Origin of the sequence: Pararobbsia silviterrae (assembly GCF_003628125.1) — a bacterium.
Classification (GTDB): domain Bacteria; phylum Pseudomonadota; class Gammaproteobacteria; order Burkholderiales; family Burkholderiaceae; genus Pararobbsia; species Pararobbsia silviterrae.
On record NZ_RBZU01000010.1, the window covers coordinates 1 to 57,671 of the forward strand.

Here is a 57,671-nt window from a genome sequence, read left to right on the forward strand (position 1 = left end):
TCTGTTGACAAAATGGGCTCCACCACTCGATTTGGTGGGGCCTACTCTGGACACTCGCCGCTGCCATGTCGAGACGGTGATGGGGCAACGCTTACGCAGGCGCCGTGCCTCAGAGACGTCCATCCCGCCGTAGCGGCTACGCCAATTGTAGAAGGTGGCGTCGGAAATGCCGTGCTTACGACACAAGTCCGCGACCTTCATGCCCGCATCGGCTTCCTTCAGAACGCCAATGATCTGCTCTTCCGTGAACCGCGATTTCTTCATGACAAGGTTTCTCCTGCGGCCTTGCCACTAACTTTACAGCGGGATACTTCGACGGGGTAAGGTCAGCTCGTCGCTCGTCAGCGGACGTTTGCCAACAGCGTGTGAAGGCCCCTTCTTGCCCGAACTCGGCAGTTCAACGGCGGACCGAATTCGACCCAAGGCGGAAGTTCGATGAGGAACGGCCGATGACTGCTCCGCATCGAATAGCGGTCGGTCGTTGAGCCACGACGAACGCTAGGCCCCCAGCCGGAAGCGCCAGCTTGAGCTCTCTCGCCCGGCATCGCAGCTAATGTGCACGACTTAGAGCGAATAGCCGTTCTTCGCCGTCTTCAAGAGAGATTGCCCGTAGCTGCTCGGTTGCTTGATCTGCCTGCTTGCGAACACGTTAATGTCCAGGGCGAGCTTCCCACGGGCAGTGGTGATCTGTTCGAGGCCTACCGGCGTCAGAACGAGGTAGCAACCCTCGCCCCATATAGACTCCGCATCGATATCAACCGGGCCGGCGTCACGCCACCAATGGAGCTTTGCGACCACAGTTCCGCTCGCGTCAAGGAAGACGCTGGGTTCTTCGTCATGCGCGCGCCAGCGAAGCCTTATCAACCAGTTTGGGCACAACGCGAATGGATAGGCTGCTGCGTCGAAGCCCGTGTCCACGGAGCAAACAACTCGCCTTACCAGCGTCGGAGCCAAGTCATTGTCGAGGGCGACGTGCTGGCCTAGCCACACAGCGATTGGCAATGTGGCATAGCACTGGCCGAAGTCCTCACCATCAGTTTGTGCCGAGGGTGCTCGAAATCTGTAGAGGCGCTGCTCTGACAGGCGTGGCCTGAATACTTTGAAACGCGACACCTCAGCCACGACTTGGCCATCGTGGTGTGCCGGGAAGGCCGCAACGTCGCTGTCGACCTCGTCAAGCCACTTCTTATCTCGCTCAGACCAACCCGCATGTCGGTCAAACAGCGGCATGCGGATCCACTCTGGGCGCACTCGCGGCAACTTCAGCGGCCGAGGCGGAAGAGGACAACCCAAACGCTCCAACAGCGTCGGCCTGTAGCGGCCGTTCAACTTGCCTGCTAGCCGCAGTTCTCCCGCGACATGGCGAAGAGCGGTAATTGCAATGTAGGCATGGGGTTTCAGATATGTGATCTGCATGTCGAGGGCGCGAAGTTGAGCCTCAAGCGCTTTGACAGCAGAAGGCCCGAATGCCTCGAGTCCGCCCCAATCTTGGATGAGCATCGCCGCGCGTTGACGGATTGTCATCTCGTCGATGCCTACCGCTTGCGCAAGGTACTGTGCTGTCGAGCGCAGCATCTGGGTCCAGCCAAGCGGCGACTCGACTCGCATCGCACCGGTTCTCTCGTCCTTAAACGCATGGTCGCCCTCTGAGGGGGCCTCCAGTTCGAGGCTATAGAAGAACGGCAGTGGCTTCGCGTCGATGGAGGCTGCCACTCCCCAAAGATACGACAAGAGCGCGGCTGACTCTGCTACCGAAATATCTCGGTGACTGACCAACGCAGCCACGGCAGTGCCCAGCTCAGGCGCAAGGCCCGCGCTGTCAACAGCCAGCAGCGTTCCGAGCGCTTGCAGGGGGGCATCGGAATCGCCGGTTAGAAGCCGCCGCATAAGGGACTCGAACAAAGCTTGACCGTATCCGGCTTGCCCCGCCAAGCGCAGCGCGCAGTTGCGAGCGTGTCGCTGAACGTCAATAACGGGGAGCCGATAGGCAAAGTGCAGCAAGTCCTCCAAAAGATCCGTGTCGCTGAGCGGTAGCTCGCTCGGCTGGAATGATCGTCCCAGCTGGAATTCGCGAGTGCAGGCCATCTGCTCCTCAAGCAGCGACCAGATGGCCGGCCAGTCCGGCGTCGCGCTGATTACTGGCAATATCGAATCCAGGTCTGTCAGCAGCGACTGGATGCTCTCCTCGCCCGCCGCCACTGAATCGACGATGTTCTCGAAGGCGACAGGGGACGTGGATGGCCCCTCCAAGAGCTTCTTGGCCTCAAAGTAGAGGAACTTGCCGCCACCCATCCATTGGCTCCAGGCGCTCCAGGGGTTCTTGCTTGTCGCGTAGCCCTGAATCAGCTTCTTGGCGTACTCAATCTCACCTGCCGCAGCTAACCGCTTCACCATCAGGAAGCGACAGCGTGCGTCGTCCCGCAAGACTTGCCAACGCTCAAACATCCTCCGCACTGGATGAAGCGGAGCTTTCTCGGCCAGATATCTGAATCGGTACGGAGCGTTGTAGTTCAGTTCGTCGCCATCCGCATCAAACTCGAGCTCAAGCTCCTCGAGAGTGGCCGCAGAGTCATACTTGCTGGGCGTAGACGAGTGTCGAGGTTCCGGCGCCTCTGACATCCATCGGGCTACAGCGGCTTCAACCTCCGCAGACGAGAACCCATGTCTTCCGGCCGCGGTGCGAAGGCGTCGGAGCAGTGCGACCCTCTCGTGTGCTCTGCTGACTACCTCGATCGCCCCCAATAGCATCAGCGTGAGCGGCTCAATCTGGCCGGGGCCTGCCGCGTCGGCGGCGGCGTCGATGAAGTCGCCGACGTGATACGGATCCCGGTAGTGCGGTTCCATGTAGAACGGTAGGCAGAGCCCGCACCAGACGGTAGCGCAAGGCAAGACGAAGTCAGGGCTTCGCCGGGCCATCCCCGTCATGAGCAGATCGACGCGGTTCGGCCAGCCAATCAGATGCCAATCTGCCAGTGTCTTTGACACCTCGAAGCCGAAGCGAGGCCCGACCTGCATCGCTTCCTCAATCAGCGACATTGTCAGGCGGTGCGCGGCCGACGACCCTTCCGTTTCGGTCATGCCGCCGACCTGCCGCATCAAGCTTGAGAGCCGCTTCACACGGCTCTCCGGGTCAGCGGTGTTCGCAAGGACCAGGATGTCCCGCCAGATTGCGTACTGTGGATCTTTTTTGGGAGCTAGCGCATAGCCAAGGCATTGCTCGGGAACTGTCGCCAGCAACTGCTTCGCCCGTTCCACGTCTCCAACCGCAACCAACTCGATGGCCAGATCCGCCAACCCGTCAATCTGTTCGCTCGGAGTGCTTTCTCGAAGCTCTGTCACGAGCGCGTTGAGCCGGTCGACGGCCCCCGCACGGTCACCGTCAACCCGATACGCATCGACGGCCAACCTGCGCCGCAGGTACGCAGTCCCCCCCAGCGTCGATGAGGCGATGGCTGCATCAATTTCTCGAAGTACAGCGCGGTACTCATCCTCGCCACATTTGGCGCTGAGCCTCAGCAGCGCTTGCGCCAGTATGGGGATCGCTTTGAGGGCCTGCTGGATGCGATATGACTCGCTGCTGCCGGCTTCTGACGTTAGACGTAGCAGGTACCCAAGGGCAACGCGGGCTTCGGCCTGGATGCTACCAGCCGGCACGGTCGCGTTGTCGGCGTCGGAGCGACCTAGAAGCACGCCTATCGCCGAGGCGTGCTGCTGGAACGGACGAAGGAAGGAATGTTTGGACGGAGTCGCGCTTGGCCGTGGCTTGTTGAGCAGCATGCAAAGCCGCGCGTGATGCATTACCGCACCGACCAGATCACCCAGCCCAGCCAAGTCCGTCTCGTCGTCGCACATGGAGATCATCGGTGTGACCAACTTGTCGAACAGGGCTTCGGCTAGGTCACGACGGCCAGCTTGGAATGCAATCAGTGCCATACGGCGGCGGTAGCCGTTTGGCACCTCTTCGAAGCCGGGAAGGGCGACAGCGGCGTCAAATAGGGCAAGCGCTTGCGCAACTTCGCCATGCCGACTTGCCACAAGCCCTGCGCGAACCATTACAGACGGCTTGTCTTCGTTGTCTACCCCGAGCTCGCCGCAGAGTTCTTGTGGATCGGTGCGAACCTTCTTAAGGAGCGTCGCCTCTGCGGCTTCCCTCCTCAGATGTTGGCGCAGCGCGCTGACAGTTTCTGGATCCAGCTTATCGCGCTGGCGTAGCCCCTCTGCAGCGAGGTGGTCAATCGCTGTCTGGATCTGCTCGGTGTCTCGGAAATGAACGACACGCCTTGCCCACTTCTCAAATTCGTTGATGTTGTGTTCGTGCCCGTGGTTCTGGAACTTGGACGTATGGAGCTGCGATAGTGGTTCGAGGCTTTCAAATAGCTCCTTCGCTCGCTCGAAGTCGCCTCGCACCAACAGAGCGTCGACAACCTCGTAGCCCTGGCTGGGGAAGTACTGCACAAAAGAGACGGCTGAATCGATGTCCCCGACTGCCAGCATCGCCAGGGGAAGCTGGTTGGCATACTCAAGGGCTGTTTCGCGCCGGCCCACTTCGTCACTACACAGCAACAGCCGTGTGAAGGCGGTCGCATCGTGCGTTCCACGCACTGCTAGCAGAGCCAGCCGGATATCGGCGTGGATCTCGGCGATAGAGCGCCCGTCAGCCAGGTGTTGCCTGAAGCGAGCGGGCACTGCCAGCGCAAGCACATCGGCACCGTCGCCGGCACGGGCGCGGTAGCGCAACTCAAGCCACCGCTGCGCCGATTCGTGCGGCGCGTTCTTCGCCAGTTCGGCGAGGTCGCGGTACACGCGCTGGGAATATTCGGCGTCGACGCTACCGAGGCGGATTCGCGGATGGGCGATGACGAACAGCCTGAAGCTGTTGTGGAACACACTCCATCCCTGGGGTGAACTGCGGAGCAGGTGCTGTGCAACGACCAGTGCTCGCTCAATCGCGGACTCCTTGACCACCGTGGCCAGCAGTTGCAGGTCCATGGGTGCCTCGGCCCGGGCGATGAAACCAAGCACGTCCATGGCATCGCTGTCGCTTGCGATTTCGCGCCAGGCGGCGGTATACACGGTCTCAATGTCACCGTCGAACGGCATCCCGCCACTGAGCAGGTGCTTGCGGCCGGCTTCGCCCGCGTGCAACAGCGCCTGAATCAAGTAGCGCGTTGCCAGCGGATGGCCATGCGTGAGCTTGCTCAGCTCTGATCGCGGAATGTCGGCAGGCAGGCCAAGCGCATCCGCCATCCGTGCGACCTCCTCGCGGTCGAGGGGGCTCATGAGAACCAGCCGCTCGTTCTTCTCCGCTTGTTCCTTAACTGCGGGCTTCAGATTCGCGAGATCCAGCCTCTGCGTGCCGAGGACGAATACAACCCCATTTGGGATGGCCGCGGGAAGAGGTAGCTCGCCCAGCAGCGAATTTGTCGGCCGCTCTTCGCGAGGCACATGGTCGAGCCCATCGACGACGATGATCGTTCGGATCCCGTCGCGGTCGAAGCGTTCCCCAGCCTGCCGCACCAGAACGCCGAACTGTTCGCGTCGCTCATGCAGCGAGTCATCGCGAAGACGCAGTCCAGTCAAACCGCTGTTGCGCAGCTGCGTGCCGACATCGGTCAGAAAGTTATCCGCCTCTCCGCGACCCACGCCCTGGGCAGCGCCAGGCACGTACGCCAGGTAGCGGACAAGCCGGATGTTTGCTTCGGTGGCCAGCGCCACCTGTAGGAGGGTCGATTTCCCGGAGCCAGGCGGACCTATGAGTGAGACGTAGCCCTGACTGGTGGTTTGCAACGCGGCCAGCAGCTTGACCTCAGTGCCGCGGTTGCGTTGGACATAGGCACCGACTGGAAACCGATGGATGAGCAGCGTCTTGGCGGGATCGCGCCAGCCAAGCTCACGAAGCAGCTCATCACGCGTCCACCTGTCCTTGTCGCGTGCGTCGGCGACTAGCTTAGGCAATACGCTGGCAATCTCGGATGCCTGTCGCGCCTGCTCGGCGTTCAGCTTGTGCGACTGGATGAAGTCTGCCGCAGCTCCGCATACAACACGAAGGCTGTGCAAGAACTGTTCGAAGTCGTCATCGTCCAGACCGGCTTCACGGTGCAGGTGGTCGATCAGTCGGCCCCATTCCGGCATGTGCCAATCCGCTAACGGCCGATTTGCATGCTGCTGGAGCTCCTCAAGAAATGCCGCGCTGTGGGGCGGCGTACCGTCGCCTGGCTTGTCAGTAATCGACGGAAAATCATTGACAACCAGGCGAATCTCGACTCGGCTTCCAGTGTTGTCCTTGCGCAGGCATTGCCAAGCATGAACCAGGGGCTTCAAGAGGCCGTTGGCGCCAGTGAGCAGCGTCTCAACAGTGAAGGGTCCAGGGAACTTGGACGTCTTGAACTGGTGGCCGACCACCAGGCCATCGAAGCCGAGTACCAGGTCGTCGGCAATGCCCGCGTTGCGGTCGGCGACGCCGATCCACATCAGCTCGTCGCGCTCGAGCGCTGCATAGACTGCAGCGCCTGCCCTCTCATACTGGCCGATATATCCACGGAGTGCTCGGCGCTCGCCTTCTGCTGGCGCCGTGGCAGGAACTGTAGCGGTGGATGGGTTCGGTTTTTTGTGCTTGTTCGGGGCCATGGAAATGGATTGGGTAGTTGGCCGGAACCAAGAGACCTGCGTCAGCATCACCCTGGCGTCCATCACCAGATGGGTAAGCTGATGACTCACCGACCGCCGTTCTGCAACAAAGTATGACAGGCGCCGATGGCAGCGGTCATTCGCGAGGTTGGTCGTGAATAACTAAGATCAGTGTGAAGCCGTCGCTCAGAAGTTCGCAGCGACAGGCAGCTCTTGGCCGAACTCGGCAGTTCAGCGGCGGACCGAATTCGACCCTGAAAAGACATTCACGATTCGACAACGAACGTCGGTTTCACGTCTCGATGCGGCCACTCGCGCGCGTCTTTGCCGAGTTGGCAATTTGCGGCAGATATTGTCTCAAGGTCATATCTCACGACGCTCGAGAGGCCAGTCCAGATACCGCCTGGTATCAACGTGTAGGGGATGCTTACGACTTTCGAGGACGGTGATATTCGCGAAGTTCAAAAAACGAAATCAACCATGGGTGTCTACCCACGCACGTGCCCAAGCAAGCCCAGCTTCTATTGCGGCGGCTTCGTCGTAAAAAACATCCAGCACGCCGGATGCTTCCACCAGCCGGCGATCCTGCATAACCGTACCGCTAGCCGCGTAACCGTCCCGCGATTGCAGCTCGTCCCGCCGTGCTATCACGTGTCCCCACAACTCGTAGCCTTTATATATTTCATGCTCCATCCAAGGCACTCCAATTCAACACGGTTCATTTCGTCGTTGTCGACGCCTGAGTTGAAAGAAAATCAGACGCTGCAATCGTGGCGCCCTTGATTTCCCTGGCTGAGATCGCTGCCACATTGCTTGTCGAGAACGCGCGTCAACTCGTCGAAGTCGACCGGCTTGGGCAGGTGATAGTCAAAACCGGCATCCAGTGAGGCATCGTGTTCGTCCGTCGACACGCTCCCGGTGACTGCGACGAATATAGTGTTCATCGAATTCGAAACGCCACGAAGCGCTCGCATCAAAGCGAATCCGTCGACTTGCGGCATGTGCAAATCGATGAGAGCAACATCAGGAGCAAATTCGGAAAACTTTTCGAGCGCTTCATGTGCGGTAGTCGATGTCTGGACGATATGTGCCTCGAGCGCAAGCAAGGCGGCTAGCGCTTCGACGGTGTCGACATCGTCGTCGACCAGCATGATGCGGCACGGTGTGACGCGCTTGCGCGATGCATCGAGTTGCCCCGGTTCATCAGGCTCATCAGCGACGATGGGCAACAAAATGGATACCGTCGTGCCCGGGACCTGTTCGTTGTTGCGGATCGACACCGTGCCTCTGTGGGCTTCGACTAGATACTTTACGAGTGCAAGGCCGATTCCCAGTCCTCCTTCGCGTCTGACATGAGCGCCGGCCTGGGCGTACATGTCGAATACCCCCGGAAGGTCGGCCACCGGAATGCCATAGCCCGTGTCGCTCACGGTCAGGCGGACGATGCTCGCCCTCGGACCCAACATCTGCCCGGCCTCGCGCTCGAGCGAGACTTCCAATTGAATCCGACTCCCTTCCGGCGAATACTTTGCAGCATTGCTCAGGACGTTTTCCAGTACCTGCGTCAGGCGGACCGCATCCGCTATGACGTAGACCGGTGCCTCGGGTGCAACGACTAACAGGCGATGTCGCCGGATATCGACCATCGGTGTCACGGCCGTGACGGCATCCTTCACGATGTCTCCGAGTAGACACCTCGCGAGCGTCACTGAGACTTTCCCGCTGCGCAGCCGCGATGCATCGAACAGGTCCCCGATGAGCCGTTGCAGGCGTGCCAACTGGCGTGTTGCTATATCAAGTGGTTGAGCGGCTGCTGGGCCTGGCGCGAGACGTCTTAGCGTTTGCAGGGCGGCGCTCACGGGGGCCAGCGGGCTGCGCAGCTCATGGCTGAGTGTCGCGATGAATGCATCCTTGTGTCTTTCCACGTCCCGAATTGCGGCCTGTGCGGCTTCCGACTCGGCTGCGCGTTGCTCCGCGATTTCCTTCAGTCGTGCCACCTCCATCGCCGCGCCGGTGAAATCGGCCAGACTGGTCAGCAATCGCAGATCTTCTGCATCAAAGAGCGCAGAGCTGTCGTGCGACATGACCCAGATTGCCCCCCAGGGGCCGTTCTTGACCGGGATCGGCACGAGCAATGCCTCCACTACCGGGGGCTCTATCAGTTCTATCGAAGAGAAATATTGCTGGGGGGCGCGGAATAGTTCCGGCCGCCCCAATTCGAGGGTGATGCCGCAGACGCTGTCATCGAATGGGCGATACGTGTTAAGCAGCGGTACGCAATGCCCCGCAAGCGCCGCCCATCTGAAGCTCGCTGGTCTGCCGGCCGGCGACTCCAGCACGCTGATGCCGGCACTGCCGGCATTGCACAGCCGTGCGGCCTCGCGCGCCAGTAAATCAAGCATGGCGTCGTCCGAACTGGCCAACGCTCGCGCCAAGCCGCGCAAGGCGTTTGCCTCGGCTTGGTAATCCGGGTCTCGCGACGCCCGTGTCAATAACTGGTCGGTGATGAGCGACTCGCGCCGCGCGTCCCGGACACTGCGATTGGTAGGTGTTGGCATGCGATGAAGCGGTCGTCTGACGGCGACAAAGGAAGCCACAAAAGCCTGCGCGCCACACACGCCGTGTCGGTTACGTCACGCGACACCGGTGAGGTAACTTAAAAACCTTTCCGGGGCTCGTTCACGGTCAGTGCGTGCGCCACGTGATCAAACACCTAAATGATAAATGTTCCGGCTCGCAGTGCAAACGACATCGAAAATGCCCGACACCGGACTCCAACGGAGTATTGCCTCACGGTCGGGAACGAATTTTGCAACACTTCGAAGTTATGCTCGTGATCTGGCGACAGTTGTGAAAACGATTCTGCTGGTTGATGACGACGCCAGAATTCTTGCTCCCCTTCGGGCCCTGCTGGAAGCAGAGGGGTACCGGGTACTTCTTGCGGCAAACGGGGAGGAGGCTGTCCGTGTGACGGATATTGAACATCCGGAACTGATTGTGACGGACTGGATGATGCCGGTGCTCGATGGCGTTGCCTTCTGTCGACACCTTAGGGCGCACAGGGCCACTGCTTGCATTCCTATCGTGATGCTCACCGCTGCGACGCCACCAATGTCAGCAGAGACTCTATGGAATGCACTGCTGAGAAAACCCGTACCGATAGCGCGTCTAATTGGCGTGATTCGCGACCTCCTGTCTCTCTCAAGGAGTGGTAAGCGCGGTTGACGGAATTGCAAATTGTCACCGCAGCGCCAACACCCTCAGCTACATGCAAAGTCGGCGCCCATCGATGAATCGGCCTAGGCCATGACAACGATGGTCCAGCCATACGCGTGGGCGTTTCCTGGGTGAGCACGCCAGCGTCAAGAATACTTTCGTACGCGACTCACAATCGCCAGCCCCTCACGAATCTGGTGCTACCCCGTTGGATCTGATCCAACGACCGAGCTCGGCTGTCTCATGATTCTCATCGGCACCGGACTGACGATGGGCAAGTTCAAAGGATTGACGGCCTAACCGAAGCTGCGTCGACGAGCACAACCGGGTTGGACTGCTCTCCGGACCAGCAGGCCACCCGTCGAAGCTCTCGCGACGAGGCACGGGCAGGCGAAACTCCAAAGCCATTTTCAGCGAACGACTCCTAGCCAGCCGCAAGCGGTCGTTTGTCGAACACCTTCGAGTGGCCGCGCTCGGTCCGATGCGACCGGCTCGACTCGACCCATAGCAGGCGTTTGATCAACGTCTCGGGACGTCTCAACCTCAATAGAATGCGGACGTGCGATTCCTCGATCAGAGGTTCGCTTGCACCTCGGGCCGTTGCACTGCGTAGAGCGGTCACTGGACGCGTTTCTCCGTGCGGCTACTTTTGGCCGACGAGCGCCTGCTCGCCAGCCAGGACTACGCCTCAGACCTCCGTTTGCTCAGCCATCTCGAGGGCGTCATCGACCTCGATCCCGAGGTAGCGGACTGTGCTTTCAAGCTTCGTATGTCCGAGAAGGATCTGCACCGCACGAAGGTTCTTCGTGCGCCGATAAATCAACGATGCTTTCGTCCGGCGCATCGTGTGCGTGCCGTACGCCGTGTCGTCCAGCCCGATGGACCCGATCCATCGATGAACCAACCGTGAATACTGGCGAGTAGAGATATGCGGTGAGTCGTGAATTCGGCTCGGGAAAAGATAGTCGCCCGCGCTGAGCTTCGCCTCGCGAATCCACGCCGCGACACTGTCGCGTGTCTGTTCCGTGACTTCGAACTGAACAGGGCGCTGCGTCTTCTGTTGCAGGACGGTCGCTCGTGGTGCGACTCGCTCTCCGTGGCAGACGTCGCGCACTCGCAGCTTGGTCAGATCGCAAGCGCGCAACTTGCTGTCGATGGCCAAGTTAAACATCGCGAGATCGCGTGGCACGCTTGCGAGCTGGAGCCGAACGCGGATCGCCCAGATCTCTTTCAACTTCAGTGGTGGTTTCTGCCCCGTGAGCTTCCCTTTGTTCCATGGCACGCGCGCCACGCGAGTGTAAGAGATGGAGTCCATGACTGCCTCCTTTCCGATGTGGGGGAGATCCGTCTGAACCTGCGCCGAGCGAACGCTGTCCGACCCAGTTCAGACTTTCGTTGTTTCGCCGAATATGTCTGCAGCCTTCCGCGAAGCAGTCATTCGTTGTCCATTCAGGTGCCGCGAGTGGGCCGTGATAAATGAAAATTCTGACGCCAACACGATTAGAGGCAACTCGACTCACTCTCGGAATAAACCACGACGGCCGAGAACCGAAGGACGTATAGTGAACTCGACAGCCGCTTCGACGTCCTCATCGCTCAAATCGGCCGTGCATTCATTCCCGAGACTCCGGCCACGGCATCAACGCAACGACGTGACACATCACTACCTCAGGTATTGGCGGTAGACTAGCTTCGCGTCAGCGTCATCAATACTTCGGCATACCATGCGCTATTTAGGCCAAGTGAATCGTCTGCGTTCAGGTCGCGACCACTCATGTCGATGCTTGAGGAGTGGACCCCAAGCAGTGCCCAGGGAAGCTCTCGGTTCGCTACGCTAAGAGTTTCGACTCGCACTACGACCGGCGCGCCGCTCGTGCCCCGATGCATTCGTGCATCTGTGACAAACACTCCCTTTCCCTGAAACCGGAACCCAAAAGCAGAAGCGAGAACGCCTTGCCTCGCGACGGCAAGATGATGAAGGGTGTCGTGAAATCCAAGAGGAAAGCCAACAATCAAGATAGAAGATCCGATCTCGACCGCATCACGCGGCACAACCAGATGCTCAGGCTCGAAGAAGCAAATGAAGGCGCTCTCGGGCAGCGCATTGCGATTGATCTCCACTACCGCTACGTCTATCGTTCCCTCATCGTCTTCAGCTTGCCGCCACAGTGCTTGCTCATTGCTATACAAAGGGATCGAGAACCACACGGACTGACCGAGATTGCAGTTGTCTATGTGCAATTCGATCTGCAGTGAGTCCGGCAGGTGCCTGCTGGCTTCGTCACACAATACATGGCGGCTTGTCGCAAGAAAAAGACGCCCCGATCTCTTGAAGAAGAAGCCGCTCGCGTTCGTAAGTACCTGTTGGTTTCTGAACGTTTTGATTCGCACGACGGCAAGTAACAACGAATCGGCTCGAAGGTCACCCCGATTTTCCTCGAACGGTTCCGAATTCGATGCCGCAATCCCGTGAGTTGCATGGGGAGAATCGTTGAGCATGACGCCAGGCCGATTCAACATCGAGATCAAGTCTCGCAGTGTTTCGTGCTCGGGGCCAGAGTTTTGGCCAGACAAGAAGGTCTCTAGGCTCATCTCGGACACCACGCCACCGGACGCTTGATTGGGTACGTGTTTTATCCGTAGCCCTTCACTCTGCGTGCGACTGAGCAGCCACTCGTCACCGTTCGAACTTGAATAGAATTTCACGATTCCCCTTTCTTCGTTCATCAAGAGATCATCGGACCGTACGAGGGCTGTCGCACGCTGTAGTGCAGTGCCCTTCTAGCGGTCCTTTGCGTTCTTCGTGACAGGCCTAATCGGTTTGGCTGGGAGACCCAATGTCGACAACACTACGGGCTTCTTAGGTTGTTTGGGTTTTTTCGGCTCGCGATTTCCCCGAAGCTGGCCTTTCGCCATGATCGTCTCCAATATGCACCCGCCGACGGTCGGAGAGTGTGCCCCAGTGTGGACCGACGCACGCGTTCTGTCGCGCGATACTTTGTAAGTAGCGAGCGCATCGATTCGAACAGCGCACGGTGACGACACCAGTCGGTGGTTTTGATACCGCTGAATATCGATTGACAGTCGTCGATGCTCGGCCGTACAGTGGGTCAGCAGCATCCACAAAAGAAGATCGTTTCGCATGGCATCCGCGCCCATCGCGCGTCGGGTAGCATGACCTCACTAGGTCTTCCGTAGATCGCAAGGATATTGACCTACGATCACGTCCAGTACGTCGCAAATGCGAGTCCCTGCATTCCCCATTCGGCGTCTGTCACCGAGTCTGTGGGACGCACCGGTGGCCGCATTCGGACTACGTCGCTCGCACGACAACGAGCAGATTACCCCGCTATTTCGAGCAGACTTGTCCGCGTGGTTACAGCGCGACTCGATGTGCTTAGGTTGTCGTTCGCTAAAACCACGTAAGGGAGAATTTGGATACAGAACGGACATTCGCCAGGCACTGGTCAATGACACGTCGATTTTCGAAGCGAGGGGCGCGTCCATGGTGATTCCGCTCGAAGCCGCTTGTCCCTCTTCTCCTATAAAGCTTGACCAGCCCGTGGCGCTAGACGCCTCCGCGCCAGTCGGACTGTTGTGTGTCACTAACGCTACGACAAAACTGGAGACGATCATGACCAAACGATATACACCTTCCACCTTCACCGATGAGCGAATCCGACGGATTCGTTCTTCCGATGCTGTGCGATTCGAAGCGCGTCAAAAACTCTGCGAGCGGCTCGATCCAAGCGTCGCAAAGTGGCGATATCTACCGGACACAAAGATCGTTCCTCGCGAAGACTAGATCTCCGACGCGCGTCCACATCGTTTGCCGTCAGCGCGATTTTATAATTAGCAAGTATTCGCTCGCCGGACCATTCGGTCGCGTGCGCCCATCTTCCGCGCATTGCAATGGCCCGTACTCGGACGAAGCTTCAAAAAAAAAGCGTGCGCGGCCAACCGCTCGCGAATAGCAAGCTTGAGGTGGATAGCACGCGTGCTCGAGCGTGGTGAGACGTCAATGCAAGACGTCACGCATCAATTCGAGGAGCGCTTTGAGAGCGACTGGCTTGATCGCGAGGCGCTCAAAAAGTGCAGCATCGGCGCGCATGGGCGTACCGGTCCACATGATGATCGGAAAATGCCGCGTTGATTCGTTGCTCTTCATCTGCCGGCAAAATTCCAATCCATCGATCCCCGGCATTCGATAATCGGTGATCACAACCGAGGGAAGGTTTGCCTTCGCCAACTTCAGTCCTTCCGCTGCATCGGGCGCGATCAAAACGGAAAAGCCTTGTATCTCCAACAGCAATGACCAGGTTTCCAACAGCTCGTATTCGTCATCGACCATTAAAACGCATGGTCGATGAGCCGGAGCAGAGTGAACGACGGCGTGGGACATTGAGGGCTCGCATTCGCGCTCGCGACGAGGCGCAACGAGCTGGTGACAATAGATGACGCACGACGCGTGCCCGCGATCAGTGCGGACATCAATAAAGTTGGGTGATTTTTTGCCACGGATCGTCGGAGATCCCTAGACAGCAGCGGGCGCAACAGCTACTGGGCCTTTGGATCATGTCGACAGCGGATACGTTTGGGACACTCAGCTAGATGCGCCAACACCACGCAGATCTGGCTGACTCGTTGCAGCATCGATCCATTAGCCCTTAAGTGCCTGGGCGATTCGCCAAACCCATCAGGACACCTTTCGTTCTTTTTCCGGATCAGTGGTAAAACACGAAGCGGTGCTCTGCGAGCGAGGCATCTAAGGAGCGGAGAGCCACACGTCGATCATGTCACATCTAATTTCGAGCGTTCGTTCGACGTGGGCGCGGTGCGTGCGGTGCAGGTCGACCACCAGTGCATACTGAATCATCGCCCGCACTCTTTCGGAGATGAATTCCTGTTCAGGCTCGCGGGCCTCAATCCACCGATTGACCACACTCCTGTCGACGACAATTCTAAGTGGGCGACTATGGCTCGGACGAGACGACGTTCCATCTTGGACCCACGAAATCTCTACGCTGTCCGGCCGCGTACTTTCCTGGAACTCCGCCTGTGGAGGAAAGTCGCTCCTCAGGACCAGCTCAAGCCAATCGGACGCCGATGACATAGAAAGGGTGCTCCCGCTGGATGATGCACTCGGTAGCTAGATCGCTGTGGCTCCTCGCGCAGAAAAAAATCGACATGCGATTGAGCCTGCCGAAGCATCGACTCCAGCGCATCGCTTGCCCATACCTCATTTGCGAAACTCTCGACGCACGAACCAGGAACAGGTATAAAGTCGCCATTCTTTTCGTGACCGATAAAGGCCTCATATCGGCGCTGGTCCCGCTGTTCAATCATGCAAATCCGAAGTACCAGGCCTCGATAGTTGAAATCTCGTTGGACCGCCATACCTTACCTCCTCGTCTCAAATTCGGGTTGAATTCCCGTTGTGCGCGAGCGCGTTAAAAATCCATGACGGAAACGCCACGCGTTTCACGGTCGATGACGTTTCTAGCGTGTTCGGTGGCGACTTGCTTTGCCTCTGACCACTCACGGCAAAGGCCGTGGTGTGGCACACGAAAAACCCGACTTCTGGCGATCCCACTTGCCTCGTCGCGACGGCAAATCTTGACAGCGACTTCGAATTCCGTCCTTTGGCGAATGGCGTCAGGTGACATCCCTGCTGCTCGTGCGTAGACGAGGGGGTAAATCTCAAAGCCGCGATAACGTTGTTCGCTTTTCATTTGTTCGTTGTCCTATGCGTGTGAAATCCTGCCGCCCGATTTCTTCCAACGAAAGCCTCGAACATAGCTTGCGATTGGACAAAGAACAGCTAACAGAAAAGATTGTGCGGAATGAGAAAGCGTGACCAGAGCAAGACCAGAGTGCCATTGGCTAACCGATGGCAAATATCGCTGCAGAAAAAATTCCCGGTCCGATTCTCGTGAGCCAAACAGTAATACCGGAATCCAGGCAACGAACAGTCAATTGTCGTTCGTTGATCTGAAGGAGGCGAAGTGCCTCTATCGGGGAGCAGCGCACACAAGGGCGCGACGGTGCGATCGTACGGGCGACCGGATGGCCAAACCAATCTACGCGCATGCAATGCGCACGTCAATTCCTTTCTCGGCGCGGTCAACTGCACTCGTCAGGGCAAGCTAGAACCCGAGGAGATCGGTTGGCCCGCATATTTGAAGATAGCAACACGCAGGTCAGATCGGATACGTTGCTGCGTAAATGCGCGTATCTGAGATCGCCTTGTTAGCCCTCTCACTATCATGCGTTCAGTTCAAAGCGATAGCCTGTGCTGGGGCAGGTAAAGACATGGATTGCAGAAGCGCTAATCGAGACCATCAGATCCATTGCGCGGGCACACCCGTGCCAGATATTGATTGACATTTTCGGGTCCACCACCGTATGGTGAGTTCGAAGCATCGAGATAGTATGACTTCAACCCACCCGCGAACGCTGCGCTCGCGGACCTAGCAATCAATCCAAGCTCTTGCACCTTTCGCATCGCGTCTATTCTGCGACTGGCTCCTGAGAAGCATGTCGATCAACTGCCCCGGTCTTATTCGCGGAGGTGGTGTGGCTGGTATCGTCCGATCAAACGGCTCGCTCGCAATTAGGCACGCCGCTTCGAACGATCATTTGGGTCACTAGGTCGACCAGCGAACCTAGTCTCAAGGGGCGCATGATGCCGACGCATCGATCTGATCACACAACGGCCCTCGCGAATGGCGAGGAATCGGCTCGAGCGATGCGGCTGTTGGGAGATTTGAGACTATCGCTGAGCCTGCGGTCCCATTTTTCGCGCGAGCATCATCGTTGCCGAATGGAACATAGCGTAGAGCTTGCCAGGCGCTCCTCGTATATCGGCAGCAGATTGTTGCCGCAAAACATTGTTGAGGAAGTCGACGAAACCATCGCCGCATTTCGTGCGCACCACTCGTCGACGGATCTTCTTCACTTCCTTCTGCTCCTAGTCGAATCGCTCGAAGCCCGTGGACGCAGCGCCGCAGTGTGCATTCTTGCGTTGCGGCTCGATGGATTGAGACTGCCTCCTGCAGCGGCGCACAAGAATCGAATAAAAAAGTGCGCTCCGATCACGCACGATTAGGGCGAACGTAAGTTTAGAAGCGAAAGCCCTTGTCGCTCGTCCGTTGCCCACCTTAGATGCATCGCTGCCGAGTCAATAAACAGGTGCGATGTTCGCGCCGCACCATGCGTCACTGCGATGCAGTCCGCATTTCTACCGTAATCGCTGAAGGACTGTTGATGAATCGTGCAGATGCGTCACCGTGGATTGAAACACTCGTCGAAAGCCACGACGAAGTTCTGGAGTTGTGGATAGGAAACGAATCAAAGCTGCTGCCGCAACGAGGATTAGCTTCCGCGGCCGAGATACGAGACCAGTGTTCGGCGCTTCTGTGCGTCATGATTGAAGCCCTTCAAAAATCGAATTCGTTCGACGCCGACGATGCGGCGTGGGCTCCGGTCCGCGCGCATCTTGCCGAAGTGTCTACACGCCAAGCACGACGCGGATTCTCAGCAATGGAGACCGCGACGTTTGTGTTCTCAATAAAAGCACCGCTCGTTGCACATGCTCGCCGTCTCATCGGCGATATGTCTAGTCTGTCGGCGCTGATCCGGTCATTGAGTCTTCTGATAGATTCTCTGGGCCTCCACACAGCCGAAACATACGGCCGCAGTCGCGACGAAATCGTCCGACGTCAGCAATTGGAATTGCTCGAGCTATCGACCCCTGTGATTCAGCTTTGGCCGCGCGTGCTGGCATTACCACTTATCGGTACGCTCGATTCCTCGCGCGCGCAAATCGCGATGGAGAATTTACTGCACAAGATAGTCGCGACTGGCGCGATCGCAGTCGTCATCGATATCACCGGCGTTCCAGCGTTCGATACGCTCGTTGCGCAACATCTTTTAAAGACGGTGGCAGCCGCTCGTCTACTGGGAGCCAAATGCGTGATTAGTGGCATGAGACCCTACACCGCGCAGACCATTGTGGATTTGGGTATCGATCTGTCGCAGGTGGTCACCAAATCAACACTGCGTGATGCCTTTGTAGTTGCCCTGAATTGGGCGCGCCGTGCGGCGATGACTCAGTGAGAAACGAGCGGTTTCCACCCGCGAGTCGTTGTACGAGGATTGCCAGGACCAAGCGCATCGTCGGCGCTCACCCGTACGTTTATCCGAAGCAACAGACTCGGGCTGCAAGTGAGCAGAACGGCAGGTCAACTATATTTAGCGTCGATTCAAGTGCGCAAGAACCTGAGCTGCCTCGCGGTCCGACTCGCAGATCGACATGCCACCCTCGTGCAGCAAGGCGCGCACCGACGAAAACGTCATAAATGCCTGCGTGTCGACTTCGTAATGGCGGTCCGAGATCAACGCATCAAGCTTGTCACGCGCGTCGCGCGGAAGGTTTCGCCGAATCAGATCGGAACCACGGTTCCTTAACTGCTCCACAAGATCATCCCTGTTCATCATTGCCTCTGTCTTTTTGCGACCCAATGCTCCGCAGACGTGTCGGCGGCAACGCATGTCACTCATCAGCGTCGAACACAGTGCAGTTCGCAGGACAGGCATCGATGAGCTGCTCCGCGTAAGCTTTCGACGCACGGTGCGCATCGCCGACCGTCCCGAACGGGGCGCTCACGTCCAGTTTGAATACCCGACTACGCGGCTCGGTCGCGATAGCGGCCGGCTCGCGGATTCGTACTGCCGCGTCAAATCTCGGATCATCGTTGCGGGCACGCTTGCCTACGACCTCCGTACGCCGATAGATAAGTAGCGTGACTTCCAACCCTCTGTAGAAGCGGGAATCGGACAATGTGGCTTCTCCAGTAAGCGGCGAATGCAGAGACTTGATGTTCAACGGGTACCGCTGCACAGCGAGTGCAGAACCCAACTGCAATCCATCAATCATCGCTCACGATTACTTTGCTCACACGACCTCGCGTTTCCGGCGGAAACCGCCATTTCGAGGTTTGCGTATCCAGACCGACACACATGTGTTGAAGCTTTTCCAGACGCACCGCTTCGTCTCGTTGAATCTGGGCTCGTTTGCGGTCTGCGTATTGCGCACCGACGGATAAGTTCGCCATAAAACCTCCAAATTGATCGCATCACCGGACTTACTGTGCCGGTTAGCTGCGAACGAAAAGCAATATGCCGAGCTTAACGACGTCGAGGCGCGTCGGACGGTGGCCGACTTGCTCCACGAACGTCCTTGTGCCGAAAGTTGATCCGGCCTTTCGTCAAGTCATACAACGACAGCTCGAGTGTGACTCGGTCACCTGCGAGGATGCGGATGTGATGCTTTCGCATCTTGCCGGATGCATAAGCACCGACGATGATCCCATTGTCGAGCGTTACCCGATATCGACTATCAGGAAGCACTTCATCGACGATGCCTTCGAGTTCCAGCAATTCTTCTTTGGCCAAAGGGGTTCCTTTTGAAACACGAGCTGAGAGATCACCTGACGGATAGGCACAACTCTGCCCACCCTGAAGTTGATCGGGCATGAAGACGACATCGAGTTCGGCTATCGCTGCTGACCCGCACCGATGTTGACAGGGCGAGCCGCGACGCGGGGCAGGACGCTCGTGCACGCGGAGAAGCACAAGCGTGCACAAGCACTCGCTCGATTTACTTCATCGGGCGAATCGCGCAGGGGCTCTACGACTGTCGTTCAATTTCAGATGGCCAACTCTCTTCCGAGTCGGCGAGGCGGGCGTTCGTGGAGAGGCGTGTACATCTCAGAGGATCAAGGCCGGCAGACTGCTCTTTGCCTTGCGAATGCTTAGACCCACAGTACGCGTCATGCCAGTCGCCGTCAAACGATTTCGGCTCGGTGCCTCGCCAATTCCATCGACTTTGCGCCACTTTCCCCGACGACGGCCGCTCACGTCCAAATCCGCTGGGAAACCTACGATTCCCCTGAGCGCAACGTTCATGATCGCGACGTAGCGCGGGTGCGATGACCGGAGGATGTAGATCACATTCGTGCGGCTATACGGTTTGCTTGCGAGCGACGGCGGACGAGCTCTGCGAGATAGGCGCGTCCGAAACCTCTACGGGCTGTCGTGCACCATTCCGCCGATTGGCTTCGATTAAGGTCAAAACTTCCGCCAAGCGATATGGCTGGTTCAAATCTGGAAGCAGGCACTTGTCCGATGAGACAAGGTAAGCCGTCGCACGCACGCCGCGACGATCACTGCAGCTTAGCGAGGATTGCCAAGCTCGCGGACCCGAACTCTCGCTATGACGACAGCCACGCGCAGCGTGCGACATATTTGCGCGACGGCTATTGAAAGGGGATATAGTCGTATCAACAGCGGTTTCAATTTGCCCGATCGCCAAATTCGGCCCTGTCTCCAACGTTCGGATTCGGGCTATGACGCAACATTCGCAACACAACGACCGACTGCCCTTGGCGTTGGCCACAGGGACGCCACGGGAAGCTGACCGCTTTCTGTTGCGAGTTCTTTGGACCGAGCGCGACCGTACGCTTTCCGATGCTGATGTCACGCGTTGGCGGGCGGCTCTCACTTCGCGAGGCGACGAGTTCGCGCGACACGCAATTTGTTGCTATTACTGGCTGCGGGAGCTTGCTGCCGGAACGCTCCCATGAGGGCAGCGACGCCAAAACGCGGCACTTCCGGGGCGCCCGGATTACGTTCAGCTGCGGACCTCTGCTGCGCCGATGCCCTTGGGCGCAAGCGACCCTAAAATGCCCTCCCAGACGTGCCCGTTTGCGACCGAATCGAGCTCGATACCAACGCTTGGTACTCGGAACATTGAAAACGAGCACGGTACATAAGACGCGCTCGTCCATCGTCTACTTCGCCAACGTCATTTGTGAGGTCACACGGACGTTGGAGCGGCCGAGAAGGAATCGCGGGCGAGCGACAGTCCGGCGCACGGGCCATATGCCGCTTCGCACGGTTTGGGCATCGCCATATTCCCGCTCGGAGCAAGACCCCGTCTCAAGATCGCATGCGGCCGCAACGACTTGCCCGCGTCACACAAGTTTCTATAATTATCCCGTCGGATATTGCCAGTCGAATGTTCTTGGATCGTGCGCATCGTGCGCATCGTGCGCGAGGATATGGTTCTGGAATGAATGTACTAATTGTTGACGACTACCGCGATTTTGTTGAAGTATTTTCACAAGTCGCGGAGCTATACGGGCACACCGCTTACGTCGCAACCAGCGCCGCAGAGGCGATGCATGCCGCGAAAATCATGCGACCTGATATTGTCTTCCTCGATATCGGGCTCACGGACGCTGACGGTATCGAAGTCTGTAGATTCATCCGAACACTCCTGCCTCGCCGATCCAGCCGGATCGTTGCTATTTCTGGCTACGCCGACATGGAAAGGGAGTGCGACCCGGCGCTGTTCGATGGGTTCCTGTTGAAGCCAATCTCTATGCACGCATTTGAGGCGTGGCTGAAGTAACGTCGACCTTCCGGAGGATTTCTGATCCGTCCTACGACGGCGAGCAGAATTGACTTCAGTCGAACTCGCTGTCATTCGTAGGGGCGGGCGGGATTCCGAGCGACAACGCTATTTTGCGTCCTGCAAACCCATACTGAGCGTGGCTCGCCGAGTGATCAGCCCTAACTCAGGCGCTCATTTCGGCGTCGGTTCGCGTGAAGATAACGGACACACGATTGGGTCGACCGAGCGGCCGTTCCTGGCCGGACCCGGCCCTACTCCGCAGGCTCAAATCGACGACACGAAACGGCGCAACGCGTCACACCATCGCGACGATGCTTCGAACCGCGGCGCGGCAATTTCATCGGCTGATCATTCGACTCACCGCAATCGAACCGACTGGCCTTGGCGCAACTGCGCGGCGCCAACGAGCGAAGTTGCACCGTCGGTCTCCGAGGCAGTCTGGGGCCTTATTCGCTAGCGTTTGCCGCCGGAGTCTTCTGCGATTCGACGAAACTTTTGAGTTGCGCTCCGATGTCCGAGAGAATTTCGTCGGAAAACGCGGTGTCTACGTCTCGCACGGCACGCGACAGCGCCATGCCCCCCACCATCGCAGCAAGCATCGTGACCGCCTGTGCCCTCACCGGCGCGGCGGTGGTGCTGTTCAAGCTCTGCGCGACAAGGTCGACATACTGTTGCAAGCCATCGCGAAAGGCCACGCGCGTGGTCTCAGGCTGCCTCCACACCTCTGACATCAGCGCCGCGTTCGGGCAGCCGGCTTCGGGATGGTCGCGATGCGCGGACGACAGATAGCGCTCGACGAACTCCGAGAATGGCAACCCCGAGAACTCGCGTAGCGTGTCTTCAAACGCGCGCCTCGTGGCCGCTTCGATCAGCCCGTCCTTTGAATCGTAGTGGCTATACAGCGCACCGTGCGTCAAGCCTGCCGTCGAGGCGACGTGCGCGACGCTGACCCCATCGAACCCGAGCCTTCGAACCTCTTCGGCTGCGGCTTTTGTGATGGCGTTCCGATTCTCGCTTGCTTGCGCCTTCGAAACCTTCATTGCTTGCTTCCTCCAGCGCCGGACGGATGTCCGTCAGGGGCTCTCTAATCATTACCGTTGCAATTTAACGCGTTCGTCGCCGCGATACAAGGCGCTCCTTGAACCTGTTCATCGCTACCAGGCCGGGCGCCCGATTTAACGCGGAGGCGCCTACGGCGCATCGCTCCCTCTAGCCGAGGGGTCCGCGCAGCCGAGGCGTCCGCGCGGCCGAGATCACGCGCCGAAGCCAACCGAAAGTTTTCCTTTCGGAATCGCTTGACTTTATTCATTGCGTTCGTAATCATACCATTCATTGCGATCATAATCATAAAGATGCGACCGCACCTTACAACCCACAGGAGTCGGATATGAATATCAACGGTTCGGTCGTACTGGTTACGGGCGCCAACGGTGGCATCGGTCGAGCATTCGTCAGCGAGTTGCTGGCGCGCGGCGCATCGAAGGTTTATCTCGGCGTGCGCAACGTCCATTCGGTCGACGACCTGCTGTCCACATCGGACAAGCTGGTTGCCCTCCAACTCGATGTCACGCGCCCGGAACAGGTCGCAGAGGCGGCAAAAGTCGCTTCCGATATCAATGTGCTGATCAACAACGCGGGAACGGCGACCTTTACGGGCGCCTTGTCGACGAACGACGTGTCCGGCGCGCGCGTGGAAATGGAGGTCAACTACTTCGGCGTGATGGCGCTCTCGCAGGCCCTCAAAGACACCCCCGCGTTTCGCTCGGGTGGCGCAATCATCAACATCCTTTCGATCCTCTCGCACGTGACGCTGCCGGTGGCCGGTACGTATTCGGCTTCGAAAGCTGCCGCGCTGCATCTGACGCGCACGATGCGCGCCGAGTTGAAGTCGCGTGGCGTTCCGGTCATTGCGGTGATGCCAGTGCAAACGGACACCGCGCTGGGCGCTGCGCTGCCCGAGCCCAAGCTGACGCCGCGCGAAGTCGCTGTAGGCGCGCTCGACGCGCTCGCCGCGGGCGAAGAAGACGTCTTCCCCGGCGAACTCTCCAAAGCCACCGCACAAGCATTCAAAGACAATCCCGCGGGCGTTCAGGCCTATATGGCCAATCTCGTGCACGCGATCGCCTGAGACACATGCGTCGTGACGACTGAAGGAGTGAATATGAAACAGAAAGTGGTACTGATCACGGGCGCTTCCTCCGGCATCGGGGACGCGACCGCACGGGCGCTCGCAGGCGCGGGATATCGCGTCTTTGGCGGTGTCAGGGCGCCCGGTGCGACGAGCGCGATACCGGGCGTGGAATTCGTTGAGATGGATGTCAAGGACGACGACTCGGTGCGCTCGGCCGTGGATGACGTGTTGAAGCGAGCTGGACGCATCGACGTGCTCGTCAATAATGCGGGGGTGTCACTGGTAGGGCCTGTCGAGGCAACCAGCGACGCGGAAGTCGCCGCGCTTTTTGACGTCAATGTCTTCGGCGTGCTCAGAGTCGTGCGCGCCGTGCTGCCCTCGATGCGCCGCGAAAAGAGCGGGCTGATCGTCAATATCAGTTCCGTGCTCGGGTTCCTGCCTGCGCCTTTTATGGGCCTCTACGCAAGCAGCAAGCATGCGCTGGAGGGGCTCTCCGAGTCTCTCGACCACGAAGTGCGAGGCTTTGGCGTGCGCGTCATGCTGGTCGAGCCCAGTTTCACGCGCACGAAGCTGGATATCAACGCCACGCGCACCGCTTCTGTTATCACGGACTATGAAACGGCTTTGCATGCAAGCGTTGACGCTGTTCAACAGCAAGTCAGTAACGCGCCTCCACCCGACAGCGTGGCCAAGTCCATCCTGGCGACAGTCGAAGGCACGTATCGGCTCAGACGGCCCGCAGACGGTCGGGCAAAACTTCTGACATTCTTGCGACGCTTTGCACCGGCGCCTCAGGTCGACAAAAGTCTTCGCAAGGCGTTTGGTCTCAACTAGCCACGTCTTGACCGAGAGGCTTGTATATTGGAAGTTCGTTCCGTATGCGACGACGGACATGCGCGGTGCAGAATCACCGGAATAACTTACCGGCGAACTCACCGCTTCCAATGCGTGAAAAGACGTTCGCACGTGAGGTGCGAACGTCTCCTCATGACCGCAATGCGCCCAACCAACGAATCCTCTCGACCAGTCACGAGTCACTGAGCATGGAGGTGTCGATTGCTTGCGCACGGCCCACTAGGGTCGCTATCGCGAGTTTCGTACGGTACAGCTGACACCAATCACAGCATGGTGCTCCGATGTCTATATCGGCAGCCCTGCGCTTGAAATGGGAGATGGTTGATTTGAGCGATCCGCCATCGATTACGAACTCGGCTTGCTTCTGTGCTGCGGCCAGAGCGGCCGATCTGCCGCTCGCTCGCATGTGCTCCGGACCTACGAAGGCAGCTCCCTCGATGGAGAATGCCCAAGCAAATGTGCCGCCATCTTTCGGATACACCTCGATCCAGAAGCGCACCCCGTTGTGCACGAACGCTCCGCTGGCATTCGCATTTGGAGAAGAATTCATAGCGTGGTCTCGGTTCGTCCAGCCCCAAGACGAGTCTAGATCGAAGGCGAGCAGAAATGTATTGGTGTCGGTCGTTGCCCCGACACCATCGATTAGCACACAAATGGTTAGCGCGTCGGAACTGATCAGTCCTAACTCAGGCGCCCATTTCGGGGTCGGTTTTCGTCCGGCGCATCGTGTGCGTGCCGTACGCTGTGTCGTCCAGCCCGACGGACCCGATCCATCGATGGACCAGCCGCGAATACTGGCGAGTAGAGATATGCGGTTAGCCGTGCTTATTGCCACGCGATCATGGGAACCTCTGCCGTTCGAGAAGCTACGTCGGCAAAAGCACGAATAATCCTAGCGTCCTTTAACCGACGAGTGCGCTGTCGGTCGCAACCTCGACCGGTGCAGTCGAGTGGGTAGCGACCGTTTCAGAGCGAAGATCGGTCATTAAAGCTGAAGACGCATCCGACCGCTCCTGGCCGGAGCCCGCCTGACGCGGCAGGCTTAACCCGACCCGTTGCTGCCCCTGCACGCGCGCTCGGGTGTCCGCTTTCTGCGGAAGAACAGTCGGAATGCGATGGAAGAAAAGCCCCTACGCGCAAACGGCTGCGCCTACGCCGCACTATAAATTCCCCGGCTCAGTCGTCGGCCACGGGGGCTCGCGCCTCGCGCGGCAGTTTCGACTTACGTCTATTCCGGTCGTTGAGTACCTGATGGCGTTGAAAGTCGGTCATCTTTTTCCAATCGCGGATTTCTTCGCGCGTACGAAGGCAGCCGATACAGAGCCCGGTTTTGCCATCAAAGGAGCAGACGTCGATGCAAGGCGATTTGATTGCCATCGTTCAGGCGGGGACGCGTGTCGGATTGACTTCGACGGTTACGTGCGAAAGGCCTTTGAATCGCTTTAACGCCGCGTGGTAGAAGCTCGGCTCTCGTCGGGCGACCGGACTCGAGACTGACACAACTGCACTCATGTGCCCCGGACCGACGCGCCACACGTGAAGGTCGAGCACCGTATCACCGTTATCCTCGACGAGATGGCGCACGTTCTCCTCCAGACGTCGGTCGGGATTCATATCAAGCAGGATACCGCCCGTATCGCGCATCAGCCCCCACGACCAATTTGCGATCACCAGTGCACCGATCACACCGGCAAGCGGGTCCATCCAGACCCAACCGAAGGCGCGGGCGAGCAGCAATCCGATAATCGCGAGTAGAGAAACGGCCGCGTCGGCGATGACGTGGATGTAAGCCGAGCGAATATTGTGGTCACGGTGTGCAGCGGCCTGTGCACCGTCATGGTCATGCCCGTGTTCTTCGAATTCGATCTGATGCTCGCCTTCGGGGAGACGGATGACGACCGTGAACGCATGCGGCTCCGGAATATATTCCTTCGACTCCAGATAGCCATCGCGGCTCGCGAACGCAAACGTCTGACGCGTGCCGTCAGGACGAATAGTCGTCACAGATACATCCGAGGCATCGGGTCCCGACATAGCGCTCTCCGGCGCGATCCGAAACACAGGCGGCACGCCGTCCTCGAAAATCGACACAGACAGGGCGCCGGAATTCGCGAAGATGCGTTGCGGTGCATCCTCGTGAGGATGTTCCTCGTCGTGGCTATGCCCGTGGCTATGCCCATGACTGTGACCGTGATGATCACCGCTCAGCAGCCAGACACTTGCAAGATTCACCAGCAGACCCACGACCGCGATGGGAATCGCTTCTCCGAAGTGGATTGGTACGGGTGAGAAAAACCGCGAAACAGCTTCATAGGCGATCAGCAACGCGATCATGGCCAGCACAATGGCGCTGGTAAAACCCGCGAGGTCTCCGAGCTTGCCGGTGCCGAAGACAAAGCGACGGTCCGTCGCGTGCTTGCGCGCGTACGTGTATGCAAGGGCGGCGATAAGCATCGCGCCCGCGTGAGTGGACATGTGTAACCCGTCGGCGACAAGGGCTAGTGACCCAAACAGACTGCCGCCAGCGATTTCGGCCACCATCATCGCGCTACATAGCGCGATGACCATCCAGGTCCTGCGCTCATTTTCTTCATGGGCGGCACCCAGGAAGATGTGGTCATGCCCCGCCCCAAAGGCGTCGTCCTCAAACTTGCTCATGGTTCTCTCACTTGAAGTAGCTGTGGACTACCTCGATCAACTGTTCAGTGCCGCTGCCGTGTTCGTCGTCTGGCTCAGCGTCGACAAGGTGCGTACGGATGTGGTCCTCGAGCACAACGGCGAGCAGTCCATTCATCGCGCCACGACAACTCGTCACCTGTTGCAGGACTTCCATGCAGCCTCGCTCGTCCTCCAGCGCGCGCTCAATGGCTTCGACCTGGCCCTTGATCCGCCGAATGCGGTTCAAAAGTTTCTGCTTTTCTCGAATCGTGTGACTCATCCCTCAACGCCTCCAAACATAGTGGGAGGGAGTATATCGAAATAGGGGGTAGGGGTATACGGTCGCGCTGGATCAAGCTTGACGCGTGGATTTCTTTGCAACCGGGCTCCGAGTCGAAATGGCCGCGCCGATGTGTCGTATCCCTACCACCGAGATGGTTGTGTGGCGTCGTCTACTACGTGACGCCACGGGTCCGATGCGAAATCGGGGGCGGATTTCCAAAGACAGCGACCGCGCGTCCGGCGCCCTATGTCGGTTGCCTTTCGTTCGGCAACCTAAGCGCTTCGTCCACGTCGCGCTGCCATAGCGACGAGGGCGCGTACACGCATAGCTAGGCCTCTCGACTCCGTTGAGATCAATTCAGACCTTGAGAAAATTGGTCATCCAATGGCGGTAGAATTGTCGCGAACGGACCAAAATACACTGGACCATGATCGAAAGTTCTTCGCCATCGACGCCACTCGCTGCCGTTCTGACAAGTGGAACGCCCACCGAGGTGGATCGATTTCTCGTAGACAACCTATGGAGCGCGGGCGCTCCTGAACTTTCAGTCCAAGTAGTCACCGAATGGGCGAGATCGGGACACAACCATGCGCTAACGCGTCGACAATTCGACGCAAAGCGAACGGCAATTCGAACAGAGAACGGGGCCGCGTGGGTGACTTGGGCGCTTGGGTGCGCTGATGCCCTGATGCGTGGGTTAACGCTCGTGTCGATACATGTCGAGTGGCGCTAAATCGAGCCGACGTAGTCTTCCGTACGACAAGCGATCGAGCGGCAGTGAACGGGTGGCATGACGCGCAACGTTCGATGCGATGATCGACGTGGCCGCGCATTGAGCGCCGAGCGGATAAACACGGAAAAAACGAAAGACGAAGGGGATTGCAGAGCCCGCGCTCGAACCATGCCTCGCATTACGACGAAGGCATGCGCGTCGCCGCGACGAACGCGCGGCGATCGACGGCGTGCCGACACGCCGTCATCAAGATTCAGTCAATCAAGGCGAGCTGCCCACGCGGGAGCGATGCCGTCCCCGTCATCGCGGGCGCAACCGTCGGCGTGGCCACAAACAAGGTGAGGAACTTCGGGGAATTCAGGAACCGGCGAACCGCATCCGCCGTCGTGCGCTGGTCATGATCGATCAACCAGTCTTCGACGCATTCGAAAAACGCGATGCCGAACAAAACGCTGCGCGAATCCACAAGCCGTTCGGCAATCTTCTTCAGCGCCGGGCCGCGATTCAACGGCAGCTTGCTCATCAAATCGGACGCCTCTCGCGCCACGATATAGCTGCACGAGCGACGAATCTGCACCTTTTCTTCGTCGATCGCATCGCGAGGTGTCGCGATCTTGCCGTCATTCCTCGGTAGTCTCATCTCCGACTCCTGCACTGGAACCGTCTTTGTTAGGCGTATTGCCCCGACCTAACCGTGATTACGGCAGTCATGCGAATGAACTTGAGGACGCTTTCTCAGAAATATTCTGCTCAACGCCCATCGAACCCGCCGTGATGTCATTGGACGACAAAGCGACGCCACGCGATCGGCGAAACAGAGGTCACAACTGCGGTCAGTTTGATCACAGCATCCCCGTATCGGCTCACCCAAGCGAATGTGAAGCCCGAAGCGGGTTTGAATGAAAGGGTTCACTCACTTTCAGCGCTGAAAGCGTCAAACCGTCTTGTGCGAGCGTGGAAGATGTCGGCCGTGTCAGGGTTTGAGCACGACCGCGTCGTCAAAGGCGACCCAGGTACACGCCGTTCGTGTTGAGCAGCATCGACGCGCGACCGAAACCCCGTTCGTGTCGCCGTCTTGGCGGTCAGCCTTGCGCCTTGATTCCGTCGAGCAGCGCGACGCACTCACGCGCCTGCTCGATACTTGCGAGGGGGATCGTCCATATCGCATTCGCGATATCACGCGTACGAATCGCCACGCCGGCGGCGGGCTCGCCGATATCCCGACGGGTCACCGCTGCTTCGATCGTCCGCCGCTCGGCTGCGCCCTCTTCGGACGCACCCTGACCCGCCTCGTTTTTACCGGTCGCGACACCCGGGCCGCCGATGGCCCCGATCCGATGCTCAAACACCGACCATTCACGCAGGTCGGCAAACGCATAACGCCGCGTCCGTCCTTCGAGCGTCAGCAAAACGCTGCGGTCGCGCGCATCGACGACCACGCTCGAACGCGCACCCGCAAACGTACGGCTGACGATGACCGGCGCGTCCGTCGACCCCGCAACGCGCTTGCGTCTGCGAAGCCACGCGATCGGTACGGCGCTCGCCAGCGCGAGCACGAGGAAGTAAATCGCGATGGCGATATCGCTGCCCAGATGCCGCGACAGCGCATTGAATCCCCAGCCCGCCGCAATGATGAAAACGATGAATCCGAGCAGCGGGAAGAAAAGAAGCGGCATCGACTGCTCCGTTGAATCTCAGATAAGCGACGGATCGTACCAAGATCGCGGCGGTGCGACGGGAGGTCCGACCTCAAAAAGGAAGGCTCCGCGTACGAAGAAGGAAAAACCGAAGTGAGTGGAGACTACGGTGGCAGACGGCGCGAAACGAATCCGAATTCGTTGACGCCGCGCCATCTTGACAGGGGCGACGCGCACGCGCCGCCCTCGATCGCGGAACAACTCAAGATGTGAAGAGGCGCTTACTTCTTGAACTCGATGTGACCGCCGAATCCGAACCGCATCGCCGAAAGCAAGCGCTCGCCGAACGTATGGTCCTTGCGCGAACGGAAGCGCGCGAAAAGCGACGCCGACAGCACATTGGCCGGCACGGCCTCCTCGATCGCTGCCTCGATGGTCCAGCGGCCTTCGCCGCTGTCGGCCACTTCGCCCGAATAGTCGTCGAGCTGCGGCGATTGAGCGAGACCCTGGGCCGACAGGTCGAGCAGCCACGACGAGACGACCGAGCCGCGACGCCAGACTTCGGCGATATCGGCCAGATTCAGGTCGAAGCGCTGATCTTCGGGCAAGTGGTCCGAATTCTTCTCGCGCAGGATGTCGAAGCCTTCGGCATACGCTTGCATGAGGCCGTATTCGATGCCGTTGTGGACCATCTTGACGAAGTGGCCCGCGCCCGCCGGACCCGCATGGATGTAGCCGTTCTCGGCGCGCGCATCGAGACCGTCGCGGCCCTCGGTGCGCGGAATCGTGCCGACGCCCGGTGCGAGCGTGCTGAAGATCGGATCGAGTCGCTTCACAACAGCGTCCGGGCCGCCGATCATCATGCAATAGCCGCGCGTCAGACCCCAGACGCCGCCCGACGTGCCGACGTCCACATAGTCGATCTGCTTCTTCGCGATTTCCTTGGCGCGGCGGATATCGTCCTTGTAATGCGTGTTGCCGCCGTCGATCAGCACGTCGCCCGGCGACAGCTTGTTCGAGAACTCGGCCAGCGCGTCTTCGGTCACCTTGCCGGCCGGCAGCATGATCCAGACGACACGCGGCGCCTTGAGTTTCGCCACGACGTCGTCGAAGTCCTTGGCGACCGTCGCACCTTCCTGGCCGAGCTCTTCGGCCGGACCGCTGCTGCGATTCCAGACCACGACCTCATGCTTGCCTCGGATGAGGCGGCGTGCAATGTTTGCACCCATGCGGCCAAGGCCAACGATAGCGATCTGCATGCTCTTGTTCTCCGGTTGTTTCATTTCACGAGTTGTTTGGCCGTCTCGTAGACGGCTTCCGGCGTAAAGCCGAATTTCTTCTTGAGCTCCGACAGCGGCGCCGACGCGCCGAAAGTATGCATGACGATCGTGCGCGCGTCCTTGCTGATGCCGACGTAGCGGTCCCAGCCAAGCTCGGCCGCCTGCTCGACCGCGATGCGCGCCGTCACGTCCGGCGGCAGCACACTGTCCTTGTAGGCCGTGTCCTGCCGCTCGAAGAGTTCCCACGACGGCATCGACACGACGCGTGCGGCGATGCCGTCGGCGGCGAGCTTCTCGTATACGTCGACACACATCGAGACCTCGCTGCCCGTCGCCATCAGGATGACCTTCGGCTTGCCGTTCGGCGCATCGGCGAGCACGTAGGCGCCGCGACGCACGCCTTCGGCACTCGCGTAGCGCGCGCGATCGAACGTCGGCAACGCCTGCCGCGTGAGCACGATGCAGACCGGCTGATCTGTATGCGTGAGTGTCACATACCACGCCTGCGCGGCTTCGTTCGCATCCGCGGGCCGCAGCACCACCATGCCCGGAATCGCGCGCAACGAAGCGAGCTGTTCGACCGGCTGGTGCGTCGGCCCGTCCTCGCCGACGCCGATCGAGTCGTGCGTAAACACGAAGGTCACCGGCAGCTCCATGATCGACGCGAGCCGGATCGGCGGTTTCATATAGTCGCTGAAAATCAGGAAGGTCGAGGCGAATGGCCGCAGTTTCGATAGGGCGATCCCGTTCGCGATCGAACCCATTGCGTGCTCGCGAATGCCGAAATGGAAATTGCGCGCGCCGTACGTCTGCGGGGCGAAGCTGCCCGCGCCGTCGAACTTGAGCAGCGTCTTCGTGGACGGCGCGAGATCGGCGGCGCCGCCAAGCAGCCAGGGAACCTTCGCGGCGAGCGCGTTGAGCACCTGCCCCGACGAATCGCGCGTCGCAAGGCCCTTCGGGTCAGGCGGAAACACGGGAAGCGCCGCCTCCCACCCCGAAGGCAAACCGCCGGTACGCATCAGATCGAGCTGCGCGCCGAGTTCCGGATACTGCTTCTTGTAGGCATCGAAGCGCGCGTGCCACTCCGCGCGCGCCGACTTGCCGCGCGCGCCGATGCCTTGCGCGAAATGCTCGAGCACGCCGTCAGGCACGAGGAAATGCGCATCCTCGGGCCAGCCGTATGCCTGCTTCGCCGCGCGGACCTGGTCTTCGCCGAGCGGCTCACCGTGCGCCGACGCGGTGCCGGCTTTCTTCGGCGACCCGTAGCCGATCACGCTCGTCACGATGATCAGCGTCGGCCGGTCGTCGACTGCGTCGAACGCCGCGAGCGCTTTCGCGAGCGACGCCCGGTCATTCGCATCGGCGACCTGCTCGACATGCCATCCGTAGCCGCGGAACCGCGTCGCGACATCGTCGCTGTACGCGAGGCTCGTCCCGCCCTCGATCGTCACGTGGTTGCTGTCGTAGATCCAGCAGAGATTCGAGAGCTTCAGATGCCCCGCGAGCGACGCCGCCTCGGCCGACACGCCTTCCATCATGCAACCGTCGCCGCACAGCGCGTAGACGTTGTAGTCGAACAGCGGAGCGTCGGGCCGGTTATAGGTCGCGGCGAGCCAGCGTTCGGCGATCGCCATGCCCACGCTGTTGCCGAGTCCCTGCCCGAGCGGCCCCGTCGTCGTCTCGACGCCCGAGGTCCAGCGATATTCAGGGTGCCCCGGCGTCTTGCTGTCGATCTGGCGGAAACGCTTGATCTCGTCAAGCGAAACGGCCGGCGTGTCGAGCGGCACGTCGTGCTCGTCCGTCGCGCGCACGCCCGCGAGAAACAGCAGCGAATAGAGCAGCATCGACGCATGTCCGACGGACAGCACGAAGCGGTCGCGATTCGGCCATGCAGGATCGAGCGGATCGTAGTTGAGCCGCTCCTGCCAGAGTTGATACGCGACGGGCGCCAGGCCCATCGGCGTACCCGGATGTCCGGAATTCGCCTTCTGCACGGCATCCATCGCGAGCGTGCGGATCGTGTTGACGCAGATCTCGTCGATCGTACCCGCGGGCCGCGCGCCGCTTTGCGCCCCGCCCGCACCGCCACCCGCCGAGTCGCGCTCGGCCGCCTCGACGCGGCGTGCCGCCGCGGGATTGATCATCGATCGTTTCATGTCGCGTGCTCCATCGTCTGCTGTCGGGGACCGGTCATCGGCCGTGATGCGAAACATCCGCCTCGCGCGATCAACCGGGCTTCATCGGGGTCCAGCGGCGGCCGTCGCGCGCGAGCAGCGCATCGGCGCCCGCGGGTCCGGCACTGCCCGCTGCATAGGGCTCGGGCTCGGCGTGCCGGGCCGCAAGATCGATCGCGGGCTGCACGACGGCCCAGCTCGCTTCGATCGTGTCGGCGCGCTGGAACAGCGTCGCATCGCCGAGCAGGCACTCATAGACGAGCGATTCGTAGCCGACGGTACCGAGATCGCCGAACGCCTTGTCGAAGTCGAACGCTGCCTCGACTTCGCCGAGCGTCGACAGCGGCCCGGGCACCTTGACGTTGAATCGCAGCGCGGCGCCGTGCACGGGATCGATCCGCACGGTCAGCACATTCGGCGCGGCGCCGCCGTCGGCGGACTGCGCCTTATCGGCCGATCCGCGCGCAAACAGCCCATGCGGTTCGGGTTTGAAATGGATCGCGATTTCGGTGAAGCGACCGCCCATGCGCTTGCCCGTGCGCAAATAGAACGGCACGCCCTTCCAGCGCGGCGTATCGATCGCGAGCTTGAGCGCGACATACGTTTCCGTCGTGCTGTCGGCCGCGACCTTGTCTTCTTCGCGATAGCCCTTGACGGCTTCGCCGTCGATGTCGCCCGCCGTGTACTGACCGCGCACGACATCCTCGACGCGCACGGGCGCGGTGGCCGTGAGCAACGCGGTCTTCTCGTCGCGGATCGCATTCGCATCGAGCGACGTCGGCGCTTCCATGCCCGTCATCGTGAGCAGTTGGAACAGATGGTTCGGCACCATGTCGCGCAAGGCGCCCGTCGTTTCGTAGAAGTTGCCGCGCGTGCCGACACCGATCGTTTCCGCCGCCGTGATCTGCACGTGGTCGATCGATTCGGCGCGCCAGGCCGGTTCGAAGAGACGGTTCGCGAATCGCATCGCGAGCAGGCTCTGAACCGCGTCCTTGCCGAGGAAATGGTCGATGCGGAAGAACTGCGATTCGTCGCCGACCGACAGGATGCGCCGATTCAGTTCAATGGCGCTCGCGTGGTCGGAACCGAACGGCTTCTCGATGATGACGCGGCGAAACGCCCCGCCCTCCCGCGCCTCCTTGAGCAAGCCCGCCTTGCCGAGATGTTCGACGACGGGACCGAAGAAGCGCGCGCTGACCGCCAGGTAGAACACGACGTTGCCGTCGAGCTGACTCGCAAGGTTCGTGTAAGTCTTTTCGTCGTCGAAGTCGGCCGTCAGATAGGTCATCCGGTCGGTGATCCATTTCCAGATCTTCGGATCAACCTTGCCCGCATGAAATTCCGCGTGAGGATCGGCCGCGAGTTCATCGAGCGTGCCGCTCAACAACGTGCGCCAGTCGTCGGTCGAGAGCGTGTTGTGATCGACGCCGATCACGCGCGTCGCATCGTCGAGCAGGCCGTTGCGGACCAGGTTGTAGATCGACGGCATCAACAACCGTCTCGTAAGATCGCCGCGCGCGCCGAACACGACAATCGTGCACGGCGGCGCGGGTTGAGCGGCATGGGAAAGCGAACCTGGCTGCCCTTCGGAAGCGGTCATCCGGAATCCTCCTTGACGTGACTCGCATGGGATCGTGTCGACGCGCGGCGTCGTACGGCCCACCCGTGCGGTGGGCCTCGAATCGACCCGGAATCGGTCGAGCAGCAATTCACATGCCGCGCGTTCCGATTGCCGTCACATGCGGTCGACGCCGTGCAGGACAGTGAGTGTATGCCTAAGTCCGCAGGTTCACCGCCCAGCTTCCGTCGACAGTCGTTACCGGATGTCGCAGGCCCTACGCGAGCGTTTCGAGCGCGAGCGCGATGCCCTGCCCGCCGCCGATGCAGAGCGTCACGATGCCGCGCCGCACACCGTCGCGGCGCATCGAATGAATGAGCCGCGTCGTCAGGATCGCGCCCGTCGCGCCGATCGGATGGCCATGCGCGACGGCGCCGCCTTCGACGTTGATCACGTCCTCAGGCACGCCGAGCGCCTTCGCGACCGCGAGCGGGACCGCCGCGAACGCTTCGTTGATCTCGAACCGCTCGACGTCGCCGAGCGCCCACCCCGCGCGTTCGAGCGCCTGCCGCACGGCCGGTACGGGACCGAGCCCGAACAGACCGGGCTCGACCGCGCCGACGCCGAAACTCACGAGGCGCGCGACGGGCGCGATGCCGTGCGCATCGGCAAACGTGCGCGCCGCGACGATCATCGCGGACGCGCCGCTGTTGAGCCCCGGTGCGTTGCCGGCCGTGATCGTGCCGTCGGGCCGGAACGCGGGACGCAACTTCGACAGCGTGTCAACGGTCGTATCCGGACGCGGCGTCTCGTCGCGATCGAATACCGTCGCACCTTTTTTGCCCGCGAGTTCGACGCCGACGACCTCGTCGACAAAACGCCCGGCCGCTTGCGCGGCGCTGAAACGCTGCTGCGAACGCGCCGCGAAGCGATCTTGCTCGTCGCGCGTGAGCCCGGCCTGCGTCACGAGATCCTCGGTGTGCCAGCCCGACGCCTGCGACGAGAACGCGTCGTTCAGTCCGTCGCGCAACATGCTGTCGAAAATCTCCGCGTTGCCCATCCGGTAGCCCCAACGTCCGCCGTCGATCAGATACGGCGCGCGATCCATGTTTTCCATGCCGCCCGCGATCGACGCCTGCGCGAAACCGAGCCAGATCTCCTGCGCGGCCGACGCGATCGCCTGCGCGCCCGAACCGCAGACGCGGTTGACGGTCAACGCGGGCACCGACACGGGCAGCCCGCCGTGAATCGACGCCTGCCGCGCGGGATTCATCTTGTTGCCGGCCTGAACGACGTTGCCGAGCGTGACCGAATCGATCCGCGCGCCGTCGAGCCCCGCGCGACGCAACGTCTCGCGGATCACCGTCGCGCCGAGATCGGTCGCGGGCGTCCCTTTCAGCGATCCGTTGAATGTGCCGATCGCCGTGCGAACCGGATGACAAATGACGACTTCAGGTGCTTGCATGTCGGATGCTCCTCAAAACTGGGTCAACCCATGTTCATCGACGGGCGCCTGGCCCGTGATGCCGAACAACTCCGCGCGCAGATGTCGCGCACGCTCGACGCCGAAACGCGCCTCGAAATCGCGCTGCGCGATACACCACAGCGCACGCCCCTGCTCGACGCGCTGCGCGCCGAGCGGCGTCAGCGTCAAGACCGTTCTGCGCCCCGGCGGCGGCCCGAGCGACGACGCCAGGAAACCGTCCTTGCGCAGCACCTGCGCCGCGCGCACAAGCGTCGAACGGTCGCTGCCCACGCGCCGCGCAAGCTCCGCCATCGTCAACGAGCCGTGGCGATCGATCGTGCGCAGCATCGTGAATTGCGGCGCCGTCAAACCGATCGAGACAAGCTGGCGCGAATAGAGCTGAGACAGATAACGCGCCGCGCGCCGTAACGCGAACTCGTGGCTCTCATCGAGATCGATGTCGCTGTCTGCCGGATCTCGGACGTTCATCGCGCGATCTCAATCCTGCGCGGGCGTCGTGTTGCGCTGCGACGCCTGCGCGACCTGAGGCGTTTGCGGTGCTTGCTCCACATGCGCCACGTCGATGCGCCCGTCGCGCGACCAACCGCCGCCGAGCGAGCGATACAGCGCGACCGCGGCGAGCGCGTGCTCGCGCCGCGCCTGATTGAGCGCGTCCTGGTCGCGCAGATAGGCTTCCTGCGCATCGAGCACATCGAGGAAGTTCGCCGCGCCGCCGCGATACAGTTCGTTCGATAACTTGAGCGCCTGATCCGATGCGGCAAGCGACGTACCGAGTTGCGTGACCTCGTCTCCCGTGCTCACGAGGTCGCTGCGCGTGTCCTCGACTTCCTTGAGCGCGTCGAGCATGGTTTGGTGCAGATTGAGCTCGGACTCGCGCATCTTGCTTTCGCTGCTCTCGATGCCGGCCTGAATCTCGCCCGCATGAAAGATCGGGCTCGTCGCACTCAATGCGGCGCCGAACAAGTTGTCCGTCACGGTCGGCAGGCCGACCCACGACGCCGCGAGCAAGCCGTCGGTCAATTGCAGATTGAACTGCGGATAGCGCCGCGCGCGCGAGACGCCGACCTCTGCCGCACGCTGCTCGACCGTGTCGTAGGCGACGCGCACGTCGGGACGCCGGAGCAGCGCCTCGGACGGCAGCAACGCGGGCGCATCGCCGGCCGGAACCGGAATGGCCGCTGCATTCGCGAGCAGCAGCGTATCGACGCTTTCGGGCGTGCGGCCCGAGTACACCGCAATCAGACTCAACTGATGCTGAATCGTCGACGCGACACGCGGCAAACGCGCCTGCAGATCGCTGAGTTGATTCTGCGCGCGCGCGACGTCGAGATTGTTCGACAGTCCATACGCGCGGCGCTCTTGCGTGAGCTTGAGCGCGCGCGTGCGGATCTCGATGTTGTTCTGCAGGATCGCCTGTTCGCTTTGCGCCCAACGCAGGTCGATATAGGCCGATGCGGTGTTCGCGGCAAGCGCGAGCTTGAGTGCGTCGACCGCGTCCTGGCTATGCTCGACCTGCGCGCGCGCGGCCAGCAACGCGAGTCGCTGCCCGCCGAAGACGTCAGGCTGCCAGGCCGCGGTCACGCCGATGCCGGCCTCGCGCACATAACCGAGCGGCGGCGGCGTGATTTGACGTTGCTCGGCGGCTATCGCGTTCAGATCGAGTTGCGGCAGCAACGCGGCGCGCTTCTCGATCGTCACCTGCTGAGCCTGTTTGACACGCTCGACCGCCGCCTGCACGTCGAGATTCTGCGCGAGCACCGCGCTGACGAGCGCATGCAGCGTGGGGTCGCCGAACTGCTGCCACCAGGCGTCGGCGGCGAGCGGACTGGTATCGACACGCACATCCCACGCCGTGGGCGCGGTGGATGCGACCGTATCGGGCAATGCCGAGTGTTGCGCGGGCTGAACAGCGCAGGCGGCCAGGGCGACGGCGGCGGCCAGCGCGGCGATCGTGGTTTTCATAGGGATCCTTCGAATTCAGTCAATCGGATGAGATCGCGAGCCGATTTGTGATCGGCTCGCATACATATCGATCAATGCGCGTCGGGCGGCGGCGCGACGCCGGGCTTCAGCGATTTCGCAAACAGGCCCAGCGCGACCGCGACGACGAAACATGCGGCGACCGCGGCGAACGTGTCGGAGAACGTCAACACGAGCGCCTCTCTGAGCACGAGCTGATGCAGCAGTCCCAGGCTTGCATTCGCGCCGTCGACGAGATTGCCGCCGACACGCTCGAAATACGCGGCCTGTCCGTTGATGACGGCTTCGATCGCCGGGCGTCCGTCCGTCACGTGTTCGCTGAGCCGCAGATAGTGAAGATTCAGACGATCGTTGAGCATCGTGCTGACGACCGCGATGCCGATCGCGCCGCCGAGGTTACGCATCAGGTTGAACAATCCGCTTGCCGAACGCAGCCGAGACGGCGGCAACGATCCGAGCGCCATCGTGACGATCGGCGCAATCGCGAACTGTTGGCCGAAGCCGCGCATCGCTTGCGGAAGCACGAGTTGCTGCCAGCCCCAGTCATGCGTGAGCGGGACGTAGAGCCAGCATCCGCCGCCGAACAGCACGAGGCCGAACAACATCAGATAGCGCAGATCGACCGTACGCGCGAGCGACGAATAGATCACGAGGCCGAAGAGCTGTGCGACACCGACCGACAGCAGCGCGACGCCGATCTGCGTCGAATCGAAACCCCGCACGCGTCCGAGAAACACCGGCGTCAGAAACACCGTGCAGAAGATCCCGATCCCCGTGATGAAGGACAGGATGCTGCCGATGCCGAAATTGCGGATCGTCAGCGCGCGCAGATCGACGATCGGATCCTTCGCCGTCAATGCGTGCACGAAGAACAGGAAGCCCGAGATACACGAAATCCACGTACACGCGAGGATCACGTGATCGCCGAGCCAGTTCTTGCGCGGCCCCTCTTCGAGCACGTATTCGAGGCATCCGAGGAACAGCGACATCAGCACGATGCCGATGTAATCGCCTTTCTTGAGCAGCGAAATATCGGCCTTGTCGAAGTTCACGTAGCGCGGCACGAGCAGCGTGACGACGAGTCCCGGCGCGAGGTTCAGATAGAACAGCCAATGCCACGACCAGGCGTCGGTGATCCAGCCGCCGATCACGGGACCGATCGTCGGCGCGAGCGTCGCGAGCGCGCCGATCGTCGTCGAGGCGATCACGCGCTGGTGACCCGGAAACAGCACGAAGGCCGTCGTGAAGACCGTCGGGATCATCGCCGCACCGAGCGCGCCCTGGAGCGCGCGGAACGCGATGATCGAATTGATGTTCCAGGCGAGCCCGCACAGCATGCTCGTGATCGTGAACCCGAGCGCCGACGCCGCGAAGACCCAGCGCGTCGAAAACACGCGCGTGAGCCAACCCGACATCGGAATCACGAGGATCTCGGCGATCAGATACGACGTCTGCACCCAGGACAACTCGTCCTGGCTCGCCGACAGACCGCCGCCGATATCCTTGAGCGACGACGCGACGATCTGGATATCGAGCGTGGCCATGAAAAAGCCGAGGCACATCAACGAGAACGCAAAGACCTTCGTTTTCGTCGGCAAGTCCATCGGATTGGCTGGAACCGCGTGTGTCATGTTGGGCACCCTGTTCGATGCGTCAGACGGAATGAGGCGCGCGGCTTACTGCGCGTTCGACGCGACCGAGTCGCCGTTGCCCACGCGAACGCTGACGGTCGCCGACAGTCCGGGCCGCAACGCGGCGCGCTGCGCGCTCGTCGCGTCGAGCCGAATCCGCACGGGCACGCGCTGGACGATCTTCGTGAAGTTGCCGGTCGCGTTCTCGGCCGGCAGCACGCTGAACGTGGCGCCCGTCGCGGGTGCAAGGCTTTCGACGACCCCCTTGATCGGCGCGCCGTCGGCCGCATCGAGCTGCACTTGCGCCGGGTCGCCCGCACGCATCTTCTTGAGCTGGTCTTCCTTGAAGTTCGCATCGACCCAGAGCCCTTGCGCGGGGATAAGGGTGAGCAGCGAGACGCCCGTATTCGCGAGAATCCCGACGCGCGCCGTCCGGTTGCCGACATAACCGTCGATCGGCGCGCGGATCGTCGTGTATTCGACGTTCAGCGCCGCGTAGCGTTGTTCGGCTTCAGCCTTCGCGACGTTGGCTTGCGCGTTGACGAGTTGCGCACCCAGCACCGCGAGCTGACGATCGGCGGCCTGAACGCCGGCCTGACTCTGGTCGAGCGCCGCGCGGGCCTTGCTCAGGTCGGCATCCGCATGCTCGACGACCTGATTCGAAACGGCTTCGTCCTTGACGAGCGCGCTATATCGCGTCTGGTCGGCTCGCGTCCGTGCGAGCTCCGCCTGCGCGGACGCGACTTCGGCGTGCTGCTCGTTGATCCTGGCTTGTTGAAGGTCCTGCTGCGCGCGGATTTCGCCGACCGCCGCATGCGCGCTCTGAAGCTGCGCGTTCGCTTGCGCGAGCCGCGCATCGTAATCGCGCGAATCGAGGCGAATCAGCACCTGCCCGGCCTTCACATACTGGTTGTCCTGCACGAGCACATCGGTGACGAATCCGTTGACCTTCGGCGCCATGACCGTCACATCCCCGCCGACGTAGGCATCGTCCGTCGATTGATAGAACCGCGCATCGAAGTACCAGTACGCAAGCGCCGCGCATACGACAACGACAACCGCGCCGATCGCGAGCTTCATCCAGGGCACGCCGGCGCGCTCCGGTGTCGTCGCGGCGCTCGGATTCGGGAGAGTCGTGGAAGGGGTGTTCATATGATGTGTATATGCACAATTTAAGTTGGCCGAAAACGCGGTCGATGTTGACTCGACCCCATGCTGGCGTTTCGGGATTGGATCGGAGTGTATGAGTGCATATGCACAACGTCAAGCTCTTTGGCATTTTTATCTTGTCGAAAGTAATTCGAAAGAATTCGAGAAACCCGTGCGGGTGCGGCGCAGGTCTTGCGACCGACGTTGCACGAGACCGTCGATATCCCCGCAAGATGCAGCGCGGGCCGCGACCGTTTGGACATCCGGTCGACTTCCCGAATACGAACAACCACACCGATACAGGCGCGGATCATCGAAACCGCACACATTCGCCATATCGAACACATGCCGGGAACCGATGGATAATGGCGACCAGTTCGCCTTTGCCGATTGTTGCCCCATGTCCGAAGGATCCGCCCGCCGCACCGAATCGTCCGCACACACGGAACCCACCCCGCACGACGCGCGTGAGGCCCTCGAAGAGGCTTTGCGCCTGCACACGCAAGGCGATTTCGACGCTGCGCAAGTGCGGTACGACGCGTTGCTCGCACGCCAGCCCGACCATCTCGAAGCCGCCCAATTGTCGGGACTCTGCCTGCTGACCGCGGGACATGCCGAGCGCGCGGCTGCGCGCTTCAGGCGTGCGATCGAACTCGATCCGCGCCGCCCGATCGCGCACGTCAAGCTCGGCCTCGCGCTCAAGATGCTGGGCCAGGTCGAAGACGCGCTCATAGCGTTCGATCGCGCGCTCGCGATCGATCCACGATATTTCGAGGCCTGGATGGAGCGCGGCATCACACAGGCCGCGCTCGACCGGCCCGTCAACGCGCTTGCGTGCTTCGACCATGCGATCTCGATCGAGCCCGCGCACCCGGGCGCGATGAGCAACCGGGGCGACACGCTGCGCCGGCTCGGCCGGATCGAAGAGGCGCTCGCGTGCTTCGATCATGCGCTCGCGATCGATCCGGGCAATGTCGACGTCCTCCTGAACCGGAGCACGGCGCTGCGCGATGCGCGCCGCAATCTCGAAGCGCTCGACTGCGTCGAACGCATCCTCGCGATCGATCCGTCGAACACCGCCGCCCTCAACAATCAGGGCAACGCGCGCGTGAATCTACGGCGCTACGACGACGCGATCGAGTCGTTCACACGCGCGATCGATCTCGATCCGGGTTTCGCGGGCGCATGGATCAATCTCGCGAACACGCTCGTGACGATCGGCCGTCACGACGAAGCGCGGGTCGCCTCGGATCGCGCGCTCGCGCTCGCGCCCAACTGGCCCTCCGCGCTGTGGAACGCAGGACTCCACGATTTGCGCACGGGCCGGTATGCGACGGGATGGGAACGCTATGAAGCGCGCTGGCAGATGTCGGGCTTCTCGTTGCGGCGTTACAAGGACATCCCGCTGTGGCTCGGCAAGGAAGACCTGCGCGGCAAGCGGATTCTGCTGTGGCACGAGCAAGGCCTCGGCGACACGATCCACTTCTGCCGCTACGCGATCATGGTGGCGGCGCTCGGCGCGCGTGTCGTGCTCGAAGTTCAGGCCTCGCTCAAGACGCTGATCGCATCGAGTTTCAAGGGCATGATCGACGTCGTGGCGCACGGCGATCGCGTTCCGTCGTTCGACTTCGCGACGCCGTTGATGAGTCTTCCGCTCGCATTTGCAACAACGGCGAGTACGATTCCATTCGCGCCGAGCTACCTCAAAGCCGATCCTGTGCGCATCGAAGCATGGCGCGCGCGGCTCGGCCCGATGCGCGCGCGTCGCCGAATCGGCATCGCATGCGCCGGCAACCCGAAACACAAGGGCGATGCGCATCGCTCGGTCGATCTCGGCCTGCTGGTCCCGCTCGCCCAATATGGCGAACTGATCATCGTGCAGAAAGATCGCCGCCGCGGCGATCAGGCGACGCTCGACGCCCATCCGGGCATCGTCAACGTCGGCCCGTCGCTCGGCGATTTCAGCGACACGGCGGCCCTTGTCGCGCAGCTCGATCTCGTGATCAGCGTCGACACGTCGCTCGCGCATCTCGCGGGCGCGCTCGGCAAACCGGTCTGGGTCCTGCTGCCGCCGCATTCGGATTGGCGTTGGGAGCTCGGACGCGACGACAACCCCTGGTATCCGTCCGCGCGTCTGTTCCGGCAACGCACGGTCGGCGCCTGGGGAGAACTCGTCACGCGCGTCTGCGATGCGCTCGCCGCGCTCGACGCGGAATAAGGATGCGCCGCGCGAAGCGCATTGCGGCAGGGCGCGAAAGCCGAACGACGTCGCGGTGCGATCAATCGAATACAATGCGCGGTTTGTCGCCACTTCCGTGCGATTGCGGCGTTTTCCCAGCGAGGCCTTCATGATCATCAAACCCCGCGTACGCGGCTTTATCTGCGTGACGACCCATCCGACGGGCTGCGAAGCCAACGTCCGGCAGCAAATCGACTACGTCAAGGCTCAAGGCCCGATTGCGAACGGTCCGAAGAAGTCGCTGATCATCGGCGCATCGACGGGCTATGGCCTCGCGTCGCGGATCTCGGCCGCCTACGGCTCGAACGCCGCCACGATCGGCGTGTTCTTCGAGCGCGGCGGCGATGAGGGAAAACCCGGAACGGCTGGCTGGTACAACACCGCCGCGTTCGAGAAGTTCGCGCATGCCGACGGTCTCTATGCGAAGAGCATCAACGGCGACGGCTTCTCCGACGAAATCAAGCAGAAGACGATCGAACTCATCAAGCGCGATCTCGGCCAGGTCGACGAAGTCATCTACAGTCTTGCCGCGCCGCGCCGGACGCATCCGAAGACGGGCCAGGTGTTCAACTCCGTGCTCAAGCCGATCGGCAAGACGATCAGCGTGCGCAGTCTCGACACCGACAAGGAAGTCATCAAGGACACGACGATCGAACCCGCGACACAGGAAGAGATCGACAACACCGTGGCCGTGATGGGCGGCGAAGATTGGCAGATGTGGATTGACGCGCTGCATGAAGCGGGCGTGCTCGCCGACGGCGCGAAGACGACCGCGTACACGTATCTCGGCGAATCGATCACGCACGACATCTACTGGAACGGCACGATCGGCGCGGCGAAAAAGGATCTCGACCAGAAGGTGCTGTCGATCCGCGAAAAACTCGCGGCGAAGGGCGGCGATGCGCGCGTCTCGGTGCTCAAGGCCGTGGTCACACAAGCGAGTTCGGCGATTCCGATGATGCCGCTCTATCTGTCGCTGCTCTTCAAGGTCATGAAGGAGCAAGGCTCGCACGAAGGCTGTATCGAGCAGGTCTACGGGCTCTATAAGGACAGCCTCTACGGCGCGAAGCCGCATCTCGACGACGCGGGCCGTCTGCGCGCGGACTACAAGGAACTCGCGCCCGCGGTGCAGTCGCGCGTCAGCGAACTCTGGGGCGAGGTCACGAACGAGAATATCGGCACGCTGACGGATTTCGCGGGCTACAAGTCCGAATTTCTGCGCCTGTTCGGCTTCGGCGTCGAAGGCGTCGATTACGAAGCGGATGTGAACCCCGTCGTCGAGATTCCGGGGCTCGTTTAAGCGTTCTGCCGTCGCACGACGATGCCCGAACGTATCGGGCATCGTCGCTCACTGCCGTGCCCCGATCTCCGTCAACGCGTCCCTGAGCCACGTGTGCGCGGGATCGGCGTGATCGCGCGGATGCCAGACCGCGAACAAGGAAAATCCGCGCGCCTCGAACGGCAATTCAAACGCATCGAGCCGGTCGCGGTATCGACGCACGAGCCGGCTCGGTAACGTCGACACGTAGTCGGTCTTCGTCAGCACCTCCGGCACGATCGTAAAAGCTTGCACCGACAGCATCACGCGCCGTGTCCGTCCGAGCGGTTCGAGATGCTCGTCCATGAATCCATGAAAGCTGCCGCCGCTCGTCGACACGAGCACATGATGCAGCCCGCAATACGTATCGAGGTCGAGCGGCCCGGTGCCGCGCGGATGACCTTTGCGCTGCACGAATAGAAAGCGCTCGTCGAGCAGCCGTCGCGCCTTCATCGATTCCGGCACCATGCGTTCCGACCCGAGTGCGATATCGATTTCGCCGCGTTCAAGTTCCGAAGCGACCGTACGCGCATCGACATTGCGAAACGCGAGCCGCACGCCGGGCCCCGCGATCGCGGGCATGCGCTCCATCAGATCGAGTCCGAAAATCGCCGCGAAATTGTCATTCGCCGCAATCCGAAAATCGCGTTGATCGGCCATCGGGTCGAAGCGCGGCCTGAAGCGCACGACCGATTCGATGCCATGCAGCGCGGCGCGCAAGGGCTCGACGAGCGCCGCGGCGCGCGCCGTCATCACCATGCCGCGCCCCGTCTCGGCCGGCATCAGCAACGGATCGTCGAAGATCCGGCGCAATCGCGCCAACTGGGTCGAAACGGCCGGCTGCGTCAAATGCAGCCGTTCGGCGGCCTTCGTGACGTTACGACATTCGAGCAACGCGTCGAGCGACACGAGAAGGTTCAAGTCGATACCGCGCAGATCAATCATATTGATACGTGGGATGTCTTTAATTCATTTCAAATATACGTAGCGGCTCCGTATTGTTCAACCCAGACGGCCATGCGCATCGATCCCCGAGCGCAACGCCTCGACATGGCGACGCATGCGTCGCCCCTTGTTGAACGGAGCCCACGATGAACACCCAGAACGTCGAATCGACCCGCACTGAACGCCCGCACGCCGTCGTCATGGGCGGCACGTCGGGAATCGGCCTCGCGACGGCACAGCGCCTGCACGCGAGCGGCATGCGCGTCACCGTCACGGGCCGCGATGCCGCGCGGCTCGACACCGCGCGAATCGCCATCGGAGGAGACGCATACGCCACACCGCTCGATGCGAGCGACGCCGACGCCGTCAAGGCGTTCTTCGCGCACATCGGACCGTTCGATCATCTCGTGCTCGCGCTCGGCGGCGGCAAGGGCTTCGGCCCGTTTCGCGGTCTTCCGATCGACGACGTGCTCGGCGGCTTCACGAGCAAGACCCTGCCGCACTTCGCCTGCGCGCAAGCCGCGCTCGGCACGATCCGCGAACGCGGCTCGATCACCTTCGTGACCGCCGTCAGCGCGCAAATGGCTTCGCCGGGCACGGCGGGTCTTGCCGCGGTCAACGGTGCGATTTCATGCGCGGTGCCGACGCTTGCCGTCGAATTGCGCCCGTTGCGCGTCAACGCGGTCTCGCCGGGCGTCGTCGACACGCCGTGGTGGGATGCGTTACCCGCCGATCAACGCGCCGCCGCGCTCGCGGGATTCGCCGAGAAAGCGCCGGCGGGCCGTGTCGGCACGCCCGACGACATCGCGAAGACCCTCGCGTTTCTGATCGACAACAGTTTCATGACAGGACAAACCGTGATCTGCGACGGCGGGCTCAGCCTCGTTTGAGTTCCGCACGCGTGCGCGGATGTCGACGCGTCGTCGGCGCTCGGCAGGCGTCGAGCGATGTTTCGAACCATCCTCACCGCACACGGCACCTGCGCGTGCAGCCTTTAAGCGGCACGCGCGGGCGGCTGCGGATTGTTCGCGGGATTCGTATCGAGCAACACGACGTTCGCGATGCGCGCCTCGTCGGACAACGCACGAAGCGCCGCGTGCAGCGATTGCGCAACCGGCGCGTCATAGACCTCGTCACCGTCGACATAGACCGTGAACGCGGCCAGATACTTGCGCTTTTTCTCGGGATTGTCGATCGTCGCGCGCGTCCACGCGTAGAGGGGATAGCGATCGGTGCCGAGGCGCTCCGCCTCGTCCACATAGTCGGCAAACGCATCGTACTGACACCGGATCGACGCACGGTGCGCGCGCAGCACCGCGTCGAGCGCCGCATAGGCGACGTGCACGTCGCTTTCGCGCAATGCCGACGCGAGCGCGTCCGACGCGGTGAATCTGACCTGGTATTGCCATTCGTCCGCCACACTGACCTCGCCATGAGCTGCCATCGGGTCGCTCATTCTAAGCGAGCGCGTCAGACGTTTGCGTGCAACGCAACGCCCTTCGCGCAGCGACGCGCGTGCGCCTCGGTATCTGTGCGCGAAACTGAAACAAACCTTGCGATGTCATCGCCGGGTCACACGCTTGCGAAAAATTCGACGTGCCGGATCGCCGATGCATCGGCAGGTTCGTATCGTTCCGGCGCTTTCTCCGATGCTGTCTGTACATGTCATTCCCCCTGTTTCCCCCCAGGACGAGAACACACGATATGTCGAATACGCACACTCCCAACGACCTCCCGACCGAGCAAGGCGCCTCGGTCACACGCCGCGACTTTCTGAAGCTCGCGGGCGCATCCGGACTCGCGACGGCCACAGGCACGCTCGCGGGTGCGAACAAGGCGCGCGCCGCGACACCCGACGGCACACCGGAACAAATTCATCTGACCTTCGGCAACGATCCGCGAACGGAGATGGTCATTTCGTGGGCCTCGCTCGCGCAAGCCGTGAACCCGCGCGTCCTGATCGCGAGCGGACACGAACGGAAAACCACGCTTCACGCGATCCAGCGGACGTATACCGACGGCATCAACGGCGAAATCGTCTGCACCTATCACGCGCGGCTCAGCGGGCTTCAGCCCGGCACGACGTACACCTATGAGGTCACGGCCGATAACGACAGCAACGCGGGGCAGCCGTTCTCGGCGACGTTCACGACCGCCCCGCGCGGCGATGTCGCATTTCGTTTCACGAGCTATGGCGATCTCGCGACGCCGAACACGAATTGGGTACTGTCTTCGCCGCAAAGCAAATTCGCGGTCGCCGCTGTCGAAAGGTTTCAGCCGCTGTTTCATTTGCTCAACGGCGACCTCTGCTACGCGAATCTGAATCCGACGACGCAGCCCGAAGTCTGGCGCGACTTCGGCAACAACTGCCAGACTTCAGCCGCGAATCGCGCATGGATGCCCTGCCCGGGCAATCATGAACTCGAATTCCACAACGGCCCGCAAGGCCTGAATTCCTATCTGACGCGCTATACGCTGCCCGATAACGGCACGGCCTATCCGGGCCGCTGGTACACGTTCCGCGTCGGATCGGTCCAGTTCGTGTCGCTCGATGCCGACGACGTCATCTATCAGGACGGCGCCGCTTTCGTCGCGGGACCGAGCGCTCTTGTTCCGGCCGCATCGACCGGCAACGCTCCGATCGAACCCGGCACGTCGCTCTATGTGCGCGGATACAGCAACGGCGAACAGACACGCTGGCTCGAACAGACGCTGCGCGGCGCATCCGGCGACGACAGCGTCGACTGGATCATCGTGCAGATGCACCAGGACGCGCTGACGTCGTCGAAGACCGGCAACGGGTCCGACAAAGGCATTCGCGAAGCGTGGCTCCCGCTGTTCGATCGCTATGGCGTCGATCTCGTCGTCTGCGGACACGACCACGACTATGAGCGCAGCCATCCGGTGCGCGGCTGCAATCACAACACGGGGGTCGATGCCACGACCGGGCAGCCCGTCGACACGCTGCAGCCGCGTCCCGTCACGACCTCGCATCCGTCGAACAACACCTACGATACGAGCCAAGGCACGATCCATCTGATTCTCGGCGGCGGCGGAACGGATGCGCCGCTCGATGTCTACGGCGTCGATGCGGGCGACGGCCTGCCGCAGGCGAAGGTCTTCACGAAGCCGAATCGGCCCGTACTCGGCACGACGGCCAACACGTATGTGCGCAACGCCGCCGACGCGCTCGAAGATGCGATCTGGTCCGCGCAGCGCGATACGGGAACGGGATACGGCATTGCCGTCTTCGACGTCGATCCCGGACAGTCGCGCGGCAAGACGACGATCACGATGAACTACTATCACGCCCCCGGCGCGGACACGACACCGACCGCCGAGTACGTGTTGTTCGAAACCATCGTGCTCGAGAAAACGCGGCGGTGTTGATCGCGTATCGATGCCGGGGCTTTATGCGCAAGCGTTGAATACGCGCCGGACGCTTCGGCATGCGCGGGCCGCCTCGTCGGACGGCCCGCGCGTCAAACGCACTCGCTCGCTCAGTGAGCGCTTAACGCGGGCGCGCCGTGCGTGATTTCCGTACCGAGCACGGCAAGAAATTGCGCAAGCCATGCGGGATGCGCGGGCCATGCGGGCGCGGTCACGAAATTGCCGTCGGTCACCGCGGCGTCGACCGCGATATCCGCGTATTGGCCGCCGGCGAGCTTGACCTCGGGCGCGCAAGCGGGATAGGCGGAAATCCGTTTGCCCCGGATCACATCGGCGGCGGCGAGCAATTGCGCGGCGTGGCAAATCGCCGCAATCGGTTTGTCGGCCGACGCGAAATGTTTGACGAGCTCGATGACCTTCGGATTCAGCCGCAGATATTCGGGTGCGCGGCCGCCCGCGATCGCAAGCGCGTCGTAGTTCGCGGCCTGGATCTCGTCGAAACTCGCGTTGAGCGCGAACTGGTGACCGGGCTTCTCGGTATAGGTCTGATCGCCTTCGAAATCGTGAATGGCCGTCTTGACCTTGTCGCCCTTCTTCTTGCCCGGACACACCGCATCGACAGTGTGGCCGACCATCTGCAAGGCCTGGAACGGCACCATCGTTTCGTAATCTTCAGCAAAATCGCCGGTCAGAAACAAAATCCTTTTGCCTGCCATCGTGTTCTCCTGAGATAGATCGAATGAGCGAGGTCCAGGAACGCGGCCTATGAGCACGGTCCGGCAGCCTCGCCGCGGGGCACGCACGCCGCTTGTCGCGCGGCGCAGTCGTGTTCGATGCATGCCCTCGATCTAGCTTAGGTGACGACGCATGGATTCGCGATGTTTTGCGCGCAGGACGCGATACGCTGCGACGTAGCGCGATTCCGCGCGACTCGGCCATCCATGACACGATTCTTGACCGGAGCGCACGGCACAAAAGGGACGCGACAAGGCCGCAACCGACGACCCGTCAATGCGTCAGCGCAAATGGATTCATCACGCGCACACCGGTACGCCCGAAATCATCGACGTTGCGTGTGACGACCGTCAGACCATACGCGAGCGCCGTGGCCGCAATCATCTTGTCGAGCGCATGCTCCGGATGAGGTGCACGCAACCGGCCCCAGAGCTGCCCGACGGTTTCATCGATCGGCAACACATTGCGCGTGTAGTCGACGAGCACGGCGGTCAGCCATGTATCAAGCCGCTGCGCTTGTGCCGCGTCGCCTCGATGACGAAGCCCTTCGATGCCGCGTCGCAGCTCCCCAACCGTGACGACCGACAGATACATGGCCTCGCCGTGCGCCTTCGCATGCTCGAAGAACGCCCGAACGCCCTGATCGGCGCGCGCGCCCTTTCGAATTTCGCTGATGACGTTGGTATCAATCAAATACACGCGGGGCCTCGTCGCTCGGGATGCGCTCGAAGTCCGAATCCTCACCGACATCGGGAATGTCCATCAGCGCTTCGACGAACGTCTTGCGACGCGGTTGTAACAGCGCGCTCGAGAGGATTTCACGGTGTTCCGATTCGGCGCTGCGCCCATGTGACGCCGCCAGCTCGCGCAGCGCTTGTACGACGTGTTCGTCGACGTTTCTCACAATCAATGTGGCCATGAAGGATCTCCGGCATCAGGCGATGCTATCAATGATAGCATCCGTAAAAACGGCACTGGAGATCGAACTTGCATAGAGTGGCCGGCGCAACACGAGACGCAATGTTGAATAGGGCTGCCATGGTCATCGGAAAGGCCACCGCCAAAAACAAAAAAGCGGCCGTCAAGGCCGCTTCGGGTACCGCATCGTCGATGCCGTTCATGTGATGCGCGACGCCAACGCGCCGCGCATCACACGATCGCGAGATGACGCGATCAGGCGCTCACTGCCGCCAGATTCGCCGTCACGCTCGCGATCGCCGCGTTGAACGTCTTGCTCGGACGCATGATCGCGTCGAGCTTGTCGAAGTCCGGCTTGTAGTAACCGCCGATTTCGACCGGCTTGCCTTGCACGTCGCCGAGTTCGCCGAGAATCGTCTTCTCGTTGTCGGTCAGTTGCTTGGCCAGCGGCGTTGCGATCTTCGCGAGTTCCGCGTCGTCGGTCTGCGCGGCGAGTTCCTGCGCCCAGTACAGCGCGAGATAGAACTGGCTGCCGCGGTTGTCGAGCTCGCCGACCTTCGGCGACGGGTTCTTGTTGTTCTCGAGCAGCTTGCCCGTGGCCGCATCGAGCGTCTTCGAGAGCACCTTCGCCTTCGCGTTGCCCGACTTGAGGCCGAGATCCTCGAGCGACACCGCGAGCGCGAGGAATTCGCCGAGCGAATCCCAACGCAGATGGTTCTCCTCGACGAGCTGCTTGACGTGCTTCGGCGCCGAACCGCCCGCACCCGTTTCATACATGCCGCCGCCGGCCATCAGCGGAACGATCGACAGCATCTTCGCGCTCGTGCCGAGTTCCATGATCGGGAACAGGTCGGTCAGATAGTCGCGCAGGATGTTGCCCGTGACCGAGATCGTGTCGAGGCCGCGAATCACGCGCTCGAGCGAGTAACGCATCGCGCGGACCTGCGACATGATCTGGATGTCGAGACCCTTCGTGTCGTAATCCTTGAGGTAGGTCTCGACCTTCTTGATCAGTTCGGCTTCATGCGGACGATACGGGTCGAGCCAGAACACGGCCGGCATGCCCGAGTTGCGCGCGCGCGTGACCGCGAGCTTGACCCAGTCGCGAATCGGCGCGTCCTTGACCTGGCACATGCGCCAGATGTCGCCCTGCTCGACGTTCTGCGTCAGCAGCACTTCGCCCGTCTTGAGGTCGACGATGCGCGCTTCGCCGTCCTGCGCGATCTCGAACGTCTTGTCGTGCGAACCGTATTCCTCGGCCTTCTGCGCCATGAGGCCGACGTTCGGCACCGTGCCCATCGTGCGCGGGTCGAATGCGCCGTTCGTCTTGCAGAAGTTGATGATCTCCTGATAGATCCGCGCAAACGTGCTTTCGGGGATCAGGCACTTCGTATCCTTCGGACGGCCGTCGGCGCCCCACATCTTGCCGCCGATGCGGATCATCGCGGGCATCGACGCATCGACGATCACGTCGTTCGGCGCGTGCAAGTTCGAGATGCCCTTCGCCGAGTCGACCATCGCGAGTTCGGGACGATGCTCATGGCATGCGTGCAGATCGCGGATGATCTCTTCCTTCTTCGAGCTCGGCAGCGCTTCGATCTTCGTGTACAGATCGACGAGACCGTTGTTGACGTTCACGCCGAGTTCTTCGAAGACCTTGTTGTGCTTCGCGAACGCGTCCTTGTAGAAGATCTTGACCGCGTGACCGAACACGATCGGGTGCGAGACCTTCATCATCGTTGCCTTCACGTGCAGCGAAAGCATGACGCCCGTCTTGCGCGCGTCTTCCATCTGCTCTTCATAGAAGTCGCAGAGCGCCTTCTTGCTCATGAACATGCTGTCGATGATCTCGCCGTCCTGCAGCGCGACCTTCGGCTTGAGAACGATCGTCTCGCCCTTCTTCGTCAGCAGTTCCATCTTGACGTCGCGCGCGCGATCGAGCGTCATCGACTTTTCGCCGTGATAGAAGTCGCCGTGCTTCATATGCGCGACGTGCGTGCGCGAGGCCATGCTCCACTCGCCCATGCTGTGCGGATGCTTCTTCGCATAGTTCTTGACGGCGGCCGGCGCGCGACGGTCCGAATTGCCTTCGCGCAGCACGGGGTTCACGGCGGAGCCGAGACACTTCGAGTACCGCTGGCGAATCGACTTTTCTTCGTCGGTCTTCGGATCTTCGGGATAGTCGGGCAGCGCATAGCCCTTGCCCTGCAGTTCCTTGATCGCGGCCACGAGCTGCGGCACCGAGGCGCTGATGTTCGGCAGCTTGATGATGTTCGCGTCGGGGCTTTGCGTGAGTTCGCCCAGCTCGGCGAGGTTGTCGGGCACGCGTTGTTCTTCGGCCAGAAACTCGGGAAATTCACCCAGAATACGGCCGGCCACCGAAATGTCGCTCGTCTCGACGCTGATGCCTGCGGGCGCCGTGAACGCCTGGATGATGGGGAGGAAGGAGCGCGTCGCAAGAAGCGGTGCTTCGTCCGTGAGGGTGTAGATGATCGTCGGCTGCTGGGTGCTCATTGCTTCTCTCAAGATCGGAAAACGCAAAGGGAAATCGACGGCAGCGTAATGTGCTGCGGTACGAAGACGCAATTTTGCCTGATTCGGCGGCCAAACGGGCGGCAGGCCCCCCGTCGAACCGGTTTCTGCCCGGGATTTCAAGCCCTTTCGAGGATCGGCCGCGCCGATTTGGGGCGTATTCGGGCGAAAGCGGCATCAAATGTACCGAATTCGCCGACATACGCGCCGTGTGCGTCGATATTGGCCCGAAATTGTGAATATTCGACAAATATTCGCAGGTCCTTTGATATCGCTCAAAACGAACCTGACCCGCGCGATTGCCCACGTCATGCGTCCGCCCTACACTGGGACCAGGCAATACCGCATTGCAACATAAACAAATCGCCGCGATGTCGTGCGTCGGAAGCCGCGAACCGATCACGCGCAGACCATGCCCAGGCGTGGCCGGATGCCTTCCCGGCCGGTGACGCGTCATCGGATTGCCATCCGCGGACTGCACCCTGAGCGCAGTTGCGCGACGATGTTTCGCTGCGACGCTTCCAAGCGCACAGCGCCGATACGCCAGTCTGTGATCGACCTTTGACGGAGTTCGATACGCCCATGCAAGCCTCTGGTCCATCCGTTTCCGCATTCGCGAACCCGACGCCCGAAGCGCCCGCGTCCACGCACGCTCCGCTCACCGCCGATCCGGCAACGACCGCGACGTGGCCCACGCCGGCCGCGCTCGGCACGCTGCCCGAGTGGCCCTCGTCGCATGCGCTGCCGGCGCTCACGCCATGGGGCGAAGCGCTCCAGACCTGGGGCGGCGCGGCGGCCGCCTATGCGATCGACGCGTGGCAGCGCCGCGTGCTCTACGCGGACGTCATGCGCGAACGCGGCAATCAATACCGCGAACACCTCGCCGAGCGCGTGCCGAACGTACTCGACTTCGAAGTCGAGCTCGTGCTCGACGGACGCACGCTGCCGCGCCCCGTCAATTACGGCCTCGTGCGCATCGTCGCGCCGGCGGACCTACCGGTCGACCCAGCCCCGACGAACGACCCCGGCAGACTGCGGCCGTTCGTCGTGTTCGATCCGCGCGCGGGCCATGGCCCGGGCATCGGCGGCTTCAAGCGCGACAGCGAAATCGGCGCCGCGCTGCGCGCGGGGCATCCGTGCTATTTCGTCGGCTTCCTGCCGGACCCCGTGCCCGGACAAACCGTCGAAGACGTCATGCGCGCCGAGGCGGCCTTTATGGAAAAGGTCATCGAACTGCATCCGGCGAGCCCCGCGCGGCCGGCCGTCATCGGCAACTGCCAGGCCGGCTGGCAAGTCCTCATGACCGCCGCGATGCGTCCCGATCTGTTCGGGCCGATCATCGTCGCGGGCGCGCCCGTCTCGTACTGGGCCGGCTGGCGCGGCATGAACCCGATGCGCTATACGGGCGGCCTGCTCGGCGGCACCTGGCTGACCGCCCTGACGAGCGACCTCGGCGACGGACGATTCGACGGCGCGTGGCTCGTGCAGAACTTCGAGAACCTGAACCCCGCGAACACGCTCTGGCAGAAGCAATACACGCTCTACGCGAATGTCGATACCGAAGCGCCGCGCTATCTGGGCTTCGAGAAATACTGGGGCGGCCACGTCTATCTGAACGGCGTCGAGATGCAGTACATCGCCGACAACCTGTTCGTCGGCAACAAACTGACCTCGAACGCACTCGTGCTCTCGGACGGCACCCGTCTCGATCTGCGCAAGATCGTTTCGCCGATCGTCGTGTTCTGCTCGTACGGCGACAACATCACGCCGCCGCCGCAAGCGCTCGGCTGGATCACGGACCTCTACGCCGACGACGACGCGATCCTCGACAGCGACCGCACGATCGTCTATGCGACGCACGACAGCATCGGCCACCTCGGCATCTTTGTATCGAGCAGCACGGGACGCAAGGAGCACCGCGAATTCGTCAGCAACATCGATCTGATCGACATGCTGCCCGCGGGTCTCTACGAAGCGCATATCGGTCCGAAGACCGAAGCGACCGAGCATGCCGAACTCGTGCAGGGCGATCACGTGCTCTCGATCACGCGGCGCGGCATCGACGACGTGCGCGCGATCGTGAGCCCCGATCCCGAGAGCGATCGCCGGTTCGCGACGGCCGCGCGCGTGTCGGCGCTCAATCTCGCGCTCTATCGCGGCTTCGTGCAGCCATGGGTCCGTGCGTTCACGACACCGTGGTCCGCGAGCGCCGCGAGTCTCGTGCATCCGTTGCGCGTGCAGTACGAGACGTGGTCCGATCTGAACCCCGTCGCGCGCGGCGTCGCGCAACTCGCCGAACAGGTTCGCGAGAAACGCATGCGCGTCGACGACGACAATCCGTTCGTCTCGCTCGAGCATGCGATGTCCGACGCGATCGTCAACGCGCTCGACGCCTATCGCGACGCACGCGACGCGGCCTACGAAAGCACGTTCGAATTCATCTACGGCCAGCCGTGGCTCCAGGCGCTCGCGGGCACCGCGGCACCGTCGCACGCCGCGCCCGACACGGGTGCCGCCGCGCGCGCCGCATCGGTCCGGCACGACGACCGCGTGCTGCACGCGGAGATGACACAGGGCGGTCTCGCGCATGCATGCGTGCGCGCGATGCTGTTCATCCGCCGCGAACGCGGCGAGACCGACGAACGGCGTTTCAATCTCGCGCGCGAATTGCTCGCCGAGATTTCCGACCGCGGCATCCTGTCGTTCAAATCCATCGTGCGCGAGCAGGCGGCCTTGCTGCGTCTCGACGCCGACGCGGCGATCGCCGCGCTCCCGCGGCTGCTTGAAAACGAGCCGCACGATGCGATCCGACACGTCGCGCGCAGCATCGACCGGCTTGGCACGACGCTCGAACTCGACGCGCACGAGCGCGCCGACCTCGCGCGCGTGCTCGAGATCTTCGAAACCGCGGCCAAACGCAAGCCGAAGGCCGTCAAGCGCGCGGACGAGGAGAAGGACGCGGACGCGTCATAAGACACCTGTCACAAGGGACGCCTCATCAAGGACACCTACGCCTCACCCGACGCGCGCGAACGCCCCCGAACCGAGACGCGCATCGCGCCATCCACGGAGCCTCTACGTCACATGGAACACACGCGTGAGAAGTACAAAAAGTTGATCGCCTACGCGGCCACACTGCCCGCGACGCCGGTCGCCGTCGCGCACCCGTGCGATCGCGATTCGCTCGAAGCCGTCGTCGAGGCCGCGCGGCTCAAGCTGATCGCCCCGATCCTCGTCGGCCCCGCCGCGAAGATCCGCCTTGTCGCCGCCCAGGAATCGATCGATCTCGGCGATCTGCCGATCGTCGATGCGCCGCACAGTCACGCGTCGGCCGCGACGGCGGTCCGGCTCGTGCACGAAGGCAAGGCCGAAGCCGTCATGAAGGGCTCACTTCACACGGACGAACTCATGGGTGAAGTGGTCGCGCGCGATACGGGCCTGCGCACCGAGCGCCGTGTCAGCCACTGTTTCATCATGGATGTCCCGGGCCACGCGGAGCCGCTGATCATCACCGACGCGGCGATCAATATCTCGCCGACGCTCGACGACAAACGCGACATCGTGCAAAACGCGATCGACCTCGCGCACGCGCTGAGCTTCGCGCACGTGCGCGTCGCGATCCTGTCGGCGATGGAGACGGTCAACGCGAAGGTGCCGTCGACCGTCGACGCCGCCGCGCTATGCAAGATGGCCGATCGCGGTCAGATCACGGGCGGCGTGCTCGACGGGCCGCTTGCGCTCGACAACGCGATCAACGAGGAAGCCGCGCGAATCAAGCACATCGTGTCGGACGTCGCCGGCCGCGCGAACGTGCTCGTCGTGCCCGATCTCGAAGCCGGCAACGTGCTCGCGAAAAGTCTCTCGTTTCTTGCGGGCGCCGACGCCGCGGGCATCGTGCTCGGCACGCGCGTGCCCGTGATCCTGACGAGCCGTGCCGATTCGGTCATCGCGCGCCTCGCGTCGTGCGCGGTCGCCGCGCTCGTCGCGCTTGCGCGGCGCACGCCGGCCGCCGATGCGGTCAAGCGCGCGGCCCCCGAAGCGGTCGCGCAACCCGCGCCGATCTGAGATCGCCCCATGAACGCCATTCTCGTGATCAACTCGGGTTCGTCGAGCATCAAGTTCTCGGCGTTCTCCGTCGTCTCTCGCTCGCTCGAACCGATCGCGCACGGCCTGATCGAGGAGCTCTATTCGCGCCCGCATTTCGAGGTCAAGCGGCATTCGGGCGAACGCATCGACGATAAACGCTGGCCCGACGGCGAACGGCTCGGCCACGACAAGGCCATCGCCTTTCTGCTCGACTGGCTCCGCGCGCACGGCGGCGGCGCGACTTTGCTCGCGGTCGGGCATCGGATCGTGCACGGCGGCGATGCCTATCGCGAACCCGTGCGCGTGAACGCGGAAGTCGTCGAACGGCTCGCGGCACTGATTCCGCTTGCGCCGCTGCACCAACCGCACAATCTCGCGGCGATCAAGGCGATCGCCGAGGCGCATCCGGACTTGCCGCAGATCGCGTGTTTCGACACCGCATTCCATGCGACCCAGTCGCCGCTGACGACGCACTACGCGCTGCCGCCCGATATCACGCGCCGCGGCGTCCGGCGTTACGGCTTTCACGGGCTCTCGTACGAATACATTGCGCGCGTGCTGCCCGACTACGACAGCCGGGCCGCGAGCGGAAAGACCGTCGCGCTGCATCTGGGCAATGGCGCGAGCATGA

46 protein-coding genes and 1 pseudogene (1 of these 47 running past the window's edge) are annotated in these 57,671 nt (G+C 61.6%); 12 read left to right on the plus strand and 35 right to left on the minus strand.

Annotated features, from left to right (window positions below; translation table 11 throughout):
• The 4 genes from D7S86_RS30275 to D7S86_RS19855 form a co-directional block, all read right to left on the minus strand.
• A partial coding sequence (locus D7S86_RS30275) for a transposase (RefSeq protein ID WP_240648300.1) occupies positions 1 to 264 on the minus strand: 264 nt, incomplete at its 3' end.
• 300 nt (positions 265 to 564) lie between these two features.
• Positions 565 to 6,717, minus strand: a complete 6,153-nt coding sequence (locus D7S86_RS19845; RefSeq protein WP_240648301.1) for an ATP-binding protein — start codon at positions 6,715 to 6,717, stop codon at positions 565 to 567.
• A 384-nt stretch (positions 6,718 to 7,101) separates the two neighbouring features.
• Positions 7,102 to 7,320 carry a hypothetical protein gene (locus D7S86_RS30280; protein ID WP_121088610.1) on the minus strand — a complete coding sequence of 73 codons (219 nt, stop codon included), beginning with the start codon at positions 7,318 to 7,320 and terminating at the stop codon, positions 7,102 to 7,104.
• 62 nt (positions 7,321 to 7,382) lie between these two features.
• Positions 7,383 to 9,185 (minus strand): hybrid sensor histidine kinase/response regulator, encoded by a 1,803-nt coding sequence (locus D7S86_RS19855; protein WP_121088611.1) that lies wholly within the window; start codon positions 9,183 to 9,185, stop codon positions 7,383 to 7,385.
• A gap of 292 nt (positions 9,186 to 9,477) precedes the next feature.
• Between D7S86_RS19855 and D7S86_RS19860 the strand changes: the two genes are divergently transcribed.
• Positions 9,478 to 9,852 carry a response regulator gene (locus D7S86_RS19860; RefSeq protein ID WP_240648302.1) on the plus strand — a complete coding sequence of 125 codons (375 nt, stop codon included), beginning with the start codon at positions 9,478 to 9,480 and terminating at the stop codon, positions 9,850 to 9,852.
• A 679-nt stretch (positions 9,853 to 10,531) separates the two neighbouring features.
• Here D7S86_RS19860 and D7S86_RS19865 read toward each other — a convergent pair.
• The 5 genes from D7S86_RS19865 to D7S86_RS29235 form a co-directional block, all read right to left on the minus strand.
• Positions 10,532 to 11,158, minus strand: a complete 627-nt coding sequence (locus D7S86_RS19865; RefSeq protein WP_121088613.1) for a tyrosine-type recombinase/integrase — start codon at positions 11,156 to 11,158, stop codon at positions 10,532 to 10,534.
• Between the two features lie 371 nt (positions 11,159 to 11,529).
• A complete protein-coding gene (locus D7S86_RS19870) occupies positions 11,530 to 12,570 on the minus strand; it encodes a S1 family peptidase (RefSeq protein WP_121088614.1) in 1,041 nt (346 codons plus the stop codon).
• Between the two features lie 1,291 nt (positions 12,571 to 13,861).
• Complete coding sequence (locus D7S86_RS19875; RefSeq protein WP_121088615.1) at positions 13,862 to 14,245, minus strand: response regulator; 384 nt, start codon at positions 14,243 to 14,245, stop codon at positions 13,862 to 13,864.
• 1,048 nt (positions 14,246 to 15,293) lie between these two features.
• Positions 15,294 to 15,575 (minus strand): hypothetical protein, encoded by a 282-nt coding sequence (locus D7S86_RS29230; protein WP_147432401.1) that lies wholly within the window; start codon positions 15,573 to 15,575, stop codon positions 15,294 to 15,296.
• 1,040 nt (positions 15,576 to 16,615) lie between these two features.
• Complete coding sequence (locus tag D7S86_RS29235; protein WP_147432402.1) at positions 16,616 to 16,801, minus strand: hypothetical protein; 186 nt, start codon at positions 16,799 to 16,801, stop codon at positions 16,616 to 16,618.
• A gap of 308 nt (positions 16,802 to 17,109) precedes the next feature.
• Here D7S86_RS29235 and D7S86_RS19885 point away from each other — a divergent pair, with 308 nt between their 5' ends.
• Positions 17,110 to 17,961, plus strand: a complete 852-nt coding sequence (locus D7S86_RS19885) for an STAS domain-containing protein (protein ID WP_121088617.1) — start codon at positions 17,110 to 17,112, stop codon at positions 17,959 to 17,961.
• Positions 17,962 to 18,096: 135 nt separating this feature from the next.
• Here the strand turns inward: D7S86_RS19885 and D7S86_RS19890 are convergent, their stop codons facing one another.
• The 3 genes from D7S86_RS19890 to infA form a co-directional block, all read right to left on the minus strand.
• Positions 18,097 to 18,342: a hypothetical protein gene (locus D7S86_RS19890; protein ID WP_240648303.1), complete on the minus strand. Its 246-nt coding sequence runs from the start codon at positions 18,340 to 18,342 to the stop codon at positions 18,097 to 18,099.
• A gap of 55 nt (positions 18,343 to 18,397) precedes the next feature.
• Positions 18,398 to 18,763, minus strand: a complete 366-nt coding sequence (locus D7S86_RS19895; RefSeq protein ID WP_240648304.1) for a hypothetical protein — start codon at positions 18,761 to 18,763, stop codon at positions 18,398 to 18,400.
• Between the two features lie 269 nt (positions 18,764 to 19,032).
• The gene (gene infA, locus D7S86_RS19900; protein WP_121088618.1) at positions 19,033 to 19,299 is read right to left on the minus strand and encodes a translation initiation factor IF-1; all 267 of its coding nucleotides are present in this window, start codon (positions 19,297 to 19,299) and stop codon (positions 19,033 to 19,035) included.
• 1,678 nt (positions 19,300 to 20,977) lie between these two features.
• Between infA and D7S86_RS19905 the strand changes: the two genes are divergently transcribed.
• A complete protein-coding gene (locus D7S86_RS19905) occupies positions 20,978 to 21,319 on the plus strand; it encodes a response regulator (protein ID WP_158602037.1) in 342 nt (113 codons plus the stop codon).
• Positions 21,320 to 21,768: 449 nt separating this feature from the next.
• On the opposite strand, the gene D7S86_RS19910 is transcribed toward D7S86_RS19905, so the two are convergent.
• Positions 21,769 to 22,362, minus strand: a complete 594-nt coding sequence (locus D7S86_RS19910) for a TetR/AcrR family transcriptional regulator (RefSeq protein ID WP_121088620.1) — start codon at positions 22,360 to 22,362, stop codon at positions 21,769 to 21,771.
• A gap of 347 nt (positions 22,363 to 22,709) precedes the next feature.
• Here D7S86_RS19910 and D7S86_RS19915 point away from each other — a divergent pair, with 347 nt between their 5' ends.
• Both D7S86_RS19915 and D7S86_RS19920 read left to right on the plus strand, forming a co-directional pair.
• Positions 22,710 to 23,450: an SDR family NAD(P)-dependent oxidoreductase gene (locus tag D7S86_RS19915; RefSeq protein WP_121088621.1), complete on the plus strand. Its 741-nt coding sequence runs from the start codon at positions 22,710 to 22,712 to the stop codon at positions 23,448 to 23,450.
• Between the two features lie 33 nt (positions 23,451 to 23,483).
• Positions 23,484 to 24,287 carry an oxidoreductase gene (locus D7S86_RS19920; protein WP_121088911.1) on the plus strand — a complete coding sequence of 268 codons (804 nt, stop codon included), beginning with the start codon at positions 23,484 to 23,486 and terminating at the stop codon, positions 24,285 to 24,287.
• A gap of 193 nt (positions 24,288 to 24,480) precedes the next feature.
• Here D7S86_RS19920 and D7S86_RS19925 read toward each other — a convergent pair whose 3' ends face one another.
• The 15 genes and pseudogenes from D7S86_RS19925 to D7S86_RS19995 all read right to left on the minus strand — a co-directional run bounded on the left by D7S86_RS19925 (position 24,481) and on the right by D7S86_RS19995 (position 40,880).
• Positions 24,481 to 24,858, minus strand: a complete 378-nt coding sequence (locus tag D7S86_RS19925; protein WP_147432403.1) for a hypothetical protein — start codon at positions 24,856 to 24,858, stop codon at positions 24,481 to 24,483.
• Positions 24,859 to 25,018: 160 nt separating this feature from the next.
• Positions 25,019 to 25,123: pseudogene (locus D7S86_RS30285) on the minus strand (integrase); the annotation flags it as partial.
• Between the two features lie 361 nt (positions 25,124 to 25,484).
• Positions 25,485 to 25,685, minus strand: coding sequence for a DUF1289 domain-containing protein (locus D7S86_RS19935; protein ID WP_121088623.1), 201 nt, complete (start codon positions 25,683 to 25,685; stop codon positions 25,485 to 25,487).
• Between the two features lie 3 nt (positions 25,686 to 25,688).
• Positions 25,689 to 26,966, minus strand: a complete 1,278-nt coding sequence (gene dmeF / locus D7S86_RS19940; RefSeq protein WP_121088624.1) for a CDF family Co(II)/Ni(II) efflux transporter DmeF — start codon at positions 26,964 to 26,966, stop codon at positions 25,689 to 25,691.
• Positions 26,967 to 26,973: 7 nt separating this feature from the next.
• Positions 26,974 to 27,246, minus strand: coding sequence for a metal/formaldehyde-sensitive transcriptional repressor (locus D7S86_RS19945; RefSeq protein WP_121088625.1), 273 nt, complete (start codon positions 27,244 to 27,246; stop codon positions 26,974 to 26,976).
• A gap of 989 nt (positions 27,247 to 28,235) precedes the next feature.
• On the minus strand, positions 28,236 to 28,622 hold the full coding sequence (locus tag D7S86_RS19950) for a hypothetical protein (RefSeq protein ID WP_121088626.1): 387 nt from the start codon (positions 28,620 to 28,622) through the stop codon (positions 28,236 to 28,238).
• A gap of 442 nt (positions 28,623 to 29,064) precedes the next feature.
• On the minus strand, positions 29,065 to 29,658 hold the full coding sequence (locus tag D7S86_RS19955; RefSeq protein ID WP_121088627.1) for a hypothetical protein: 594 nt from the start codon (positions 29,656 to 29,658) through the stop codon (positions 29,065 to 29,067).
• Positions 29,659 to 29,900: 242 nt separating this feature from the next.
• The gene (gene gnd, locus D7S86_RS19960) at positions 29,901 to 30,902 is read right to left on the minus strand and encodes a phosphogluconate dehydrogenase (NAD(+)-dependent, decarboxylating) (protein WP_121088628.1); all 1,002 of its coding nucleotides are present in this window, start codon (positions 30,900 to 30,902) and stop codon (positions 29,901 to 29,903) included.
• A complete protein-coding gene (gene tkt / locus D7S86_RS19965; protein WP_276313514.1) occupies positions 30,899 to 33,055 on the minus strand; it encodes a transketolase in 2,157 nt (718 codons plus the stop codon). Before tkt ends, gnd begins: the two co-directional genes overlap by 4 nt.
• Before the next feature lie 70 nt (positions 33,056 to 33,125).
• Positions 33,126 to 34,673, minus strand: coding sequence for a glucose-6-phosphate dehydrogenase (gene zwf / locus D7S86_RS19970; protein ID WP_121088913.1), 1,548 nt, complete (start codon positions 34,671 to 34,673; stop codon positions 33,126 to 33,128).
• A 235-nt stretch (positions 34,674 to 34,908) separates the two neighbouring features.
• Positions 34,909 to 36,096 (minus strand): thiolase family protein, encoded by a 1,188-nt coding sequence (locus tag D7S86_RS19975; protein ID WP_121088630.1) that lies wholly within the window; start codon positions 36,094 to 36,096, stop codon positions 34,909 to 34,911.
• Between the two features lie 12 nt (positions 36,097 to 36,108).
• Positions 36,109 to 36,585: a MarR family winged helix-turn-helix transcriptional regulator gene (locus D7S86_RS19980; protein WP_121088631.1), complete on the minus strand. Its 477-nt coding sequence runs from the start codon at positions 36,583 to 36,585 to the stop codon at positions 36,109 to 36,111.
• A gap of 9 nt (positions 36,586 to 36,594) precedes the next feature.
• The gene (locus D7S86_RS19985; protein WP_121088632.1) at positions 36,595 to 38,079 is read right to left on the minus strand and encodes an efflux transporter outer membrane subunit; all 1,485 of its coding nucleotides are present in this window, start codon (positions 38,077 to 38,079) and stop codon (positions 36,595 to 36,597) included.
• A 71-nt stretch (positions 38,080 to 38,150) separates the two neighbouring features.
• Positions 38,151 to 39,728: a DHA2 family efflux MFS transporter permease subunit gene (locus tag D7S86_RS19990; RefSeq protein WP_121088633.1), complete on the minus strand. Its 1,578-nt coding sequence runs from the start codon at positions 39,726 to 39,728 to the stop codon at positions 38,151 to 38,153.
• 45 nt (positions 39,729 to 39,773) lie between these two features.
• A complete protein-coding gene (locus D7S86_RS19995) occupies positions 39,774 to 40,880 on the minus strand; it encodes an HlyD family secretion protein (RefSeq protein ID WP_121088634.1) in 1,107 nt (368 codons plus the stop codon).
• Positions 40,881 to 41,277: 397 nt separating this feature from the next.
• Here D7S86_RS19995 and D7S86_RS20000 point away from each other — a divergent pair, with 397 nt between their 5' ends.
• Positions 41,278 to 43,095 (plus strand): tetratricopeptide repeat protein, encoded by a 1,818-nt coding sequence (locus tag D7S86_RS20000; RefSeq protein ID WP_158602038.1) that lies wholly within the window; start codon positions 41,278 to 41,280, stop codon positions 43,093 to 43,095.
• A 130-nt stretch (positions 43,096 to 43,225) separates the two neighbouring features.
• Positions 43,226 to 44,416: an enoyl-ACP reductase FabV gene (fabV, locus tag D7S86_RS20005; protein WP_121088915.1), complete on the plus strand. Its 1,191-nt coding sequence runs from the start codon at positions 43,226 to 43,228 to the stop codon at positions 44,414 to 44,416.
• A gap of 48 nt (positions 44,417 to 44,464) precedes the next feature.
• Here the strand turns inward: fabV and D7S86_RS20010 are convergent, their stop codons facing one another.
• On the minus strand, positions 44,465 to 45,379 hold the full coding sequence (locus D7S86_RS20010) for a LysR family transcriptional regulator (RefSeq protein WP_121088636.1): 915 nt from the start codon (positions 45,377 to 45,379) through the stop codon (positions 44,465 to 44,467).
• 146 nt (positions 45,380 to 45,525) lie between these two features.
• On the opposite strand from D7S86_RS20010, the gene D7S86_RS20015 reads away from it, so the two are divergent.
• Positions 45,526 to 46,269 carry an SDR family oxidoreductase gene (locus D7S86_RS20015; RefSeq protein WP_121088637.1) on the plus strand — a complete coding sequence of 248 codons (744 nt, stop codon included), beginning with the start codon at positions 45,526 to 45,528 and terminating at the stop codon, positions 46,267 to 46,269.
• A 104-nt stretch (positions 46,270 to 46,373) separates the two neighbouring features.
• On the opposite strand, the gene D7S86_RS20020 is transcribed toward D7S86_RS20015, so the two are convergent.
• Entirely contained in the window at positions 46,374 to 46,823 is a 450-nt protein-coding gene (locus D7S86_RS20020; RefSeq protein WP_240648307.1) for a hypothetical protein, read from the minus strand.
• Positions 46,824 to 47,083: 260 nt separating this feature from the next.
• On the opposite strand from D7S86_RS20020, the gene D7S86_RS20025 reads away from it, so the two are divergent.
• On the plus strand, positions 47,084 to 48,769 hold the full coding sequence (locus tag D7S86_RS20025; protein ID WP_121088639.1) for a fibronectin type III domain-containing protein: 1,686 nt from the start codon (positions 47,084 to 47,086) through the stop codon (positions 48,767 to 48,769).
• A 110-nt stretch (positions 48,770 to 48,879) separates the two neighbouring features.
• Here D7S86_RS20025 and D7S86_RS20030 read toward each other — a convergent pair whose 3' ends face one another.
• From D7S86_RS20030 to D7S86_RS20045, 5 genes are all read right to left on the minus strand, one after another.
• Positions 48,880 to 49,485 carry a DJ-1/PfpI family protein gene (locus D7S86_RS20030; protein WP_121088640.1) on the minus strand — a complete coding sequence of 202 codons (606 nt, stop codon included), beginning with the start codon at positions 49,483 to 49,485 and terminating at the stop codon, positions 48,880 to 48,882.
• A 292-nt stretch (positions 49,486 to 49,777) separates the two neighbouring features.
• Positions 49,778 to 50,203, minus strand: coding sequence for a type II toxin-antitoxin system VapC family toxin (locus D7S86_RS20035; protein WP_121088641.1), 426 nt, complete (start codon positions 50,201 to 50,203; stop codon positions 49,778 to 49,780).
• Positions 50,190 to 50,423, minus strand: coding sequence for a FitA-like ribbon-helix-helix domain-containing protein (locus D7S86_RS20040; protein ID WP_121088642.1), 234 nt, complete (start codon positions 50,421 to 50,423; stop codon positions 50,190 to 50,192). Before D7S86_RS20040 ends, D7S86_RS20035 begins: the two co-directional genes overlap by 14 nt.
• A gap of 28 nt (positions 50,424 to 50,451) precedes the next feature.
• A complete protein-coding gene (locus tag D7S86_RS29605) occupies positions 50,452 to 50,625 on the minus strand; it encodes a hypothetical protein (protein WP_158602039.1) in 174 nt (57 codons plus the stop codon).
• Positions 50,626 to 50,677: 52 nt separating this feature from the next.
• On the minus strand, positions 50,678 to 52,936 hold the full coding sequence (locus D7S86_RS20045; RefSeq protein WP_121088643.1) for an NADP-dependent isocitrate dehydrogenase: 2,259 nt from the start codon (positions 52,934 to 52,936) through the stop codon (positions 50,678 to 50,680).
• 600 nt (positions 52,937 to 53,536) lie between these two features.
• Between D7S86_RS20045 and D7S86_RS20050 the strand changes: the two genes are divergently transcribed.
• The 3 genes from D7S86_RS20050 to D7S86_RS20060 form a co-directional block, all read left to right on the plus strand.
• A complete protein-coding gene (locus tag D7S86_RS20050; RefSeq protein WP_121088917.1) occupies positions 53,537 to 55,927 on the plus strand; it encodes a DUF3141 domain-containing protein in 2,391 nt (796 codons plus the stop codon).
• Between the two features lie 111 nt (positions 55,928 to 56,038).
• On the plus strand, positions 56,039 to 57,019 hold the full coding sequence (locus D7S86_RS20055; RefSeq protein WP_240648308.1) for a phosphate acetyltransferase: 981 nt from the start codon (positions 56,039 to 56,041) through the stop codon (positions 57,017 to 57,019).
• 9 nt (positions 57,020 to 57,028) lie between these two features.
• A protein-coding gene (locus D7S86_RS20060) for an acetate/propionate family kinase (protein WP_121088645.1) crosses the window boundary here: on the plus strand, positions 57,029 to 57,671 show its 5' portion. It continues 536 nt past the right edge of the window; 643 of the gene's 1,179 nt are visible here — the first part of the coding sequence; its start codon is at positions 57,029 to 57,031; the stop codon falls past the right edge of the window.

Excerpts from the sequence above, each read along its gene's own strand:
- D7S86_RS30280 (WP_121088610.1), bottom strand. The coding sequence starts at position 7,320 with ATGGAGCATGAAATATATAAAGGCTACGAGTTGTGGGGACACGTGATA.
- D7S86_RS19855 (WP_121088611.1), bottom strand. The coding sequence starts at position 9,185 with ATGCCAACACCTACCAATCGCAGTGTCCGGGACGCGCGGCGCGAGTCG.
- D7S86_RS19865 (WP_121088613.1), bottom strand. The coding sequence starts at position 11,158 with ATGGACTCCATCTCTTACACTCGCGTGGCGCGCGTGCCATGGAACAAA.
- D7S86_RS19870 (WP_121088614.1), bottom strand. The coding sequence starts at position 12,570 with ATGAACGAAGAAAGGGGAATCGTGAAATTCTATTCAAGTTCGAACGGT.
- D7S86_RS19875 (WP_121088615.1), bottom strand. The coding sequence starts at position 14,245 with ATGTCCCACGCCGTCGTTCACTCTGCTCCGGCTCATCGACCATGCGTT.
- D7S86_RS29230 (WP_147432401.1), bottom strand. The coding sequence starts at position 15,575 with ATGAAAAGCGAACAACGTTATCGCGGCTTTGAGATTTACCCCCTCGTC.
- D7S86_RS19885 (WP_121088617.1), top strand. The coding sequence starts at position 17,110 with ATGAATCGTGCAGATGCGTCACCGTGGATTGAAACACTCGTCGAAAGC.
- D7S86_RS19890 (WP_240648303.1), bottom strand. The coding sequence starts at position 18,342 with ATGATGAACAGGGATGATCTTGTGGAGCAGTTAAGGAACCGTGGTTCC.
- D7S86_RS19905 (WP_158602037.1), top strand. The coding sequence starts at position 20,978 with ATGAATGTACTAATTGTTGACGACTACCGCGATTTTGTTGAAGTATTT.
- D7S86_RS19910 (WP_121088620.1), bottom strand. The coding sequence starts at position 22,362 with ATGAAGGTTTCGAAGGCGCAAGCAAGCGAGAATCGGAACGCCATCACA.
- D7S86_RS19915 (WP_121088621.1), top strand. The coding sequence starts at position 22,710 with ATGAATATCAACGGTTCGGTCGTACTGGTTACGGGCGCCAACGGTGGC.
- D7S86_RS19920 (WP_121088911.1), top strand. The coding sequence starts at position 23,484 with ATGAAACAGAAAGTGGTACTGATCACGGGCGCTTCCTCCGGCATCGGG.
- D7S86_RS19925 (WP_147432403.1), bottom strand. The coding sequence starts at position 24,858 with ATGAATTCTTCTCCAAATGCGAATGCCAGCGGAGCGTTCGTGCACAAC.
- D7S86_RS19935 (WP_121088623.1), bottom strand. The coding sequence starts at position 25,685 with ATGGCAATCAAATCGCCTTGCATCGACGTCTGCTCCTTTGATGGCAAA.
- dmeF (WP_121088624.1), bottom strand. The coding sequence starts at position 26,966 with ATGAGCAAGTTTGAGGACGACGCCTTTGGGGCGGGGCATGACCACATC.
- D7S86_RS19945 (WP_121088625.1), bottom strand. The coding sequence starts at position 27,246 with ATGAGTCACACGATTCGAGAAAAGCAGAAACTTTTGAACCGCATTCGG.
- D7S86_RS19950 (WP_121088626.1), bottom strand. The coding sequence starts at position 28,622 with ATGAGACTACCGAGGAATGACGGCAAGATCGCGACACCTCGCGATGCG.
- D7S86_RS19955 (WP_121088627.1), bottom strand. The coding sequence starts at position 29,658 with ATGCCGCTTCTTTTCTTCCCGCTGCTCGGATTCATCGTTTTCATCATT.
- gnd (WP_121088628.1), bottom strand. The coding sequence starts at position 30,902 with ATGAAACAACCGGAGAACAAGAGCATGCAGATCGCTATCGTTGGCCTT.
- tkt (WP_276313514.1), bottom strand. The coding sequence starts at position 33,055 with ATGAAACGATCGATGATCAATCCCGCGGCGGCACGCCGCGTCGAGGCG.
- zwf (WP_121088913.1), bottom strand. The coding sequence starts at position 34,673 with ATGACCGCTTCCGAAGGGCAGCCAGGTTCGCTTTCCCATGCCGCTCAA.
- D7S86_RS19975 (WP_121088630.1), bottom strand. The coding sequence starts at position 36,096 with ATGCAAGCACCTGAAGTCGTCATTTGTCATCCGGTTCGCACGGCGATC.
- D7S86_RS19980 (WP_121088631.1), bottom strand. The coding sequence starts at position 36,585 with ATGAACGTCCGAGATCCGGCAGACAGCGACATCGATCTCGATGAGAGC.
- D7S86_RS19985 (WP_121088632.1), bottom strand. The coding sequence starts at position 38,079 with ATGAAAACCACGATCGCCGCGCTGGCCGCCGCCGTCGCCCTGGCCGCC.
- D7S86_RS19990 (WP_121088633.1), bottom strand. The coding sequence starts at position 39,728 with ATGACACACGCGGTTCCAGCCAATCCGATGGACTTGCCGACGAAAACG.
- D7S86_RS19995 (WP_121088634.1), bottom strand. The coding sequence starts at position 40,880 with ATGAACACCCCTTCCACGACTCTCCCGAATCCGAGCGCCGCGACGACA.
- D7S86_RS20000 (WP_158602038.1), top strand. The coding sequence starts at position 41,278 with ATGTCCGAAGGATCCGCCCGCCGCACCGAATCGTCCGCACACACGGAA.
- fabV (WP_121088915.1), top strand. The coding sequence starts at position 43,226 with ATGATCATCAAACCCCGCGTACGCGGCTTTATCTGCGTGACGACCCAT.
- D7S86_RS20010 (WP_121088636.1), bottom strand. The coding sequence starts at position 45,379 with ATGATTGATCTGCGCGGTATCGACTTGAACCTTCTCGTGTCGCTCGAC.
- D7S86_RS20015 (WP_121088637.1), top strand. The coding sequence starts at position 45,526 with ATGAACACCCAGAACGTCGAATCGACCCGCACTGAACGCCCGCACGCC.
- D7S86_RS20020 (WP_240648307.1), bottom strand. The coding sequence starts at position 46,823 with ATGGCAGCTCATGGCGAGGTCAGTGTGGCGGACGAATGGCAATACCAG.
- D7S86_RS20025 (WP_121088639.1), top strand. The coding sequence starts at position 47,084 with ATGTCGAATACGCACACTCCCAACGACCTCCCGACCGAGCAAGGCGCC.
- D7S86_RS20030 (WP_121088640.1), bottom strand. The coding sequence starts at position 49,485 with ATGGCAGGCAAAAGGATTTTGTTTCTGACCGGCGATTTTGCTGAAGAT.
- D7S86_RS20040 (WP_121088642.1), bottom strand. The coding sequence starts at position 50,423 with ATGGCCACATTGATTGTGAGAAACGTCGACGAACACGTCGTACAAGCG.
- D7S86_RS29605 (WP_158602039.1), bottom strand. The coding sequence starts at position 50,625 with ATGAACGGCATCGACGATGCGGTACCCGAAGCGGCCTTGACGGCCGCT.
- D7S86_RS20045 (WP_121088643.1), bottom strand. The coding sequence starts at position 52,936 with ATGAGCACCCAGCAGCCGACGATCATCTACACCCTCACGGACGAAGCA.
- D7S86_RS20050 (WP_121088917.1), top strand. The coding sequence starts at position 53,537 with ATGCAAGCCTCTGGTCCATCCGTTTCCGCATTCGCGAACCCGACGCCC.
- D7S86_RS20055 (WP_240648308.1), top strand. The coding sequence starts at position 56,039 with ATGGAACACACGCGTGAGAAGTACAAAAAGTTGATCGCCTACGCGGCC.